General features: G+C 70.8%; 47 protein-coding genes. 17 read left to right on the forward strand and 30 right to left on the reverse strand.

The genetic code is table 11. The features are described from left to right. Positions 1-141 precede the first annotated feature (141 nt). Positions 142-630 carry a cytochrome b gene (locus V8J36_RS08045; protein WP_336466767.1) on the forward strand — a complete coding sequence of 163 codons (489 nt, stop codon included), beginning with the start codon at positions 142-144 and terminating at the stop codon, positions 628-630. 78 nt (positions 631-708) lie between these two features. Then, positions 709-3,144 carry a heavy metal translocating P-type ATPase gene (locus V8J36_RS08050; protein WP_336466768.1) on the forward strand — a complete coding sequence of 812 codons (2,436 nt, stop codon included), beginning with the start codon at positions 709-711 and terminating at the stop codon, positions 3,142-3,144. A gap of 15 nt (positions 3,145-3,159) precedes the next feature. Here the strand turns inward: V8J36_RS08050 and V8J36_RS08055 are convergent, their stop codons facing one another. Both V8J36_RS08055 and V8J36_RS08060 read right to left on the reverse strand, forming a co-directional pair. Then, positions 3,160-3,873 carry a YceI family protein gene (locus tag V8J36_RS08055; RefSeq protein ID WP_336466769.1) on the reverse strand — a complete coding sequence of 238 codons (714 nt, stop codon included), beginning with the start codon at positions 3,871-3,873 and terminating at the stop codon, positions 3,160-3,162. A gap of 77 nt (positions 3,874-3,950) precedes the next feature. Next, complete coding sequence (locus V8J36_RS08060) at positions 3,951-5,990, reverse strand: NADH:flavin oxidoreductase (RefSeq protein ID WP_336466770.1); 2,040 nt, start codon at positions 5,988-5,990, stop codon at positions 3,951-3,953. A gap of 129 nt (positions 5,991-6,119) precedes the next feature. Between V8J36_RS08060 and V8J36_RS08065 the strand changes: the two genes are divergently transcribed. Further along, positions 6,120-7,523, forward strand: a complete 1,404-nt coding sequence (locus V8J36_RS08065; RefSeq protein ID WP_336466771.1) for an FAD-binding oxidoreductase — start codon at positions 6,120-6,122, stop codon at positions 7,521-7,523. A 42-nt stretch (positions 7,524-7,565) separates the two neighbouring features. On the opposite strand, the gene V8J36_RS08070 is transcribed toward V8J36_RS08065, so the two are convergent. Next, positions 7,566-7,766, reverse strand: coding sequence for a hypothetical protein (locus tag V8J36_RS08070; RefSeq protein WP_336466772.1), 201 nt, complete (start codon positions 7,764-7,766; stop codon positions 7,566-7,568). A gap of 142 nt (positions 7,767-7,908) precedes the next feature. Then, complete coding sequence (gene hemC / locus V8J36_RS08075) at positions 7,909-8,859, reverse strand: hydroxymethylbilane synthase (RefSeq protein WP_336466773.1); 951 nt, start codon at positions 8,857-8,859, stop codon at positions 7,909-7,911. Positions 8,860-9,079: 220 nt separating this feature from the next. On the opposite strand from hemC, the gene hemE reads away from it, so the two are divergent. Then, positions 9,080-10,123, forward strand: a complete 1,044-nt coding sequence (hemE, locus tag V8J36_RS08080) for a uroporphyrinogen decarboxylase (RefSeq protein WP_336466774.1) — start codon at positions 9,080-9,082, stop codon at positions 10,121-10,123. Positions 10,124-10,281: 158 nt separating this feature from the next. On the opposite strand, the gene V8J36_RS08085 is transcribed toward hemE, so the two are convergent. The 3 genes from V8J36_RS08085 to hemF form a co-directional block, all read right to left on the reverse strand. Next, a complete protein-coding gene (locus tag V8J36_RS08085; RefSeq protein ID WP_336466775.1) occupies positions 10,282-10,632 on the reverse strand; it encodes a hypothetical protein in 351 nt (116 codons plus the stop codon). Between the two features lie 84 nt (positions 10,633-10,716). Next, entirely contained in the window at positions 10,717-11,319 is a 603-nt protein-coding gene (locus V8J36_RS08090; RefSeq protein WP_336466776.1) for a LysE family translocator, read from the reverse strand. A gap of 4 nt (positions 11,320-11,323) precedes the next feature. Next, positions 11,324-12,229, reverse strand: coding sequence for an oxygen-dependent coproporphyrinogen oxidase (gene hemF, locus V8J36_RS08095; RefSeq protein WP_336466777.1), 906 nt, complete (start codon positions 12,227-12,229; stop codon positions 11,324-11,326). 167 nt (positions 12,230-12,396) lie between these two features. On the opposite strand from hemF, the gene V8J36_RS08100 reads away from it, so the two are divergent. Continuing rightward, the gene (locus tag V8J36_RS08100; RefSeq protein WP_336466778.1) at positions 12,397-12,789 is read left to right on the forward strand and encodes a hypothetical protein; all 393 of its coding nucleotides are present in this window, start codon (positions 12,397-12,399) and stop codon (positions 12,787-12,789) included. Between the two features lie 52 nt (positions 12,790-12,841). Beyond that, positions 12,842-13,252: a hypothetical protein gene (locus V8J36_RS08105; protein ID WP_336466779.1), complete on the forward strand. Its 411-nt coding sequence runs from the start codon at positions 12,842-12,844 to the stop codon at positions 13,250-13,252. Between the two features lie 16 nt (positions 13,253-13,268). Here V8J36_RS08105 and V8J36_RS08110 read toward each other — a convergent pair whose 3' ends face one another. From V8J36_RS08110 to clpS, 3 genes are read right to left on the reverse strand one after another with little or no spacing between them, the layout of a single operon-like run. Continuing rightward, the gene (locus tag V8J36_RS08110; protein ID WP_336466780.1) at positions 13,269-14,078 is read right to left on the reverse strand and encodes an SDR family NAD(P)-dependent oxidoreductase; all 810 of its coding nucleotides are present in this window, start codon (positions 14,076-14,078) and stop codon (positions 13,269-13,271) included. Between the two features lie 55 nt (positions 14,079-14,133). Further along, positions 14,134-15,207, reverse strand: coding sequence for a class I SAM-dependent methyltransferase (locus V8J36_RS08115; protein ID WP_336466781.1), 1,074 nt, complete (start codon positions 15,205-15,207; stop codon positions 14,134-14,136). Positions 15,208-15,241: 34 nt separating this feature from the next. Then, positions 15,242-15,583: an ATP-dependent Clp protease adapter ClpS gene (gene clpS / locus V8J36_RS08120; protein ID WP_336466782.1), complete on the reverse strand. Its 342-nt coding sequence runs from the start codon at positions 15,581-15,583 to the stop codon at positions 15,242-15,244. A 128-nt stretch (positions 15,584-15,711) separates the two neighbouring features. On the opposite strand from clpS, the gene V8J36_RS08125 reads away from it, so the two are divergent. Both V8J36_RS08125 and V8J36_RS08130 read left to right on the forward strand, forming a co-directional pair. Beyond that, positions 15,712-16,416, forward strand: coding sequence for an HAD family hydrolase (locus V8J36_RS08125; protein WP_336466783.1), 705 nt, complete (start codon positions 15,712-15,714; stop codon positions 16,414-16,416). A 291-nt stretch (positions 16,417-16,707) separates the two neighbouring features. Next, positions 16,708-18,375: a D-alanyl-D-alanine carboxypeptidase family protein gene (locus tag V8J36_RS08130; RefSeq protein ID WP_336466784.1), complete on the forward strand. Its 1,668-nt coding sequence runs from the start codon at positions 16,708-16,710 to the stop codon at positions 18,373-18,375. A gap of 64 nt (positions 18,376-18,439) precedes the next feature. On the opposite strand, the gene ccoS is transcribed toward V8J36_RS08130, so the two are convergent. From ccoS to ccoN, 9 genes are all read right to left on the reverse strand, one after another. Then, complete coding sequence (gene ccoS, locus V8J36_RS08135) at positions 18,440-18,598, reverse strand: cbb3-type cytochrome oxidase assembly protein CcoS (protein ID WP_336466785.1); 159 nt, start codon at positions 18,596-18,598, stop codon at positions 18,440-18,442. 12 nt (positions 18,599-18,610) lie between these two features. After that, the gene (locus V8J36_RS08140; RefSeq protein WP_336466786.1) at positions 18,611-20,788 is read right to left on the reverse strand and encodes a heavy metal translocating P-type ATPase; all 2,178 of its coding nucleotides are present in this window, start codon (positions 20,786-20,788) and stop codon (positions 18,611-18,613) included. A 5-nt stretch (positions 20,789-20,793) separates the two neighbouring features. Beyond that, positions 20,794-21,267, reverse strand: coding sequence for a FixH family protein (locus V8J36_RS08145; protein ID WP_336466787.1), 474 nt, complete (start codon positions 21,265-21,267; stop codon positions 20,794-20,796). A gap of 1 nt (position 21,268) precedes the next feature. Beyond that, the gene (ccoG, locus tag V8J36_RS08150; RefSeq protein ID WP_336466788.1) at positions 21,269-22,702 is read right to left on the reverse strand and encodes a cytochrome c oxidase accessory protein CcoG; all 1,434 of its coding nucleotides are present in this window, start codon (positions 22,700-22,702) and stop codon (positions 21,269-21,271) included. Positions 22,703-22,886: 184 nt separating this feature from the next. Then, entirely contained in the window at positions 22,887-23,291 is a 405-nt protein-coding gene (locus tag V8J36_RS08155; protein ID WP_336466789.1) for a hypothetical protein, read from the reverse strand. A 235-nt stretch (positions 23,292-23,526) separates the two neighbouring features. After that, entirely contained in the window at positions 23,527-24,399 is an 873-nt protein-coding gene (gene ccoP / locus V8J36_RS08160; RefSeq protein ID WP_336466790.1) for a cytochrome-c oxidase, cbb3-type subunit III, read from the reverse strand. Further along, on the reverse strand, positions 24,399-24,593 hold the full coding sequence (locus V8J36_RS08165) for a cbb3-type cytochrome c oxidase subunit 3 (RefSeq protein WP_336466791.1): 195 nt from the start codon (positions 24,591-24,593) through the stop codon (positions 24,399-24,401). The genes ccoP and V8J36_RS08165 overlap by 1 nt, the downstream gene beginning before the upstream one ends. Positions 24,594-24,605: 12 nt before the next feature. Continuing rightward, a complete protein-coding gene (gene ccoO, locus V8J36_RS08170; RefSeq protein WP_336466792.1) occupies positions 24,606-25,331 on the reverse strand; it encodes a cytochrome-c oxidase, cbb3-type subunit II in 726 nt (241 codons plus the stop codon). Positions 25,332-25,341: 10 nt separating this feature from the next. Next, positions 25,342-26,949, reverse strand: coding sequence for a cytochrome-c oxidase, cbb3-type subunit I (ccoN, locus tag V8J36_RS08175; protein WP_336466793.1), 1,608 nt, complete (start codon positions 26,947-26,949; stop codon positions 25,342-25,344). A gap of 208 nt (positions 26,950-27,157) precedes the next feature. Between ccoN and V8J36_RS08180 the strand changes: the two genes are divergently transcribed. Next, entirely contained in the window at positions 27,158-27,985 is an 828-nt protein-coding gene (locus V8J36_RS08180) for a universal stress protein (protein ID WP_336466794.1), read from the forward strand. Between the two features lie 329 nt (positions 27,986-28,314). Here the strand turns inward: V8J36_RS08180 and V8J36_RS08185 are convergent, their stop codons facing one another. The 5 genes from V8J36_RS08185 to V8J36_RS08205 all read right to left on the reverse strand — a co-directional run bounded on the left by V8J36_RS08185 (position 28,315) and on the right by V8J36_RS08205 (position 34,122). After that, positions 28,315-29,127 carry a metallophosphoesterase family protein gene (locus tag V8J36_RS08185; RefSeq protein WP_336466795.1) on the reverse strand — a complete coding sequence of 271 codons (813 nt, stop codon included), beginning with the start codon at positions 29,125-29,127 and terminating at the stop codon, positions 28,315-28,317. After that, positions 29,127-30,158, reverse strand: coding sequence for a diacylglycerol/lipid kinase family protein (locus tag V8J36_RS08190; RefSeq protein WP_336466796.1), 1,032 nt, complete (start codon positions 30,156-30,158; stop codon positions 29,127-29,129). The genes V8J36_RS08185 and V8J36_RS08190 overlap by 1 nt, the downstream gene beginning before the upstream one ends. 250 nt (positions 30,159-30,408) lie before the next feature. After that, on the reverse strand, positions 30,409-33,282 hold the full coding sequence (polA, locus tag V8J36_RS08195) for a DNA polymerase I (RefSeq protein ID WP_336466797.1): 2,874 nt from the start codon (positions 33,280-33,282) through the stop codon (positions 30,409-30,411). Between the two features lie 95 nt (positions 33,283-33,377). Beyond that, positions 33,378-33,848, reverse strand: a complete 471-nt coding sequence (locus V8J36_RS08200) for a globin domain-containing protein (protein ID WP_336466798.1) — start codon at positions 33,846-33,848, stop codon at positions 33,378-33,380. Positions 33,849-33,936: 88 nt separating this feature from the next. Beyond that, on the reverse strand, positions 33,937-34,122 hold the full coding sequence (locus tag V8J36_RS08205; protein WP_336466799.1) for a zinc-finger domain-containing protein: 186 nt from the start codon (positions 34,120-34,122) through the stop codon (positions 33,937-33,939). Positions 34,123-35,135: 1,013 nt separating this feature from the next. Between V8J36_RS08205 and V8J36_RS08210 the strand changes: the two genes are divergently transcribed. Together V8J36_RS08210 and V8J36_RS08215 are read left to right on the forward strand one after the other, a co-directional pair. Then, the gene (locus tag V8J36_RS08210; RefSeq protein WP_336466800.1) at positions 35,136-36,347 is read left to right on the forward strand and encodes an efflux RND transporter periplasmic adaptor subunit; all 1,212 of its coding nucleotides are present in this window, start codon (positions 35,136-35,138) and stop codon (positions 36,345-36,347) included. A 3-nt stretch (positions 36,348-36,350) separates the two neighbouring features. Further along, positions 36,351-39,593 carry an efflux RND transporter permease subunit gene (locus V8J36_RS08215; protein ID WP_336466801.1) on the forward strand — a complete coding sequence of 1,081 codons (3,243 nt, stop codon included), beginning with the start codon at positions 36,351-36,353 and terminating at the stop codon, positions 39,591-39,593. A gap of 234 nt (positions 39,594-39,827) precedes the next feature. On the opposite strand, the gene V8J36_RS08220 is transcribed toward V8J36_RS08215, so the two are convergent. Both V8J36_RS08220 and V8J36_RS08225 read right to left on the reverse strand, forming a co-directional pair. Beyond that, on the reverse strand, positions 39,828-42,380 hold the full coding sequence (locus V8J36_RS08220) for an HWE histidine kinase domain-containing protein (RefSeq protein WP_336466802.1): 2,553 nt from the start codon (positions 42,378-42,380) through the stop codon (positions 39,828-39,830). A gap of 6 nt (positions 42,381-42,386) precedes the next feature. Continuing rightward, on the reverse strand, positions 42,387-42,953 hold the full coding sequence (locus tag V8J36_RS08225) for a hypothetical protein (RefSeq protein ID WP_336466803.1): 567 nt from the start codon (positions 42,951-42,953) through the stop codon (positions 42,387-42,389). A gap of 234 nt (positions 42,954-43,187) precedes the next feature. Here V8J36_RS08225 and V8J36_RS08230 point away from each other — a divergent pair, with 234 nt between their 5' ends. From V8J36_RS08230 to V8J36_RS08255, 6 genes are all read left to right on the forward strand, one after another. Beyond that, positions 43,188-44,987: a sensor histidine kinase gene (locus V8J36_RS08230; protein WP_336466804.1), complete on the forward strand. Its 1,800-nt coding sequence runs from the start codon at positions 43,188-43,190 to the stop codon at positions 44,985-44,987. Then, positions 44,984-46,309 (forward strand): sigma-54-dependent transcriptional regulator, encoded by a 1,326-nt coding sequence (locus tag V8J36_RS08235; RefSeq protein WP_336466805.1) that lies wholly within the window; start codon positions 44,984-44,986, stop codon positions 46,307-46,309. Before V8J36_RS08230 ends, V8J36_RS08235 begins: the two co-directional genes overlap by 4 nt. 305 nt (positions 46,310-46,614) lie before the next feature. Continuing rightward, the gene (locus V8J36_RS08240) at positions 46,615-47,568 is read left to right on the forward strand and encodes a TAXI family TRAP transporter solute-binding subunit (protein ID WP_336466806.1); all 954 of its coding nucleotides are present in this window, start codon (positions 46,615-46,617) and stop codon (positions 47,566-47,568) included. A 161-nt stretch (positions 47,569-47,729) separates the two neighbouring features. Then, entirely contained in the window at positions 47,730-49,817 is a 2,088-nt protein-coding gene (locus V8J36_RS08245) for a TRAP transporter permease (protein WP_336466807.1), read from the forward strand. Beyond that, a complete protein-coding gene (locus V8J36_RS08250; protein ID WP_336466808.1) occupies positions 49,814-50,212 on the forward strand; it encodes a DUF1850 domain-containing protein in 399 nt (132 codons plus the stop codon). Before V8J36_RS08245 ends, V8J36_RS08250 begins: the two co-directional genes overlap by 4 nt. Before the next feature lie 158 nt (positions 50,213-50,370). After that, a complete protein-coding gene (locus V8J36_RS08255) occupies positions 50,371-51,600 on the forward strand; it encodes an MFS transporter (protein ID WP_336466809.1) in 1,230 nt (409 codons plus the stop codon). 7 nt (positions 51,601-51,607) lie between these two features. On the opposite strand, the gene lpdA is transcribed toward V8J36_RS08255, so the two are convergent. From lpdA to V8J36_RS08275, 4 genes are read right to left on the reverse strand one after another with little or no spacing between them, the layout of a single operon-like run. Continuing rightward, positions 51,608-52,999, reverse strand: coding sequence for a dihydrolipoyl dehydrogenase (gene lpdA / locus V8J36_RS08260; RefSeq protein ID WP_336466810.1), 1,392 nt, complete (start codon positions 52,997-52,999; stop codon positions 51,608-51,610). Position 53,000: 1 nt separating this feature from the next. Then, positions 53,001-54,275 carry a dihydrolipoamide acetyltransferase family protein gene (locus tag V8J36_RS08265; RefSeq protein ID WP_336466811.1) on the reverse strand — a complete coding sequence of 425 codons (1,275 nt, stop codon included), beginning with the start codon at positions 54,273-54,275 and terminating at the stop codon, positions 53,001-53,003. Between the two features lie 2 nt (positions 54,276-54,277). Then, positions 54,278-55,294, reverse strand: a complete 1,017-nt coding sequence (locus tag V8J36_RS08270; protein ID WP_336466812.1) for an alpha-ketoacid dehydrogenase subunit beta — start codon at positions 55,292-55,294, stop codon at positions 54,278-54,280. Beyond that, positions 55,294-56,556 carry a thiamine pyrophosphate-dependent enzyme gene (locus V8J36_RS08275; RefSeq protein ID WP_336466813.1) on the reverse strand — a complete coding sequence of 421 codons (1,263 nt, stop codon included), beginning with the start codon at positions 56,554-56,556 and terminating at the stop codon, positions 55,294-55,296. The genes V8J36_RS08270 and V8J36_RS08275 overlap by 1 nt, the downstream gene beginning before the upstream one ends. Positions 56,557-56,653: the final 97 nt, after the last annotated feature.

Below are 56,653 nucleotides of genomic sequence, written 5' to 3' on the forward strand. Positions count from 1 at the left end.
CGATCGGTCCTCGGACCGATGGCGGACCAATCGGCGGCCCCCCCGCGCATCTGCGCTCCTGACCGGGCGCGATGGCTTGACGACGGAAATGGCGGGATATTTCGTTAGGGGTACAACCGCCACGGCCCGGAGGCCCAGCCAATGTCCACCCGCACCGGCTACAGCGCCCTGCAGATCCTGCTGCACTGGCTCATCGCCGCCCTGGTCGCCTTTCAGCTGATCTTCGGGGAAAGCATGGGCCATGTCGGCCGCGCCCTCGCCCGCGGCGAGACACCGGACCCGACCGACGCCGCGCTCGCCTCGGCCCATTACTGGGTCGGGCTCTCAATCCTCGGCCTCGTCGTGATCCGTCTGGCCGTCCGCCTGCGCCAAGGCACGCCCGCCCCCGCCCCCGCCCCCGCCTGGCAGGTCAAGGCCGCCAAGGGCATGCATCACCTCTTCTACCTTCTGCTGGTCCTCGTGCCGCTGACCGGCCTCGCCGCCGTCTATGTCACCCCCGAAGCCGGCGACATCCACGAACTGGCCAAGCCCGCCTTTCTGATCCTGATCGCCCTGCACGCCGCAGCCGCGCTCTGGCACCAGTTCGCCCTGGGCGACGGCACCCTGATGCGGATGCTGAAACCGCGCTGAGCAAACACTTCAAGAACTCTTGAAGTGTCTGCCGCATCCACCTAGGTTCGACCCGGGCCAAGCAGGGGGACGCGTCCCATGAGCGAAGAGATCAGCTTCACCGTCGAGGGGATGCATTGCGCCTCCTGCACCGGTCGGGTCGAGCGTCTGCTGACCCGCCTGCCCGGCGTCGACAGCGCCAGCGTCAACCTTGCCACCGCGACCGCCCGCGTGGGCTACGCGGCCCCCGCCACCCCCGCCGCGATGGCCGCGGCGGTGGCGAAGGCCGGATTCACCCTGAAGACGCTCTCGGCCACGCTCGACCTTCAGGGCATGACCTGCGCCGCCTGCGCGGGCCGCATCGAGCGCGCGCTGGCCGCCACCCCCGGCGTGCTGGGCGCGTCGGTCAACCTCGCCACCAGCAGCGCCGAGATCACCTATGCCGCCGGCGCCACCGCGCCCTCGGAACTGGCCGCCGCGGTCGAAAGGACCGGCTACCACGCCCGCCCGCGCAGCTCCGACGCCCCCGCCCCCGACCGCAGCGCCGAAATCGCGGCCGAGGTCGCGGGCCTCAGGCGCCGCGCGATCACCGCCCTCGCCCTCGCCGCCCCGGTCGTGGTGCTCGCCATGGCCGGCCACGCGATCCCGGCGCTGCACCACTGGCTGATGACGCCCCCGCGCGAGACCTTGGCCAACCTCGTGCAATTCGCCCTCACCGCGCTGGTCCTCGCCGGCCCCGGGCGGATCTTCTTCCGCATCGGCCTGCCCGCGCTCTGGCGCGGCGCGCCCGAGATGAACAGCCTCGTCGCCCTCGGCGCACTCGCGGCCTTCGCCTATTCCACCGTCGCGACCTTCGCGCCCACGCTGCTGCCGCCCGAGGCCCGCGCCGTCTATTTCGAGGCCGCCGCCGCGATCGTCGCCCTGATCCTTGTCGGCCGCTGGCTCGAGGCCCGCGCCCGCGGCCAGGCCGGCGCGGCCATCCACCGCCTGATCGCCCTGCGCCCCGCGACCGCCCGCGTCCTGCGCGGCGACCGCGAGGTCGAGATCCCGGCGGGCGAGCTTGCCCCCGGCGACCTCGTCCGCCTGAAACCGGGCGAGCGCGTCGCCGTCGACGGGGTGCTCACCGAAGGCACCGGCTGGATCGACGAATCGATGCTGACCGGCGAGCCGCTGCCGGTCGAGAAGACCCCCGGCGCCCGCGTCACCGGCGGCACCGTCAACGGCACCTCGGCGCTGACCTTCCGCGTCACCGCCACCGGGGCCGAAACCCAGCTTGCCCGCATCATCCGGCTGGTCGAGGAGGCGCAGGCCACCAAGCTGCCGGTGCAGGCACTGGTCGACCGCATCACCCGCGTCTTCGTGCCCGCGGTGCTGGCGCTTTCCACCCTCACCTTCGCGCTCTGGCTCGGCCTCGGCGGCGGGCTGACCCATGCGCTGGTCGCGGCGATCTCGGTGCTGATCATCGCCTGCCCCTGCGCGATGGGCCTCGCGACGCCGGTCTCGATCCTCGTCGGCACCGGTCGCGGCGCCGAGCTTGGCGTGCTCTTCCGCCGCGGCGACGCCCTGCAGGTGCTGGCCAGCGCCCGCACCGTGGCCTTCGACAAGACCGGCACCCTGACCGAGGGGAAACCGCGCCTCGTCACCCTCGCCCCCGCGCCGGGCGGCAACCTCTCGCCCGACCGGCTGCTGGCGCTGGCCGCCGCGGCCGAGGCACGCTCGGAGCACCCGCTCGCCCGCGCGCTGGTCGCCGCCGCCTCGGACCGCGGCCTGTCGCTGCCCCCTGCCACCGAAGTCACCGCCCATCCCGGCCGCGGCCTGACCGCCACGGTCGAGGGCGAGAGCCTCGCCCTCGGCTCGGCCCGTCACCTGACCGAGGCCGGCATCGACCCCGCCCCCCTGCTGGCAGAGGCCGAGGCCGCCGCCGCCCGCGGTGAAACCGCCGTCTTCCTTGCCTTGGGCGGCCAGGTGCAGGCGCTGATCGGCGTCGCCGACAGCCCCCGCCCCGGCGCCGCCCCGGCGGTGCAGGCGCTGACTCGGCAGGGGATCGCGGTGGCGATGGTCTCGGGCGATGCGCCCGCCACGGCGCAGGCCGTCGCCCGCGGCCTTGGCATCGCACAGGTCCACGCCGGGCTTCTGCCAGAAGGCAAGCTCGACGCGCTGGCAAGGATGCCGCGCCCGCTGGCCTTCGTCGGCGACGGCATCAACGACGGCCCGGCGCTGGCCGCGGCCGAGGTCGGGATCGCGATGGGCTCAGGCACCGACGTGGCGATCGAAAGCGCCGACGTGGTGCTGGTCTCGGGCGATCCGCGCGGGGTGGCGACGGCGATCGCGCTCAGCCGCGCCACGCTGCGCAACATCCGCCAGAACCTCGGCTGGGCCTTCGGCTACAACGTGGTGCTGATCCCGGTCGCGGCCGGGGCGCTCTACCCGCTGAACGGCATGCTGCTGTCGCCGATGCTGGCGGCGGCGGCGATGGCGCTGAGTTCGGTCTTCGTCGTCGGCAACGCGCTGCGCTTGCGCCGCGCCGGGGCCTGATCTCAGCGGCCCGCGTCAGGGGCCGGTCTGAGCGCCCGAGGCGTCGGGATTCTGGAATTCCGCCTCGATCACGATCTCGACCGCGTCCGAGACGCCCAAGGTGGTCCCCGGCGCCGGGATGCCGAAGTCGATCCCGAAGTCCGATCGGTAGAGCGTCCCCACCGCCGAAAAGCCGATCCGCGCCCCGCCCGGATCGAAGGGCTGCGGGGGATAGCCGCCATTGAAGGTGACGCGCAGGGTGATCGGTTTGGTGACCCCGTGCAGGCTCAGATCGCCGGTCACCGCCGCCCGGTCGGGCGCCACCATCCGTACGCGGGTCGAAACGAAGGAAATGTCGGGAAACTGCTCGGCATTCAGGAATTCCGGCCCGGAAATGATCGCGTTCATGTCGAAATCGGACGATTTGAAATTCGTCTCGACCCGCTTCGGATCGACATGGGCCGTCAGGGTCATCGCCTCGGGATTGGCCGGGTCGAACGCCAGATCCGCCGTGAATCCGGTGAATTGCGCGGTGTAGTTCGAGAATCCGAGATGGCTGACCCGGAACAGCAGGCTCGCATGCGCCGGGTCAAGGTGGAACCGCCCCGCCGCGACCTGCGTCGGCGCCGGCGGAATCGAAGGGCCGGCGTCCGTCGCGGGCGCGGCCGGCGGTGCGGCCTCCTGCGCCGCCAGCGGCAGGGCCGCCAGCGCCGCCAGACCAAGCATCGGGAACAGGATCACGCGCCGCATCCTCGCCTCCTCGCGATTGCGCCTTCGCGCCCAGCCTCCTCAGCCCCGCCCCGCCCTGTCAATCGACAAGCGCGTCATCACCAGCGGATGCCATAGCGCAGCGCCTCGAAGATCCCGGCGTGGATGTTGCGGGCCTGCACGGCGTCGCCGATGCGATACAGGCGGAATGCCCCGCCCGGGTTGCGCTCGGGGAAGACCTCGCCCGCCCCCGCGGTCAGCGCCCGGTAGTCCACCGCGCCCAGGTTGCGGCTGGCGGGCTTCAGCGCGTGATACAACTCATCCAGCGCCGCGGTGCCATGCTCGACCACCAGGTGATCGACCTCGCGCTCTTCCACCACCTCGGGCGCGAAGTCCGAGCCAAGACTGACGACCAGCGCATTCCCTGCCCGCCGCACGCCCTTCAGCCGCCGATGCTGCGTGATCACCGCCCCCGCGCGGTGCAGCGCCGCCAGATAGGGCACGATGTTCATGCCGCCCATGTCCGGCGACAGCATCCGCTCGGGGCTCACAAGTTCCAGCGTCCCCCCGGCCGAGGCCAGCCGCTCCGCCGCCCCCATCCCGGCATGGGCACCGCCGTCGTCATAGACCATGACCCGGCCCTGCGGCTTGGCGTCGCCCGTGATCACATCCCAGCTCGACAGTGCCAGCTCCATCCCCGCGGCCTCGGGCGGCTGCGGCAGACCGCCGGTCGCCACGACCACCACGTCGGGGGAAAGTGCCGTGACATCCTCGGCTTCGGCATAGGTGTTGAAGCGGATCTCGACTCCCAGCCGCTCCAGCTCGGCCAGCCGCCAGTCGATGATCCCGATCATCTCGCGCCGCCGCGGAATCTCGGCCAGAAGCCGCACCTGCCCGCCGGCCTCTGCCGCCGCCTCGAGCACCGTCACCCGGTGCCCGCGCTCGGCCGCGACCCGCGCTGCCTCGAGCCCCGCCGGCCCCGCGCCGATCACCACCGCGCGCAGCGGCGCCTCGGCCTTCGGGATCTCGTGCGGCATCGTCGCCTCGCGCCCGGTCGCGGCATTGTGGATGCAAAGCGCGCCGCCGCCCTCGTAGATCCGGTCGAGGCAATAGGTCGCCCCCACGCAGGGCCGGATCCGCTCTTCGATCCCGGCGGTCACTTTTCGAACGATATGCGGGTCGGCGATATGGGCGCGCGTCATCCCGACCATGTCCAGCTTGCCGCTGGCGATCGCATGGCGGGCCGTCGCCACATCGGGGATCCGCGCGGCGTGGAACATCGCCATCCCAGTGGCCTGCTTGACCTCTCCGGCAAAATCCAGATGCGGGGCCGAGGGCATGCCCTGGAGAGGGATTACGTTGGTCAGCGCCGCATCGCTGTCGATATGGCCGCGGATCAGGTTGATGAAATCAAACTTTCCGCTCGATGCGATGCGGCGGGCGATCTCGACGCCCTCCTCGCGCGACAGGCCGTTCTCCATCTGCTCGTCGGCGACCATGCGGATGCCGACGATGAACTCCGCCCCTACCGAAGCGCGGATAGCGTCGATCACCGCCCAGGTGAAGCGCAGCCGGTTGTCGAGCGTGCCGCCCCAGTCATCTCCGCGCCGGTTCGTCGCCGGCGACCAGAACCCGTCCATCAGATGCCCGTAGGCCTCAAGCTCGATCCCGTCGAGCCCCGCCGCCTGCATCCGTTGTGCCGCCGCCGCGTAATCCGCGACGATCCGCTCCAGATCCCAGTCCTCGGCCTCTTTCGGGAAGGCGCGATGCGCCGCCTCGCGCACCGGCGAGGCCGAGACGACCGGCAGCCAGTCTGCCTTGTTCCACCCCGTCCGCCGCCCCAGATGCGTCAGCTGGATCATCACCTTGCAGTCCTGCTCGTGGCAGTCGCCCGCCAGCGCCGCCAGCCAGGGCACGATCTCGTCGCGATAGGCCTGCAGGTTGCCGAAGGCCTCGGGGCTGTCCTGCGACACCACCGCCGAGCCCGCGGTCATCGTCAGCGCGATCCCGCCCCGCGCCTTCTCGCGGTGATAGAGCCGGTAGCGCTCCTTCGGCATGCCGTCCTCGGAATAGGCGGGCTCATGCGCGGTCGACATGATCCGGTTCTTGAAGGTCAGATGCTTCAGCCGCCAGGGTTGAAGAAGCGGGTCGTTCGACATGATGCACTCCTTGGACGGCCCATGCTGCACCGGCGGCGTCGATTGCATCTGGTCAATCCGCGTCAGGTTTCGGACAAGATGCGCCGTCTGCAGCCCGCCAGATCCCCGCCGACATATCAAGGACATGCGATGACGGACTTCCTCGACCAGCTCCGCGCCCTGATCGGTCCCACGCAGGTCCTGACCGGCCCCGCGGCCGAGGGCTACTGCCACGACTGGACCGGCAAGTATCACTGGACGCCCCTCGCCGTCGCCCGCCCCGCCGACACGGCCGAGGTCGCGGCGGTGATGCGCGCGGCCCATGACGCGGGCGTGGCGGTGGTGCCGGTCTCGGGCCATACCGGGCTCGCCGGCGGCACCCATGCCGAGGGCCAGCTGATGCTGTCGCTGGAACGGCTGACCCGGATCCGCGAGATCCGCCCCGGGTCTCGGGTCTGCATCGCCGAGGCCGGGGTGATCCTCGCGCAGATCCATGCGGCCGTCGCCGAGCACGGGCTGATCTTCCCGGTCAGCTTCGGCGCGCAGGGCTCGGCCCGGGTCGGCGGGTTCCTGTCGACCAATGCCGGCGGCTCGAACGTGGTGCGCTACGGCAATACCCGCGCGCAGGTGCTGGGGATCGAGGCGGTGCTGGCCGATGGCCGCGTGCTCGACCTGATGGGGGCGCTGCACAAGGACAACACCGGCTACGACCTGAAGGACCTGATCATCGGGGCCGAGGGCACGCTGGCGGTGATCACCGCGGCGGTGCTGAAGCTGCAGCCCGCCCCCGTGGCCCATGCCACGGCGATGGTCGCCCTGCCCGACCTGCGCAGCGCGCTGGGGCTTCTGAACCTGCTGCAGACCGAAAGCGGCGGGCTGGTCGAGGCCTTCGAATTCATGCCCGACCGCTACTGGAACCGGATGGCGCGGTTCCGCCCCGACATGACCTGCCCCTTCGCGACGGTCCCGCCGGTGACGGTGCTGGTCGAACTGGCCGCGACCGCGCCCGAGGCGGCGATCCCGCTGCCCGACGGCACCCTGCCGCTGACCGGGCGGCTCGAGGATGCGCTGGCGCAGGCGATGGCGCGCGGCGAAGTGCTGGATGCGGTGATCGCGGCCTCTGGCCAGCAGCGGCGGCAGATGTGGCAGCGGCGCGAATCAGCAGCCGAGATCACCCTGAACGTGGTGCCGATCGTGGATTGCGACGTGTCGCTGCCGCTGGACCGGATGCAGGACTTCCTCGACGCGATGGGGGCGCGGCTGGCGCAGATCGATGCCGGGGCCGACCTGCTGTACATCGCGCATCTGGGCGACGGGAACTATCATTACACGGTCTATCCGACCGATGCGGCACTGGCCGACCCGATCCGCGCGGCCATCGCGCAAGAGGCGGTGCGGCTGGGCGGGTCGTTCTCGGCCGAACATGGTATCGGCCTGTCGAAACGGGCCGAAATGCAGGCGCTGAAAGACCCCGTGGCCCTGCAGGTGATGGCGGCGATCAAGGCCGCGCTGGACCCGAAGGGGCTGCTGAACCCCGGCAAGACCATCGCCTGACGCCGCGACGACACCGGAAGCCCGGCCCGGACACCGGGCCGCTCAGCCGAAGGGGCGCAGCGCCCCGATCAGCAGCAGCACCAGCGCGACGTTCAGCCCCAGCGATACGCGCAGCAGCGAGACACGCTCGCCCAGCGGCAGGCCGCGCGGGCGGGCGGGGGCGGCGGCATAGATCCGGCCGGTGGACCAGTCGGCGATGCCGCGCTCGGCGTCGAAGGTGGTGGACGAGGACACTGGTGGCATGGCGACACTCCCGCTGGCTGGCTCACCTCTCAGTGGCCCGGACCGACTTAACAACAGGTGTATTCGGCCGCAGGATTGGGGCGATTTTGCGGAAGGCCGCGGGCGCTGGCGGATTTCCCCCCGCCGCGCCCGCGCAACAGGCTCAGCGCCAGTCGAAGAAGCCCGGGCCGGCCTCGTCCAGCAGCGCCCGCGCCAGTCCGGCCCCCAGCGCCGCGCCCTCACCGAGCGCCCCGGTGCGCTCGCCCCGGATCACGGCAGAGCCGTCGGGGCGCAGGATCTCGCCGCGCAGGCGCAGCGTCTCGCCGACGATCTCGGCATGGGCGGCGATCGGCGTCTGGCACGAGCCGTCGAGCGTTTCGAGGAAGGCGCGTTCCGCCTTCAGCCGCAGCCCGGTCTCGGGGTCGTGGATTTCGGCCAGCAGCGCCGCGGTCGCGATGTCGCCCGCGCGCCGCTCGATGCCGATGGCGCCCTGCGCCACCGCCGGCAGCATCTCTTCCAGCGCGATCGCGGCCTTCGGGACCTCGTCCATGCCCATCCGGTTCAGCCCGGCCATCGCCAGGAACGTGGCCTCGGCCACGCCCTCTTCCAGCTTGCGCATCCGGGTCTGCAGGTTGCCGCGGAACTCGACGAACCGCAGGTCGGGGCGGCGGGCGGCCAGCTGCGCCCGGCGGCGGAGCGACGAGGTGCCCATCACCGCGCCCTCTGGCAGCTCGGCGATCGAGCGGTATTTCAGCGAGACGAAGGCATCGCGCGGATCCTCGCGCGGCAGGAAGCAGTCCATGACCAGCCCCTGCGGCAGCACCGTCGGCATGTCCTTGGTCGAATGCACCGCGATGTGCAGCTCGCCCGCCAGCAGCGCCTCTTCGATCTCCTTGGTGAACAGTCCCTTGCCGCCGATCTCGGACAGGGAACGGTCCTGCACCCGGTCGCCGGTGGTCTTGATCACCACGATCTCGAAGGCGGCCTCGGGCAGGCCATGCGCCGCCATCAGGCGCAGGCGCGTCTCATGGGCCTGGGCCAGCGCCAGCGGCGAGCCGCGGGTGCCGATCTTCAGCGGGGCCTCTGGGGTGGGCAGCAGGATCTCGTCGGTCATGGCGCTGGCTTAGCGCCGCCCGCGGCCCCGCGCAACGGCGCTTGCAGGGGTGAAGGCGCGGTGAAGGGGCCGCGCGCCCGGGGTGTACGGGGGGTGTACGCCCGGTGCACTGGGGGGTGTACCCCTGTCACCCCCGCTTTCCGGGCGCTGCCTGCGGCTTTGGCACGGCTTGACACCCCCCTGCCCCCCGGGCTTGAAGGACCCGCCAGAGGAGAGCCCGATGACCGATCCCCGCCCCCAGAAGACCATCCTGCGCGCCCTTGCCGGCGAGGCCCTGCCGGTGCCGCCGGTCTGGATGATGCGGCAGGCGGGGCGCTACCTGCCGGAATACCGGGCGACGCGGGCGCAGGCGGGGGACTTCCTGTCGCTGTGTTACAACCCGGACCTCGCCGCCGAGGTGACGCTGCAGCCGATCCGGCGCTACGGCTTCGACGCGGCGATCCTGTTCGCGGATATTCTTCTGGTACCACAAGCCCTTGGCGCGGACCTTTGGTTCGCCACCGGCGAGGGCCCGCGGCTGTCGACGGTGACCTCGGCCGCGGATCTGGCGCGGCTGAAACCGGCGGACGCGATCCACGACACGCTGGCGCCGATCTACGAGACGGTGAAGATCCTCGCCCGCGACCTGCCGCCCGAGACGACGCTGATCGGCTTCGCCGGCGCGCCCTGGACGGTCGCGACCTACATGATCGCCGGACGCGGCACCCCCGACCAGGGCCCGGCGCATGCGCTGAAGGCCGCGGACCGCGCGACGTTCTCGGCCCTGATCGACCTGATCACCGAGGCCACGATCGACTACCTGTCGATGCAGGTAAGTGCCGGCGCGGAAGTGATAAAACTCTTCGACAGCTGGGCCGGCAGCCTCGAGGGGCAGGACTTCGACGATTTCGCGCTGGCCCCCGCCAAGCGGATCATCGCGGCCCTGAAGGCGCGCCATCCGGGCCTGCCGGTGATCGCCTTCCCGCGCGAGGCAAAGCACCGCTACGAGGGGTTCGCGCAGGCGACCGGGGCGGATTGCGTGGCGCTGGACAACTCGGTCGACGCGGGCTGGGCGGCGGCGCATGTCCAGCGCGACGGCTGCGTGCAGGGCAACCTCGCGCCCGGGCACATGGTGACCGGCGGGCCGGCGCTGGTCGAGGCGACCCGCGCGGTGGTCGAGGCCTTCCGCGGCGGGCCGCATATCTTCAACCTCGGGCACGGGATCACGCCGGACGCCGATCCCGAGAATGTGGCGCTGATGATCGAGACCATCCGCCGGGGCTGAGGGATTCCCCGCGGGGACAGGCGGGGGGCTCTGCCCCCGTCGCGGCGGGGCCGCGACTCCCCCGGGATATTTGGGCCAATGCGAAAGCGGCAAGAGGGGGCTCCGCCCCCGCCCGTTCCGGGCTCCCCCGGAGTATTTCCGCCAAGCCGAAGGCGGGGTCAGGCGTCGGGGAACATGCGGCGCAGCAAGGCCTTGGCCTCGGCCCAGCCCTCGGCGGTCTTGGCGGGGCGGACCTCGACGTCGCGGACCATGCCGAATTTCGCGACCAGCTTCGGACGGATCGAGACGCGGATCAGCGTCTCGCCGATCTCGAGCACCTCGACCGCGTCGGGGGCGCCGAAGATCTCGTCCGAAACCTCGAGCCAGGTCGGCTCGGTGCCGGGCGGGCCGTCCTGCTGGAAGAGGATGTAGCCGTCTTCCTCGTCCTCGCTGACCGCGAAGCCGACGAGGCAATGCCCGGCCTCGGTCTCGGCGGTGCAGATCTCGGCGCGGATCTCGATGTCGGCCATGGCGCTCTCCTCGGGCGGTCTTTGGGCGCGAGATAGGACGGGCGCGCGCGGCGCGCAAGGCTCAGGGGGGGGGGGCGCGGGGCCTCAGACCTTGAACGCCAACCAGAGCGCCACCGGCACGAGGGAGAGCGACAGCAGGCGCCGGGCGCGGGCCTCGGAAACCGGATCCTCAAGGAGCGCCCGCGCAAAGCCCGCCAGCGCCACGATCGCGGCATGGATCGCGGTCGCCACCGCGACATAGGCGGCGGTCAGGGTCAGCGTGCCCTCGGGCCCCGGCAGGAAGGCCGGCAGCACCGAGAGGTAGAAGACCGCGGCCTTGGGGTTCAGCAGGTTGGTCACCAGGCCGCGGCGGAAGGCGCGCGCGGTCGAGACGCGGGTGTCGCCGACGCCGTCGCCGGCCGAACGCCAGCCGTCCCAGGCGAGGAACAGCAGGTAGAGCACCCCGCCCCAGCCCAGCGCGTGGTAGAGGACGGGACTTGCGGTGACGATGGCGGCGGCGCCCAGCGCGGCCGCCAGCCCGATGGTGCCGAGCCCCAGCGCCACGCCCGCCACCGCGGCGAACCCCGGGCGGCGGCCTTCGGTGGCCGCGACCACCGCGAGCCAGGCCATGTTCGGGCCGGGTGTGAGCTCGATCAGCGCCGAGGCGAGGACGAAGGCCGCGAGCGTTTCAGGCGCGACGCCGCCCATGTGTTCAGATCCATTTCGCCAGCGGCGGCAGGCTCATCAGCACCGCGTTCGCGTCATGGCCCGATTCGAGACCGAACTTGGTGCCGCGGTCGTAGACGAGGTTGTATTCGGCATAGAGCCCGCGGTGGACGAGCTGCGCCTCGCGGTCGGCCTCGGACCAGGGCGTCTCGCGGCGGCGTTCGACCAGCGGCACGAAGGCCGGCAGGAAGGCCGCGCCGACCGCCCTGGTGAAGGCGAAATCGGCAGCCCAGTCGCCGGTGTTCAGGTCGTCGTAGAAGATGCCGCCGACGCCGCGCGCGCGGCCCCGGTGCGGGATGAAGAAATACTCGTCTGCCCAGGCCTTCAGCCGGTCGTAGCGCCCGGGCTCGGCCGCCTCGCAGGGGGCGGCGAGGGTGGCGTGGAAGGCGGCGGTGTCTTCAGCGTATTCGAGGCAGGGGTTCAGGTCGGCACCGCCGCCGAACCACCAGGCATGCGGCGTCCAGAACATCCTTGTATTCATGTGCACCGCCGGCACATGCGGGTTGCGCATATGCGCCACCAGGCTGATGCCCGAGGCCCAGAACCGCGGGTCTTCGGCCATGCCCGGCACGCCGCGCGCGGCCATCGCCTTCTGCGCGCGCGCGCCCAATGCGCCATGCACGGTCGAGACGTTGACGCCGACCTTCTCGAACACCCGCCCGCCGCGCAGCACGCTCATCAGCCCGCCGCCCGCATCGCCGCCGTCGGGGGCGCTGCGGCGGGTCTCTGTCAGTTCGAACCGGCCCGGGGGAAGATCGCCCGCGCCGGCGGCCGGGCCGTCCTCGAGCGTCTCGAAGGCCGCGACGATGCGGTCGCGCAGGCTGCGGAACCAGGCCGAGGCCTCGGCGCGTTCGGCGGTGAACCCGGCGGCGAAGGCGGTGTCGTCGGTCATGGCGGAGCTCCCGGATCTGTCGCGGCCTGCCTAGCACCCGCCCCCGCGCCCGCCAAGTCCGGCCAGAGCCGCAGGCGGCGCACGTCACGCCGAGGGGACTGGCCTTTGCCGCCCGCTGCGCTATGGTCCGCGGAAGGGGCGCCCTTTGGCCCCCGGGAGGACGAACGATGCGCGCTTTTCCCCTGGCGATGCTGGCCGTGGTGGCGGGCCTTGCCGCCTGCGCGCGCCTGCCGCCGGAATGCCGCACCCCCGACGTCACTCGGCTGCGCACGCTCGACGCGCTGATCGCCGAGACGAAGGGCAATCTCGACCGCGGCTTTGCCGAACCGCAGGCCCGCACCGCGCCGGTCTCGACCAGCTTCTGCTTGGGATCGGGCAGCGGCCATGTCGGGCTCTCGTTCTGCTCGGGCGGCGAACGGCGGGTGATCCGCGGGCCGCAGGCCATCGACCCCGCGGAGGAACGCGCCAAGCTTGCCGGGCTCGAAGACAGCCGCGCCCGGATCCTGAAAGCCAACCCGAACGCTCTTGCCCTCTGCTCGGTCGCCCTGGCCGGACGCTGAACCGCCCGCCCCGCCCCCGGCTCTGGCCCCAACCCCAACCCAAGGTCCAAAGATGCGCCTGACCCCGCTGCTTGCCCTGCCCCTCGCCCTTGCCGCCTGCGCCACGCCGCAGGAGCGCTGCATCAGCCGCGTCACCGGCGACCTGCGCACCCTCGACGGGCTGATCGCCGACAGCCGGGCGAACCTGTCGCGCGGCTTCGGCTACGAGACGCACGAGGTGCAGCGCACGCGCTGGGTGCAGTGCTACGACCGCGACATCGTGCGCGACAGGCATGGCAAGCGGCAGGTGATCACCGTGCCGCGGATGTGCCTGGACGATTACATCGACACGGTCGAACGCCCGGTCTCGATCGACCTGAAGGCCGAGCAGTCGAAGCTGGACGCGATGGTGAAGAAGCGGGCCGAGCTGGCGAAGCGCGCCGACAGCGGCGTCGCCGCCTGCCGGGTGCAGTACCCCAAGTGACGGCGCGCGCCTGTGGCTAGTGCGCGGGCACGCCCACCGGGTCGATGAGGGTGCGGCCGCCGTCGACGGTCAGCACCTGCCCGGTCACGAAGGCCGAGGCGTCCGAGGCCAGGAACTGCACCGCCTCGACGATTTCGGCGGCGCCGGCGATGCGGCCCAGCGGCGTGCCGGCGATGATGCGTTCGCGCAGCTCGTCATCCTCGCGCAGGCTGGCCTGCAGCGAGGCGCTCATCAGGCTGCCGAAGGACACCGAATTCACCCGGATCCGCTGCGGCGCATAGGCCACCGCCAGCGAGCGCGTCGCCTGGTCGAGGGCCGCGACGGCGATCGAATAGGCCAGAAGCTCGGGCTGGGTGCGCTGGCCGGCGATGGTCGAGAGGTTGACGATCGAGCCTGCGGGGCCGGTCGCCTCGGGGTCGGCCGCGGTCTGGGCGGCCATGCGGCGCGCGACCATCTGCGACAGGCGCAGGCTCGAGGTCAGGTTCTGCTTCAGCATCTCGTCCAGCGGCGTGTCGTCCGGGCAGAGCGGATCGGACAGCGCCACCTGACGGCTGGCATTCACGAGGATGTCGATGCGGTCGAAGGCATCGACCGTGGCCGAGATCAGGTTGGCCATGGTCAGCTTCTGGCAGAGGTCGCCGGTGAAGTAGCGCACCGGCCCCTCGTCGCGGGGGTGGTCCGACAGTTCGGCCTCGAGCCGCGCCTCGTCGATGTCGACGAACATCACGTTCGCGCCCTTTTCGACGAAGTGCCGTGCGATGGCCAGACCGACACCATTCGCCGCGCCGGTGACGATGGCGGTCTTGCCCGTGATCGAATAGCTCATGAAAGTCCCTGGCCGCCGCGCCGCAAGGGGCGCACGGGCGGCACCTTAGCCTGTTTCACCGCGGCCCGCGACCGCCCCGCGCCCGCGGCCCGGTGCCTGTGGCAGGCTTGCCGCGATCGGGCGCCGCTACGGCCGCCTTGCCCTTCAGCGGCCGCGCCGCCCGGATCAGCTTGAAGCGCCCGTCGCCACCCACCACCTGCACCTCGGCGAAGGCCGCGGCCAGCGCGGGTTCATAGGGCAGCTGGCGGTTCGCGACGATCCAGAGCTCGCCCGAGGTGAGCAGCACCCGCGCCGCCGCGCGGATGAAGGCCAGCCCTAGCTCGGGCTCGGCCGAGCGGCCGCCGGCATGGAAGGGCGGGTTCATCACCACCGCGTCCAGCGCCCCGTCCGCGCGCCAGTCGGTCGCGTCGGCCCAGTGGAACCGCGCCCGCGGGTCGGTCACATTGGCCTGCGCGCAGGCGAGCGCGGCATGATCGGCCTCGACCAGATCGATCCGCTTGACCTTGGGCGAGCGCGCCAGCACCTGCGCCGCAAGCCAGCCCCAGCCCGCGCCGAGATCGCCGACCTTGCCCGACAGCGCCGGCAGCACACCCGCCAGCAGGGCCGAGCCGGGATCGATCCCGTCGGCGGAAAACACGCCCGGACGGGTGACGAAGCCCGGCGCGGCCTCGGCAGGCCCGTGCATCCAGTCGGCACAGGCGGCGGGGTCGGCGGCGATCTGCAGGCTGCGGCCATGGGCCTTGCTGGTCACGGCGCCGACCGGCAGGCGGCCCGCCAGCGCGCGCTGCAGCGCCTCGATCCCGTCGGTCTTCTGGCCGTCGACCCAGATCGGCGCGCCGGGACGGCAGCGGGCCATCGCCTCTGCCAGCATCCGTTCCGCCGCGGCGCGGGCGCGCGGGATCAGGACCAGCGCCGCGGCATGGTCCTCACCCGCCGGCTCCGGCGTCACGGTCCAGCCGCGCGCGGTCAGGGCCTTGTGGTCGGGGAACATCCCCTGAACCAGATGCGTGCGCGCCTGCGGCAGGGCGGACAGGTCGCTGGCGGCGGTCGCGCCCAGCACGAGGATCGTGCCCTCGGGCGGAAGGGCATCGCCGCCGTCGAGGGCGGTGGTCAGTCGGCTGTCGCTCATCTCGTCGCGGGGACCGGCGCGGGGGGCCGCGCGGTCACTCCTTCTCCATCGTGCATTGCAGCGGATGCTGGTGGCGGCGGGCGAAGTCCATCACCTGCGCCACCTTGGTTTCCGCCACCTCGAAGCTGAAGACGCCGACGACGGCCAGCCCCTTCTTGTGGACGGTCAGCATGATCTCGAAGGCCTGGGAATGGTTCAGGCCGAAGAAGCGTTCAAGCACATGCACCACGAATTCCATGGGCGTGTAGTCGTCGTTCAGCAGCAGGACCTTGTACAGCGGCGGGCGCTGGGTCTTCGGCCGCGTGCGGGTGATGACCGAGGAATCGTTTCCAGGGTCGTTGGTCCCGTTCGTCTGGGTCCAGGGTTGCTGGGTCACCGCGTCCGCTCCGTGTCGGATTCGTCTTTTCGGGGTTCGAATGCCCAATATAGGCTCCTTGCGCGCGCGGGGAAGCCCCGCTTTGGTGCCTGGGTGACCGAAATGGCCTTGTCACAGGAGACCGACCGATGCCTGCCCCCACCCTTGTGGCCTTCGATGCCGATGACACACTCTGGCATAACGAGCGTTTCTTTCGGCTTACCCAGGACCGCTTCGCCGGGCTTCTGGCCGATCACGCGGGGCGCGAGGACCTCGAGGCGCGGCTTCTGGCGGCCGAGAAACGTAACGTCGGCATCTACGGCTTCGGGATCAAGGGGTTCACGCTGTCGATGATCGAAACCGCGGTCGAGGTGACCGGTGGCCGGGTTCCGGGCGCGGTCGTGGCCGAGATCCTGGCCGCGGGGCGCGAGATGCTGGCCCATCCGATCGAGCTGCTGCCCCATGCCCGCGACGCGGTGGCGGCCGCGGCGGCGGGCGGCCACCGGGTGATGCTGATCACCAAGGGCGACCTTCTGGACCAGGAGCGCAAGCTGGCGCAGTCGGGCCTGGGCGAGATGTTCGACGCGGTCGAGATCGTCTCGGACAAGACCGCGCCGACCTATTCCCGGATCTTCGCCCGCCACGGACAGGCCCCCGCGCGGGCGATGATGATCGGCAACTCGCTGAAATCCGACGTGATCCCGGCGATCGAGGCCGGCGCCTGGGGCGTGCATGTCCCCCATGCCCTGACCTGGGCGCTGGAGCATGCCGAGCCTCCCCGCGACGATCCGCGCTTCGCCGAGATCGACGACCTGTCGGGCGTTTTGTCGCTGCTGCCGCGGCTGGCGGGCTGAGGGCTTCGCATGGCGCACAGGGGCCATCTATAGGCAGCGGATACCGGACGGAATACCACCACATATTGCGGGCCGCATCGCATTCCGAATCCTGCGAAATCCCATGAAACTTGGGTGTTTTCGCATGGGTAATGACGTGTTACCATTTCGGCCAACGTCCGGCGCAAGACCGGAAAGAACGAGCCCCGAGGCGATCGGGGACCGAGGCAGTGAAAGGCAAGACCCGTGGGCAGGTTTTCCAGGCGGTGGGCAATCCACAGCTTCGTGTCGCTGATTGCGGCAACCCTCATCATGTCCGTTCCGGCACTCGCGGCACCCTTCGCCGCCTATGTCATGGACGCGCGGACCGGTGAGACGCTGTATTCCGAAAACGCCGACGCGCGGCTGCATCCTGCCTCGCTCACCAAGATGATGACGCTCTATCTCGCCTTCCAGGCGATCGAGAACGGGCAGATCACGCTGGACACCCCGGTCACCGTCACCTCGAAGGCCGCCAATCAGGCGCCCTCGAAGCTTGGCCTGCGCGCGGGCCAGAAGATCGCGCTGCGCTACCTGATCCGCGCCGCCGCCATCAAGTCGGCCAATGACGCCGCGATGGCGATCGGCGAGGCGATCGGCGGCGACGAGGACGGCTTCGCGGCGATGATGAACAAGACCGCGCGCTCGATGGGGATGAACGACAGCACCTTCAAGAACCCGAACGGCCTGACGCGCGAGGGGCACCTGTCCTCGGCCCGCGACATGTCGATCCTCGGGCGGCACCTGTTCTACGACTATCCGCAGTACTACAACATCTTCTCGCGCCGCACGGCCGATGCCGGCATCGCCCCGGTCTATTCGACCAACGCCAAATTCCTCAATGCCTACAAGGGCGCAGACGGGATCAAGACCGGCTACACCTCGATGGCGGGGTTCAACCTGACAGCCTCGGCGCAGCGCGGCAACGTGCGGATCATCGCCACGGTCCTGGGCGGCAAGTCCACCGCCTGGCGCAACCAGAAGATGGCCGAACTGCTGGACCTGGGCTTCGCCAAGGCGCCGAACTCGGCCCCGGTGCAGAAGCCGGCCGCCCCGGCGCTGGTCGCGATGGCGGACACCGACCTGCCGCTGAGCGCCGAGGGCGCCGGCAAGGTGATCCGGATGCAGGTCGCGGTGGAACGCAGCCGCCGCCCGCAGGCCCGTCCCGGCAGCCTGAACGCCGCCCCGCCCGAGATGCTGGTGGCGATGAACTCCGGCATCGACGCGGCGCTGGCGCAGGTCCACGAGATCCCCGAGGACGAGGCCGAAGAGATGGAAGAGCCGTCGCTGGCCGTGGCCGAGGCGGCCCCGGCGCCGCGGCCGGAGCAGCGGCCGGAGTCACTGGTCGACACCAGCCCTTCCCCGGTCGTGGCCGCGGTCACCGCCGAGGCCGCCGCGGCAGAGACGCCGCTGCCGATGCCCGCCGAGATCCGCCAGGAGATCAAGCAGGAGCTTGTCGCCACCGCGCAGGCCGATGCCCCGGCCGAGATCGCCGCCCCGGCCCCGGCCGCGCTCGCCGCCTTCCAGTCCACCGCCCCGCAGCCCGAGACGCTGGCCCTGGCCGAGACCATCGGCACCAGCGAGCCGACGCCCGCCCCGCCGCCGGAACGTCCCGGGATGATCATGCTGGTCTCGGCGCAGGATGCCGCGACCGCGGCCGGGACCACGCCCGAGCAGGAGGTGGTCAGCCGCGCCTCGACCTCGGGCGGGCGGCATTACGGGATCACCATCGGCCACTACGCCTCGCGCTACAACGCCGAGCGGGCGCTGCTGCAGACCGCGCTGACCGAAAGCGCCGCGCTGGGCGAGAGCCTGCGCAAGGTCGTTGCGGCCAAGGGCGGCTATGACGCGAATTTCGTGGGCCTGTCGGAAGAGATGGCCTCGGCCGCCTGCCGCCGCTTCGCCGCCCGCGGCCGTGAATGCGCGGTGATCGGGCCCTGAGCCCAGAAGCTGCATCCGGATCGCGCGACGGGCCCCTTTCGGGGCCCGTTCCGCTTTCAGGGCGTCACGCCTTCGGATGCTCGTCCCAGTCGGGGGCAAGGATCCGTTCGGCATCGCCCTTCGGGTCTTCGTACTGGCGGGCGCGCAGCGTCCAGACGAAGGCCACGAGCCCGAGGCCGCCAAGGCCGAGCGAGACCGGGATCAGGTAGGCGAGCATCTGCATCGTCGGGCCCCTTCAGCGCAGCCGCAGCGCGTTCAGCGAAACGGAGAGTGAGCTGAGCGACATCGCCACCGCCGCAGCCAGCGGCGTGGCCATCCCGACCAGCGCCAGCGGCACCGCGATGGCGTTGTAGCCCAGCGAGATCGCGAAGTTCTGCTTGATCCGGGCCCGCGCAACCACCGCGGTCTTCACCGCCTGCTCGACCGGGGCCAGGTCGGTGCCCAGCAGCACGATGTCCGAGGCCGCCCGCGCCGCATCGAGCGCCGAGGCCGGCGAGATCGAGGCATGGGCGGCGGCCAGCGCGGCGGTGTCGTTCAGCCCGTCGCCCACCATCAGCACCCGCGCACCGGCGCTCGCCAGCGCCTGCAGATGCGCGGCCTTGTCCTCGGGCCGCTGGCCGGCCAGCCAGTCCGCGATGCCCAGCTTCGCGGCCAGTGCCGCCACGGCGGGGGCGACGTCGCCCGACACCAGCTCGACCCGCTTGCCCTGCGCCTTCAGGCCCGCCACCGCCTCGGCCGCGCCGGGGCGCAGGCGGTCGGTGAAGGCGATCTCGACCGGCGCGGCCGCGCCGATGCGCAGCCATGTCGCGGTGCGCGCGCCCGGGGCGACGCCCAGCCATTCCGCGCGGCCAAGGCGGAGGCGGCTGTCGCCGATCCGCCCCTCGACCCCCTGCCCCGCGACCTCGCGCAGATCCTCGACCGCGACGGGCTCCAGCCCCTCGGCGGCCTGCGCGATGGCGCGGGCCAGGGGATGCGACGAGGCGCCGGCCAGTGCCGCCGCCACCTGCCGGGTGGCCAAGGGCAGCGCGGCAAAGCCCTCGGGCTCGGGCGTGCCCAGAGTCAGCGTGCCGGTCTTGTCGAAGACGACGGTGTCGATCTCGGCCAGCCGCTCGAGCGCGGTCGGGTTCTTGATCAGCAGACCGCGGCGGAAGAGCCGGCCCGAAGCGGCCGTGACCACCGCCGGCACCGCCAGCGCCAGCGCGCAGGGACAGGTGATGATCAGCACCGCCACCGCCACGTTCAGCGCCAGCCGCACGTCGCCGCCCGAGATCCACAGCCAACCCGCGAAGGCCCCCGCCGACAGGATGTGCACCACCGGCGCATAGCCGCGCGCCATCCGGTCGGCGAGCGAGGTGTAGCGGTTGCGGGCGCTTTCCGCGATCGCCACCAGCCCGGCCATGCGGTTGAGGCTCGAGTCCCGCCCCGCCGCGGTGACGCTCACCTCGAGCGGCCCGGTCAGGTTCACCTCGCCGGCCGAGACGACGGCGCCGGGCGCCACCGCCACCGGCAGCGTCTCGCCCGTCAGCAGCGAGCGGTCGAGTTCGGACGCGCCCGTGGCCACCCGCCCGTCGCAGGGCATCCGCTGGCCCGGGCGCACGCGCACGAGATCCCCGGGGCGCAGGTCGGCGATCGGCACCTCGACCTCGGCCCCGTCGCGCAGCAGATGGGCGCGGGGCACCTCCAGCGCGGCCAGCTCCTCGGCGGCCGAGCGCGCGGCGGCGCGGCTGCGGTATTCGAGGTAGCGCCCGGTCAGCAGGAAGAAGGACAGCATCACCGCGCCGTCGAAAAAGACGTGGTGGCCGTGGTTGATCGTCTCGAACAGCGACATGGCCGAAGCGAGGATCAGCCCCAGCGAGATCGGCACGTCCATGCCCAGCCGCCGCGCCTTCAGCGCCGCAAGCGCCCCCGCGAAGAAGGGCTGGCCGGCGAAGGCCACCGTCGGCAGCGCGATCGCGGCCGAGATCCAGTGGAACATGTCGCGCGTCGCATCCTCGGCCCCCGACCAGACGGCGACGGACAGCAGCATGATGTTCATCATCGCGAAGCCCGCGATGCCGATGCGCATCAGCAGGTCGCGGCCGCGCCGGTCGGTCTCGGTCATCCGCAGAGCGTCGGGGTCCAGCTCGTGCGCCTCGTAGCCGATGCCGGCCAGCACCGTGACCAGTTCGGGCGCCGTGACCGCGGGCGCGGCCTCGACCGCCACCCGGCGCAGCGACAGGTTCACGCGCGCGGCGCTGACGCCCGGATGGGCCAGAAGCGCCCGTTCCACGTCGGAAATGCAGGCCGCGCAATGCGCCGTCGGCAGTGACAGCACCAGCCGTGCGGGGCCTGCGGGCGCGTCGGGCACCGAGGCCAGACGCTCGGCCGCCGGGGCGGCGATGCAGGCCGGGCAGGCAGAGATCGCGGTGGTCATGGCCTTCAGCCCCTCACCATCATGTCCAGCCGCTGGCGGAAGGCGGTGCCGTCGGCGGCGGTCGCCTCGAGATGCATCAGCCAGGCGCCGGGGGCGAGCGTCACCGGCGCCGACCAGACCTGCCCGTCGAAGCTGAAGGCGGGGTGGCTGTCCTCGCGCGCCTCGGTCTTGCGGCCGACCAGCACGTTCAGGGACGCGACGCTGGCCGGCGCGCCCGCGGCATCGCGGATGTCGATGACAAGGCGGCCGTCGCGATAGGCATGCGACAGGTGCCAGCCCAGCGCCGCCTGCGCCGCGCGCTCGGCATCGAAGGTCTGGCTTGCGACATAGGAGTTGTCGACCTCGAGCCCCGGGAAGGTCGAGACGGCCTGATAGGCCATGTAGACGTTCACCGCGATGATGACCGAGAAGGCCGAGACGGTGATCGCCAGCACCTTGCGGCCGGTCAGCGGCTTGCCCGGATGGTGTTGCGCCTGCATGTCAGTTCCCCCGTCCATGGAACACGGTGTCGGTTTCGACGCGGTCGCGGCTGGTCATGTCCTCGATCCAGATCGCGATGTCGCTTCGGTCGGCGGTCGCGCCCTCGGACCCGGCGGGCGCGACGAGGTAAAGCCGCACCTCGCCCGTCGCATCGGCCGGCACGCGCACGGTGGCGGCCTCGGCCCCCTCGGCGGTGACGATCACCCCGGGCAGGCCGTCGGCCGACAGGTGGAAGTCGCGCGGCTCGGCCTGCTTGTTGCGCAGGCGGATTTCGTAGGTGTTGCGGATCGCCCCGTCCGAGAGGGTGACGAACAGCGGGTTGCGGACCGGGGCCACGCTCACGTCGAAGGGCGAGCGCAGGAACAGCGCCACCACCAGCCCGATGCCGATGCCCGCCCAGAGCAGGGTGTAGACCATCGTGCGCGGGCGGAAGATGTGGCGCCAGATCTGGCGCGGATGGCCGCCGGCGCGTTCGACCGCCTCGTCCTTCAGCGCCAGATAGCCGATCAGGTCGCGAGGCTTGCCGATCTTGTCCATCGTGTCGTTGCAGGCGTCGATGCAGAGTGCGCAGGTGATGCAGGCCAGCTGCTGGCCGTCGCGGATGTCGATCCCCATCGGGCAGACGTTCACGCAGGCCATGCAGTCGATGCAGTCGCCCTGCCGCTGGACGCCTTCCTCGGCCCGGCGCAGCTTGCCGCGCGGCTCGCCCCGCCACTCGCGATAGCTGACGGTCAGGGTGTTCTCGTCCATCATCGCCGCCTGGATCCGCGGCCAGGGGCAGGCGTAGATGCAGATCTGTTCGCGTGCGAAGCCGCCGAACAGGAAGGTCGTCGCGGTCAGGATCGCCATGGTGGTGTAGGCCACCGGATGCGCCTGCCCGGTCACGAGGTCGCGCATCAGCGTCGGCGCATCGGCGAAGTAGAAGACCCAGGCGCCGCCGGTGGCGAGGCCGATCAGCAGCCACAGACCCCATTTCGTCAGCCGCAGCCGCAGCTTGCGCAGGTCCCATGTCTTCTGGTGCCACAGGCGCAGGCGGGCGTTGCGGTCGCCTTCGACCCAGCGCTCGACGAGGATGAAGAGATCGGTCCAGACCGTCTGCGGGCAGGCATAGCCGCACCAGACCCGGCCCAGCGCCGCGGTGAAGAGGAAGAGCCCGAGCCCCGCCATGATCAGCAGGCCCGCGACGAAGTAGAACTCGTGCGGCCAGATCTCGATCATGAAGAAGAAAAAGCGCCGGTTCGCCAGATCGACCAGCACCGCCTGGTCGGGCATGCCCGGCCCTCGGTCCCAGCGCAGCCAGGGCGTGACGTAGTAGATGCCCAGCGTCACCGCCATTAGGATCCACTTCAGGCGGCGGAAGCTGCCCGAGACACGGCGGGGAAACACCGGCTCGCGCGCGGCGTAAAGGCTGGGGGAGGAATCGGAGGCGGACATCGGGAGCTCCAGTCGCGAGGACTGAGGTTCCATCACCCGTCCGGGGCGCCGCCACCTTGACCCAGATCAAGGGCGGGGCGGAAAGTCGTGCCGGGCGTGCAGCTTTCTCCGCGTCACGCCCCACCGGAAACGACAAAGCCGCGGCAAGGACCGCGGCAGGGGCGTCGTTCCGGACCCGGGCGGGTCACTGCAGGCCACGTGCGGCCAGCTCTGCCCGGATCAGGAAATAGGTGTCGGCCAGGCGTTTGACCTGGGTGTCGGCGGTCATCTCGGCCCGGGCGTAGGGCGTCAGATCGGTGCGCATGCGTTGCAGCGCCTCGTCGGTCATGCCGGTGGCCTTCTCGTGGATGGCCAGGACCTCGGCCTCGTCCAGCGCCATCGGGCGCCAGTTGCCCATGCCTGCCGAAGCGGCAGCCGGTGTCGCCTTTTCCCTCGCATCGTCCCGAAGGGGACCTGCGGCCATGGTTCCGACCACGGCGGCGGTGGTGATGGCCCCCAGTCCCAGCAACCCGGTGGTCACCGCGAACCAGTCAATGGCCATGGCCCCGTCCTCCGAAAGGACGAAGCGCTTCAGCGCGAGCGTCAACATGCGTTCTGCATCCTGTTCAGGCGGATAGCTTCTGCCGTCCGCGAGTCTTCGCCTCTTGGTGCAGGAGCATCTTGGCAAGAAGTGGGCCAAACCGGGCCGCAAAGCGATAGTTGCGGGGTTTTTCAAGGACAATCCCTGCGCAAAATGCAAAAAAGCGCGCCATGCCCGGAAATGCGCGTTGAAAATGGGCATGGCGCGCGGACCCGGGCCACAGGGGCCCGGGTCGAGTTTCAGGTCATTCTCCGCCGCCCAGACCGTGGACATAGCTGGCGACGGCGCGGATCTGCGCCTCGGTCAGGCGGGCGTTCCAGTTCGGCATCACGCCGAAGCGGGCATTGGTCACGGTTTCGGTCAGCGTCGCCACGTCGCCGCCGTAAAGCCAGATCGCGTCCGTGAGGTTCGGTGCGCCCTGCGCGCGGTCGCCGGTGCCGTCCTCGGCATGGCACGAGGCGCAGTTCTCGGCGAAGACCGCGGCGCCCTCTTCGGCCAGCGCCGCGTCATGCTCCTGCCCCGAGATCGCGCGCACATGCTGCACCACCGCGGCGATCTGAGGCTTTTCCAGCAGCCCGTCGCGCCCGAAGGCCGGCATCTGCGAATAGCGCGCGTCGGCGTCGGTGGTGTTGCGGATGCCGTGGGTCACCGTGGAGTGGATGTCCTCAAGGCTGCCGCCCCAGAGCCAGTCGTTGTCCAGAAGGTTCGGATAGCCCTTGGCCCCCGCCGCGCCCGAGCCGTGGCACTGCGCGCAATTGTTGCGGAAGACCGAGGCGCCGGCGTTCTGGGCATAGCCCTGCAACTCGGGATCGGCGGCGATCCGGTCGAGATCGACCGAGGCCAGCCGCGTCTCGATCCCTTCGTTCTGCGCCGCGACCCGCGCGATGTCGGCCGCGACCTCGCCCCGGGTTGAGAAGCCGAGGACGCCCGCCGTCGCGCCAGAGATCAGCGGCCAGGCCGGATAGGCGATGGAATAGCCGATCCCCCAGACGATGCAGGCATAGAAGGTCCACAGCCACCAGCGCGGCAGCGGGTTGTCGTATTCGCGGATCCCGTCCCATTCGTGGCCGGTCGAGGGGACCTCGGGCTTGGCCTGGCCTTTCTTTGCGGGTGCCATCACTTGGCCTCCTCGGGGTCGGGCTCCGCCTCGGGGCGGGCCTCGTTGCGGAAGATCATCGTCGAGGCCGCCTCATGCGCCTCGCGCCGGGCGCGACCGGGCCGCATGGCCCAAAGGATCGCGCCCAGGAAGAACAGGGCCATCGCCAGCAGGAACCAGCTGTCGGCGAAGGCGCGGAAGCTGTGGTAGTCCATCGCCCCCTCCCCTCACCGGCTCGCGTCGGGGGTGAAGGTCGAGAAATCGACCATCGTGCCCAGCACCTGCAGATAGGCGATCAGCGCATCCATCTCGGTCACGCCCGGCTGGCCGTCGAAGTTCGACACCGTGGCGTTCGGATAGCGTTCCAGCAGCCCGTCGGTATCGGCATCGGGGTTCGCCTGCGCCTCGAAGTCGGCCTTCGCGGCCTCGATCATCTCGCTGGTGTAGGGCACGCCCACCACCGACTGCGCCCAGAGGCTGTCGCCGATGTGCTTGGGATCGAGATGGCGATGCGACAGGAAGCCGTATTTCGGCATCACCGATTCCGGCACCACCGACTGCGGGTCGGTCAGGTGATCGACATGCCAGGCGTCGGAATAGCGGCCGCCGACGCGGGCGAGGTCCGGCCCCGTCCGCTTCGAGCCCCATTGGAACGGATGGTCGTACATCGACTCGGCGGCAAGGCTGTAGTGGCCATAGCGCTCGACCTCGTCCCGCATCGGGCGGATCATCTGGCTGTGGCAGACATAGCAGCCCTCGCGGATGTAGATGTCGCGCCCGGCAAGTTCGAGCGGGGTGTAGGGGCGGACCCCTTCCACCTTCTCGATCGTGTTCTCGAGATAGAACAGCGGCGCGATCTCGACGATGCCGCCGATGGTGACCACCAGGAACGAGCCGATCAGCAGGGCCGTCGCGTTCTTCTCGAGGAAGGCGTGTTTGGCGAGAATGGACATCAGGACCCCCTTATTCCGCCGGGACCAGGCTGGCCGTGCGCGTGTCGGCCTTGGCCGGCTGCTTCGCCACGGTTGCCCAGAGGTTGTAGGCCATGATGATCCCGCCGGTGAGGTAGAGCGCCCCGCCGAGCGTGCGGACCACGTACATCGGGTATTTGGCGGCGACGGTGTCCGCGAAGGCATTGACGAGGAAGCCCTGCGCATCGACCTCGCGCCACATCAGGCCCTCCATGATCCCCGAGACCCACATCGCGGCCGCGTAGAGCACGATCCCGATCGTCGCGAGCCAGAAGTGCCAGCTGACGAGGGTCAGCGAGTAAAGCCGTTCGCGGTGCCAGAGCCGCGGCACCAGGAAGTAGAGGGCGCCGAAGGTGATCATGCCGTTCCAGCCGAGCGCGCCGGAATGGACGTGGCCGATGGTCCAGTCGGTGTAATGCGACAGCGAGTTCACGGCGCGGACCGACATCATCGGGCCCTCGAAGGTGGACATGCCGTAGAAGCCGACGGCGACGACCATCATCCGCAGCACCGGGTCGGTGCGCAGCTTGTCCCAGGCGCCCGACAGCGTCATCAGCCCGTTGATCATGCCGCCCCAGCTGGGCATCCACAGGATCACCGAGAAGACCATGCCCAGCGTCGAGGCCCAGTCGGGCAGCGCGGTGTAGTGCAGGTGGTGCGGACCAGCCCAGATATACAGGAAGATCAGCGCCCAGAAGTGGATGATCGACAGCTTGTAGCTGTAGACCGGCTTCTCGGCCTGCTTGGGGATGAAGTAGTACATCATGCCCAGGAAGCCCGCGGTCAGGAAGAAGCCCACGGCATTGTGGCCGTACCACCACTGGGTCATCGCGTCCTGCACGCCGCCGAAAAGCTGGACCGAGGTCGAGCCGAAGACCGAGACCGGGACGGCGAGGTTGTTCACGAGGTGCAGCATGGCGACGGTGACGATCATCGACAGCAGGAACCAGTTCGCCACGTAGATGTGGGGTTCCTTCCGCTTCAGGATCGTGCCCAGGAACACCGCCAGGTAGGCCACCCAGACCACGGTCAGCCAGATGTCGACGTACCAGACGGGCTCGGCGTATTCCTTGCCCTGCGTGCCGCCAAGGACATAGCCGGTGGCCGCCAGCACGATCACCAGCTGATAGCCCCAGAACACGAACCAGCCGAGGTTGCCGCCCCAGAGCCGCGCCGCCGAGGTGCGCTGGACGATGTAGAACGAGGACATGATCAGCGCGTTGCCCCCGAAGGCGAAGATCACCGCCGAGGTGTGCAGGGGCCGCAGCCGCCCGAAGTTGAGGATGCCTTCCGCCCAGACGAAGTTCAGCGCCGGAAAGGCCAGCTGCGCCGCGATCACCACGCCGACGAGAAAGCCCACCACGCCCCAGAAGGTCGTGGCGATCACCCCGGCACGGACCACCGCGTCGTTGTATTCGCGGGGGCTGGCCACGGCGGGGGCGTCACCGACCCGGCGCAGGTAGAAGAGGAAGGCGATCGACGCGGCCAGCATCACCTCGACCGCATTGGCGAGGTAGGCGGCGTCGCGGGCGTAGTTCGCCGCGATCGCGGCCAGAACCGCGATGGCGGCCAGCGCCGCGAGCTTGATGAAATCCCACATGAGCAGTGTCCCTATTTCCGCGGTTCGGACGGCCCCGACTCGGGGAGGCCGAGGCGGAGGGCGGATGGCCTCTCATGCGATCACGGCGGCGCGATCACCTTGATCTGGGTCAAACCCCGATTTTTCCGTGGCTTGATCCGGATCAATTTGCGCAAATCGAATGCAGCTTAAGCTTGAGTCGTCAGCACCAAAGCCTTGGGAGGCCGAGATGAGCTACAAGACCATTCTCACCGTCGTCACCGATGCCGTCGCCGCGACGCAGCTCGACGCCGCGGTCGATTTCGCGCGGGCGCAGGAGGCGCATCTGTCGGTCCTGTGCCTGGGGATCGACTTCAACATGGCCGGCTACTACTTCGACGCCGGCAGCGCGATCGTGCAGATGGACGCGATCGAGCAGGCGCAGAAATCCGCGGGCGAGCTGGCCGACCGGATGCGCGCGCGCCTGAACGCCGAGGACATCCGCTGGTCGGTCGACAGCGCCATCGCCCAGATCGGCAGCCTGCCGACGCTGGTCGGCCGCGCGGCGCGCTATGCGGACCTGGTGATCCTGCCCCGCCCCTACGGCCCCGAGAAGACCGTGCGTGACGAGGCGATCCTCGAGGCCGCGCTGTTCGAAGGCGACGCGCCGGTGATCATCCTGCCGGGGGCGGGCCCGGTGCCGCGGCCGCGACGGGTGGCGCTCGCGTGGAACAAGAGCTCCGAGGCGCTGACCGCGGCGCGGCTGGCCCTGCCCTTCCTGAAGTCGGCCGAGGCGGTCTCGGTCGTCGTTGTCGATCCCTCGAACTGGTCGGACCGCGAGGACCCGGCCGGGGCGCTGTCGCAATGGCTGTCGCGGCACGGCGTGCGGACCGAGACGGCGGTGCTGGCGCGGACCGGCGCGATTTCCGAGGTGATCGCCCGGCACTGTCTGGAAACCGGGGCAGAGATGCTGGTGATGGGCGCCTATGGCCATTCGCGCCTGCGCGAGGCGATCCTGGGTGGCGCCACCCGCAGCATGCTGGAAAAGGCCGAGCTTCCGGTCTTCATGGCGCACTGACCGAAACCGGGGCGGGCCTGACTCACGGCCCCCCCTTTGTCCCGATCACTGATCCGGTCCGTCGGTCGCGGCAACCGCCCGGTTCGGCGCGCGCCGCCCCTGTGGCGATGGACGACGTTCCGCAGCGCGTCACTCCTGGCTGCCGCGGCCCCGCGCTGCCGTCAGGTGCGTTGTTTTTGAAGGCCGGGCTCAGCCGCGTGCGCTGAGAAGGTTCCCCGTGGTGATGACGAAGTCACGCTCGATCGTCCGCACAGGCGCGGGAGGCCGACCGACAGGCAGGCGCCGGAAGGGGCGGCGCCGCGGTGGGGGGCTGCCGGCGGGACGCCGGATCACTCGATCCGCTGCCAGCCTTCCTCGGCCTCGACGAATTCGGAATGCGGCCCCGGCGCGAAACCGTCCCCCCCTGCCGTCGCGATGTAACGGGTGACCCGCAGATGCGCGGGCTGCGAGGTGACGAGGTCGATGACGTTGAAATCGTTGTCCTCGCCCCGGACCCGGGTCGAGGTGCCGGTGCCGGCCTGCACCAGAAGCATCTTGCGCCGGCCTTCGCGACGTTCCTCTGCCGCGGCGCCCCAGGCGTGCAGATGCCCGGCCAGCACCAGATCCGCCCCGGCATCGGCCAACCCCTTGGCCGCCCAGTCGGCATTGGGCATCGGCTCCTTCGTCGCGCCGGGCGGGTGGTAGAGCGGGTGGTGCATCACCACGACCTTCAGCACCCCTTCGGGCGCCTCGGTCAGGCGCTTCACCGCCAGAGCAAGGCTGCGGCGGCGGACCTTGCCGCGCTCCCATGCGAAGGGATCGGCGGTGTTCATCCCGATCACCCGCATCCCCGGCAGATCGAGCATCGGCTCGAGATCGGCCGAAATCTCCTCGCGGTAGCAGGCGAAGGACCGCAGGAAGCGCTGCAGCGGCCGGTCGAGCGGCACGTCATGGTTGCCCGGAACCACCAGCACCGGCTGCGGCAGCGAGGCCATCAGGTTCGCCGCCTCTTCGAACTGCCATTCCCGCGCCCGCTGGGTCAAGTCGCCCGAGACGATGGTCGCGTCGGGGGCCAGATCGCGGGCCGTCTGGATCAGGGGCGCCAGAAGCTCGGGCCGGGTGCGGCCGAAATGCAGGTCGGACAGGTGCAGCAGGCGTGTCATCAGGCGGGCGCCCCGCGCGCGGCGGCAAGGCTCGCGTCCCCGGTCGGCGCATCCCCTGTCGGCGCGGCCCCGGTCGTCGCAGCGGGGCCGGTCTCGACCGCGATGCGGTTGCTGACCCCGGCGTGGGCTTCGACCGCCTCTTCGGGGGCCAGCACGCTCAGCGCGCCGGTCAGCATCCGGAACCGGAACGGCGAGGTCATCCGGTCGCGCTCGCCATCGCGGGCGATGGTGCGGCGTTTGCGGCGGGTCTCGATCACGATCTCGGCGCCGCCGACCATCTCGAAGTCGATCCCCGGCACCGCGCGGCCGAGCGCGAGCTTCACCGCAAATTTCACCAGCTGCCACCGGCTGCCGTCGGGGGCGAGGAAGACGGCGAACTTGCCCTCGTCCAGAAGCTCGCGGCCCGGCAGCTTGAACTCGTCGAGCTGGTAGCCGTTGGCGGCCACGAAGACCATCGGCGTGCGCAGGCGGCGCGTTTCGCCATCGATGGTGACCTTCATCGAGGCCGGGCGGCGGAAGCGCGAGATCGTGGTCAGCACCGACCAGTAGGCCGCCATGCGCGAGCGGCCCCAGCGGCCATAGATCGCCTCGCGGTTCTCGAGGATCGCGGCATAGAGACCGAGGCTCGCGTTGTTCAGGAACAGCTCGCCATTGACCTCGCCGACCGAGATCGGGCGGGGTTTCGAGGCAGCCAGCGCCTCCATAGTCTCGACAGGCTCCTGCGGGAAGCCGAGCGAGCGCGAGAAGTAGTTGAAGGTGCCCATCGGCACCACGCCCATCGCGGTGCCGGTGTTCACCAGCCGCGAGGCGACCGCGCAGACCGTGCCGTCACCGCCCGCGGCGAGGATCGACCGGAAGCCGTCGCGCTGCGCCCGCTCGGTCTCGGCCGTCAGCTTGCGGGGGTCGCGGATGGTGCGGATCTCGACCTCGCCGCCGAGCCGGTCGAGCACCGGTGCCAGCAGCGCGTCGAGCTTCGCGGCCTTCTTCTTGCCGGAGCCTGTATTGGCGAGGATGCAGATCGGGCCTTCCATCGGGGGCTCCTTCGGGCGGGCTTGGGACAGCTCGCGGTGGCAACGCTGCCCTGCGGCGGAGGGTTCCCTTGGCAGATGGGGGCCGGACCGTGCGGTGCAAGTGTCTGGCGCGATTGCCTTCGGCAAGGGCCGGCAGGGGGCGCTGCCCCCTCGCGGGCGCTGCCCGCTCACCCCCGGGAGATTTCCGCAAAGGCGAAGCCGTATTCCGCTTGGCCCCAATACGCGCGCCGCAGGCAGAGTCAGTGCGGGGTCAGTGCGCCTCGGCCCAGTTGGCGCCCTGCCCCGCATCCACGACCAGCGGCACGTCGAGCACGACCGCCGGGTCGGCAGCGCCCTCCATCACCGCGCGGGCGCGGGCGATCAGCGGCTCGACCTGCGCCTCGTCGACCTCGAACAAGAGTTCGTCATGCACCTGCAGCAGCATCCGCGCCGGCAGGTCCGCGATGGCGGCGGGCATGCGGACCATGGCGCGGCGGATGATGTCGGCGGCCGCGCCCTGAATGGGCGCGTTGATCGCGGCGCGGCGGGCGAAGCCCGCGGTCGGCCCCTTCGCGTTGATCTCGGGCGTGTGCATCTTGCGGCCGAACAGCGTCTGCACGTAGCCGTTCTTCTTGGCGAAGGCGACGGTCGCGTCCATGTATTCGCGGATGCCGGGGAAACGTTCGAAATAGGTGTCGATGAAGGCCTGCGCCTCGGCCCGCGGGATCCGCAGGTTGCGGGCAAGGCCGAAGCCCGAGATGCCGTAGATCACCCCGAAGTTGATCGCCTTGGCCTGACGGCGGACCATCGGGTCCATGCCTTCCAGCGGCACGTTGAACATCTGGCTCGCCGTCATCGCATGGATGTCGATGCCCTCGCGGAAGGCCTCCTTCAGCGCCGGGATGTCGGCGACATGGGCGAGGATGCGCAGCTCGATCTGGCTGTAGTCGAGCGAGACGAGGCGCTTGCCGGGTTCGGCCACGAAGGCCTCGCGGATCCGGCGACCCTCTTCCGAGCGCACAGGGATGTTCTGCAGGTTCGGGTCCGTCGAGGCCAGCCGTCCCGTCGCCGCGCCGGCGATGGAATAGGACGTGTGGACGCGCCCCGTGTCAGGGTGGATATGGGTCTGCAGCGCGTCGGTATAGGTCGATTTCAGCTTCGACACCTGCCGCCAGTCGAGCATCCGGGACGCCAGCGTGCGCCCCGCCTCGACATCGCCTTCCGAGGCGATGTCTTCCAGCACATCCGCCCCGGTCGCGTAGGCGCCGGTCTTGCCCTTCGAGCCGCCGGACAGCCCGAGCTTGTCGAACAGAATCTCGCCCAGCTGCTTCGGCGAGCCGATGTTGAACGGCTGGCCCGCCAGCTCGTGGATCTCGGCCTCGAGCCCGGCCATGGTCTGCGAAAACGCCTTCGACATCCGCGAGAGCGTATCGCGGTCGACCTTGATCCCGGTCTGCTCCATCTCGGACAGGACGGCGACCATCGGGCGTTCCAGCGTCTCGTAGACGGTCGTCACCTTCGCCTGATGCAGGCGCGGCTTCAGAACCTGCCAGAGACGGAAGGTCACGTCGGCATCCTCGGCCGCGTATTTCACCGCCTCGGCCACCGGGACGCGGTCGAAGGTGATCTGGCTCTTGCCAGAGCCGATCAGCTCCTTGATCGGGATCGGCTGGTGGCCGAGGTAGCGCTCGGACAGCTCGTCCATGCCGTGGTTGTGCAGCCCTGCGTTCTGCGCGTAGCTCATCAGCATCGTGTCATCGACCGGCGCCACCGCGATGCCGTGGCGGGCGAGGATCTTCACGTCATACTTGGCGTTCTGCGCGATCTTCAGCACCGCGGGGTCTTCGAGCACCCCCTTCAGCGCCGACAGAGCCGCCTCCATCGGCAGCTGGTCCGCCACCGGCGCCTCGGTCGAGAACAGATCGCCCCCGCCCGCGCGATGGCCGAGGGGGATGTAGCAGGCCCGCCCCGGCGCCGTCGCCAGCGAGATGCCGACGAGGTCGGCGCGCATCTCGTCAAGGCTGGTAGTCTCGGTGTCGAAGGCCACGACGCCGCGCTCGGCGATCTCGGCGATCCAGGTCTGCAGCTGTTCGGGGGTCGTCACCGCCTCGTAGGCGGCGGGATCGAAGGGCAGACGCTCGGGTTCGGGCGGGGGCGCGCCGGGCGAGGCCTCGCGGTCGTGCTTCACCGCGACGGGTTCGGCCATCACCGGGGCCGCGACACCGAAGCTGTCGGCCACCCGCTTGGTGAGCGTGCGGAATTCCATCAGGTTCAGGAAGTCCATCAGCTTCTCCGCCTCGGGGCGGCGGATCGTCAGCGCCGGCAGCGGCTCGTCCAGCGGCGTGTCGCAGTCGAGCGCCACCAGCCGCTTCGAGATGCGGATCATCTCGGCATGGTCGATCAGCGTCTGGCGGCGCTTGGGTTGCTTGATCTCTTCGGCGCGCGCCAGCAGGCTTTCGACATCGCCATACTCGTTGATCAGCAGCGCCGCGGTCTTGATGCCGATCCCGGGCGCGCCCGGCACGTTGTCGACCGCGTCCCCCGCCAGCGCCTGAACGTCGACGACCCGTTCGGGATAGACGCCGAACTTCTCGAACACCTCCTCGCGCCCGATGCGGCGGTCCTTCATCGGACCAAGCATCTCGACCCCGTCGCCCACCAGCTGCATCAGGTCCTTGTCGGACGAGATGATCGTGACCCGCCCCCCCGCCTCGCGCGCGCGGCAGGCGTAGGAAGCGATGATGTCGTCGGCCTCGTAGCCGTCGGTCTCGATGCAGGCGATGTTGAAGGCGCGGGTCGCGTCGCGGGTCAGCGGGAACTGCGGGCGCAGGTCTTCGGGCGGTTCCGGGCGGTGGGCCTTGTACTGGTCGTAGATCTGGTTGCGGAAGGTCTTCGAGGAATAGTCGAAGATCACCGCCACATGGCTGGCCGCATCGGGCCCGGTGTTGCCCGAGACATAGCGGAACAGCATGTTGCAAAAGCCCGCGACCGCGCCGACCGGCAGCCCGTCCGACTTGCGCGTCAAGGGCGGCAGCGCGTGATAGGCGCGGAAGATGAAGGCCGAGCCGTCGATCAGGTGCAGATGGCTGTCCTTGGTGAACTCCGCAGGGGTCTGTGCGGCGACGGCGGTGGGATCTGCGGCCATCTCGGTCCTCCTGGGGCAGGTCGGCGATGCGCGCGGGCATCTTCGGGTCCCGCACATCTGCCACAGACCGGGGCCTGTCGCCAGACCGCGCGGCCCTATCCGGTGCCCGCGGGGCGCAAAGGCTGGGCGGCCCCGGGATGGGCGGGTCGCGCCCGCCCCTCGCGCGCGCCGGCGATCATCGTCGCGCAGACATAGCCCAGAAGCCTGTCCCAGCCCTGCGCGGCCTCGGGCGTCCAGGCCGGGCCCGCGGTTTCGGCCAGCACGGCGACCAGCACCTGTTCAACGACCTGGTAATGCGACGGGGTGACGCCCAGCCCGGCATGGCGGCGGCCATGGGCGCGCAGCGGCGCCTCGAGCGCCTGCGGATGGCGCAGCCCCGCCAGCGCAAGGTCCAGCGTGTGCTGCAGCTTGGCCGCCTGTGCCTCGAACGTTCTGGGGAACATCGCCCGCAGTTCGGGCCGCTCGAAGAACAGCCGGTCGTAGAAGCGGGCGATCAGCTCCGGTTCGTCGGCAATGGCGGCGGCGAAACTGTCGCGCACCGCTTCGATCTCGGCGCTTGTGAACATCGGCACCCTCCCATCGCGTTGCCGCGACAGCAGAGCGCCGAACCGCCTAAGGCGGGCTTAACCGCGCCTCAGGGACAGCGCGCGGCCGTCAGTGGTCGTCGTGGGCGTGGTCGCGGTCGATGACGAAGCGCTTGTCGCAATAGCCGCATTCGACGAAGCCGGTGTCCTCGGGGATGGTCAGCCAGACGCGCGGGTGGCCCAGCGCCCCCTCGCCGCCGTCGCAGGCGATCTTCCACTTGGTCACGATCTGGGTCTCGGGCGCGGCAAGGCTCATCTGCGGGTCATCCCTTCCTGAAGCAGCCGAAATCATAGCGGAACCGCCGGCACGGACAAGCCTCTGCCCGCCGCGTTAACATCGTGCGAAGGGCCGCGCGGCCCAGAGCCGCGCCACCGGCGCCATGCAGAAGGGCGGCGCGCAGATCCCGGCGCTGGTGGGCCCCTCGTCGGACGTCCGCCGGCCCCTCCGGTCGAGCGGCACCACGACCGGCTGCGCCCGCAGCGCGATGTCGGCGCGAAGGAGGCCCGCCGCCTGATGCCGTCGCGTGTCCTCGACGCCGTGCGCGATCAGCCGCGCCCGGCTCCCGGTGCTGCCGGGGGGCTGGTAGACGCCGATCGCGGCCAGCGCCGGAGACCGCGAGCATCACCCCGAAACTGCACCCGAAACTTTCGCGGAGATCGCCGGCCAGCGTCTCGATGGCCGCATCCTTGCCGGCGGTGCGGCATGAGTCCCGCCCCGCCAGCGGCCGGCGGCGGTGTGCGCTCTGCCCGCTTCGCCCGCCGCGGATCGTGGTCAGCCTGCCGGAAACCGCCGCGACCATGCTTGCCGATGCTCTTCCGACCCGACCGCCCCGAGGCGGGCTGCCGGGTCTTCCGCGCCTGTCGCGGCGTGGCGGCGCATCCCCAGCGCGATTGCGGCGCATATCGCCATGTCCCATCGCGCCGCGGAACGCTCTGGACGGCCGATCCCCCGGACGAGGCAGAACCGGGCTGCTCTGCTTTGAACGCGCCCCGGTCCATGCCCTGCCTCGGGTGCGACAGCCGGTGCTGTTCCTTATGATCGACGGCCCACGCCGCGCCCAGAACGACATCGCCTTCGTCGATCCGGCGGTCGGCAACGCCTGAACGTAGCACCCATGCCGCCGGTATCGGGCGACACGATCGCCGCAGGCAGGCAGGCGCTGCGCCCGCCCGACTGCGGCCGTGGCGTCGATCCAATGCTTTCCTATGTTTTCGCATTTAACTTTGGGCTATGGTTCGGATCGAACCGTGCAGTTCGAGCCGAATGACATGATCCTTTCCCGCCTCGCTTTCCCCCTGCTGCTGACCCTGCCCCTTGCCGCGCCGCTTGCCGCGCAGGAGACCTCGGCCCCGTCCGGTCAGGCCGCCGCTCAGGCGAGCGCCGCCCCGGCGCTGCCAGCGATTTCCGTCGTGACCGCCACGCGGCGCGATCTCAGCGACCGGGTGCGGGCCTCGGGGCTGGTGGCGCCGGTCGAAGAGGTGCAGGTGCAGCCGCTGATCGAAAGCCAGCCGATCGACGCGCTGCTGGTCGATGTCGGCGACCGGGTCTCGGCCGGCCAGCCGCTCGCGCGCCTGTCGGGGGCAACGCTCGACCTGCAGCGCAGCCAGTATGTCGCGAGCCGCGCCGCCGCCATGGCCTCGATCGCGCAGGCCGAGGCGCAGCGGGTCGAGGCGCAGGCCTCGGCGCAGGAAGCGGGCCGCGTGCTGCGCCGGACCGAGGCGCTGCGCCAGCAGGGCACCACCGCGCAGGCGGCGCTGGATCAGGCGCAGGCCAGCGCCGATGCCGCCTATGCCCGCGTCACCGCCGCGGAAGAGGGCCTGCGGGCCGCCGAGGCGCAGCGCGACCTTGTCGATGCGCAGATCGCCGATGTCGACCTGCGGCTGCAGCGCACCCTGGTCACGGCCCCGGTCGCGGGCGTCATCACCGCCCGCAACGCCCGCGTCGGCGCCGTCGCCACCGCGCAGGGCGAGCCGATGTTCACCCTGATCCGCGACGGCGCGCTGGAACTGCGCGCCGACGTCGCCGAGCAGGAGATCGGGCGTCTCGCCCCCGGACAGGCCGTCACCCTGCGCCCCGCCGGCGTGGCCGAGGCGCTGAGCGGCACCGTCCGGCTGGTCGAGCCCACGGTCGACGCCACCACCCGGCTTGGCCGGGTGCGCATCGACATCGCCGCGCCGGAGCGCATCCGCTCGGGCCAGTTCGCCGAGGCCGAGATCCTTGTCGAGGAACGCGCGGCGCTGGCCCTGCCGGCGGCCGCCGTCGGCCGCGGCAGCGACGGCCCCGAAGTCAAACGCGTGCGCGCCGACGGCGCGGTCGAGATCGCCCCGGTCGTGACCGGCATCCGCGACGGCGCCTGGGTCGAGATCGCCAAGGGCCTGTTCGAGGGCGAGAAGGTCGTGGCCCGCGCCGGGGCCTTCGTGCGCCCGGGCGACAAGATCAACCCGGTCGATGCCCCCGCCCCCGCCGAAGCCGGAAACTGAGCGATGAACTTCTCCGCCTGGTCGATCCGCAATCCGATCGCCCCGATCCTCGCCTTCGTGCTCCTGATGCTGATGGGCTGGAAGGCGTTCAATGCCCTGCCGGTCACCCGCTTCCCGAACATCGACGTGCCGCTGGTCTCGGTCACCGTCGCCCAGCCCGGCGCGGCCCCCGCGGAACTGGAAGGCCAGGTGACGAAGCTGGTCGAGGATGCCGTCGCCGGCGTCACCGGGGTGAAGAACATCATTTCAACCGTGTCGGACGGCACGTCGCAGACCTCGGTCGAATTCCGGATGGAGATCCCGACCGACCAGGCGGTGACCGACGTCAAGGACGCGATCGACCGCATCCGCTCGGACCTGCCCGGCGATGTCGAGGAGCCGATCGTCAGCCGCATCGACGTCGAGGGCCAGGCGATCCTGACCTATGCCGTCTCGTCCCCCGACATGACCATCGAAGAGCTGTCGTGGTTCGTCGAGGACGTGGTGACGCGGCGCCTGCAGGGCCAGCCCGGCATCGGCCGCGTCGACCGCTACGGCGGCGCCGACCGCGAGATCCGGATCGAGCTCGATCCCGGGCTTCTGGACAGCTACGGCATCACCGCGGCGACGGTCAGCCAGCAGATCCGCGCCACCAACGCCGACCTCGGCGCGGGCCGGGCCGAGATCGGCGGCGGCGAACAGGCGATCCGGCTTTTGGGCGACGCGCAGGCGGTGCAGACGCTGGCCGCGACCACGATCCCGCTGTCCTCGGGCCGCTTCGTGCGGATCTCGGACATCGGCACGGTGATCGACAGCTATGAAGAGCTGCGCAGCTTCTCGCGCTTCAACGGCCAGCAGGTCGTCACCTTCGCGGTGTTCCGCGCCAAGGGCGCGTCCGAGGTCTCGGTGGACGAGGTGACGAAACGCGCGCTGGACGCGGTGCGCACCGAGCATCCGAAGGTGCAGATCACCCCGGTCGACGACACCGTCTTCTACACCTACGGCAATTACGAAGCGGCGCTGCACACCCTGATCGAGGGCGCGATCCTGGCCGTCCTCGTGGTGCTGGCCTTCCTCAGGAACTGGCGCGCGACGCTGATCGCCGCCGTGGCCCTGCCGCTGTCCGCGGTGCCCACCTTCTGGCTGATGGACATCCTCGGCTTCTCGCTGAACCTCGTGAGCTTCCTCGCGATCACGCTGGCAACCGGCATCCTTGTCGACGATGCCATCGTCGAAATCGAGAACATCTCGCGCCACATCAAGATGGGCAAGACGCCCTACCGCGCCGCGATCGAGGCCGCGGACGAGATCGGGCTCGCCGTCATCGCCACCACCTTCACCATCGTCGCGGTCTTCGCGCCGGTCTCGTTCATGCCGGGCATCCCGGGGCAGTATTTCCGCCAGTTCGGCCTGACCGTCGCCATCGCGGTGCTGTTCTCGCTGCTGGTCGCGCGGCTGATCACGCCGATGATGGCCGCCTACCTGATGCGCGCAAAGGATGCGCAGGCCGAACATGCGGAAGGCCCGGTGATCCGCGCCTATGTCCGCGTCGTCGCCGCCACGATGCGGATGCGCTACCTGACGCTTCTGGGCGCGATCGGGGTGCTGGCGGTCTCGATCTTCTTCATGGTGCAGATCCCCGGCTCGTTCATCCCGCCCGAGGATGTCAGCCGGATCTCGATCTCGATGGAGCTGCCGCCGGGATCCTCGCTCGACGACACCGACCGCGCGATCGAGACGCTGCGCCAGCGCATCGCGCAGGTCGAGGGCGTCGAGAACATCTTCGTGCTTGGCGGCTCGTCCCCGACGGGCGAGATGGACATCCGCCGCGCCGCCTTCTCGGTGCTGCTCGAAAAGCTCGACCATTCGCTGCTGCGCCGTGTGGCCGAGATCGCGCATCGCGCGCCCCTGGTGGGGACGCTGGTGCCGATCCCCGCGTCCGAAGGCCGGCTGAGGCCCCAGCACGACATCGAGGCAGAGATCTTCGCCATCCTTGCCGCCGCCCCCGACCTGCGCGCCTACAAGCTGAACGACCGGGGCGAGCGCGATGTCAGCTTCTCGGTCCTCGCGCAGGACGAGGCCGGGCTGAACGAGGCGGTGGCCCGGCTGGAAGGCGCGCTGCGCGGCGATCCGCTGCTGGCCAACGTTTCCGCCTCGGGCGCCCTGCCCCGGCCCGAGATCCAGATCCGCCCCCGCTCGGACGAGGCGGCGCGGCTGGGCGTCTCGACCTCGGCGCTGGCGGAAACGGTGCGGGTCGCCACCATCGGCGACTATGACGCGGCGCTTGCGAAGCTGGCCATCGACGACCGGCTGATCCCGATCCGGGTGCAGCTGGCGGGCGCGGTGAAGGACGACCTCGCCCGGATCGCGGCGCTGAGGGTGCCGACCGCGGCGGGCGGTTCGGTGCCGCTGAACGCGGTGGCCGAGCTCGAGATCGCCGAGGGTCCAAGCGCGATCAACCGCCTGAACCGCGAGCGGCGCGCGACGATCGGGGCGAACCTGCCGCCCGGGGTCGCGCTCGACAGTGCGACCGCGCGCTTCACCGAGATCGCGGAAAGCGTGCAGCTGCCCCCCGGCGCCCGGATCGAGGCCTCGGGCGATGCCGAGGTGCAGGGCGAGGTGACGGCGGGCTTCCAGAACGCGATGCTGCTGGGGCTTCTGCTGGTGCTGACGGTGCTGATCCTGCTGTTCCGCAGCGTGATCCAGCCCTTCACCATCCTCTTCTCGCTGCCGCTGGCCATCGGCGGCGTGGCGGCGGCGCTGATCCTGACCGGCTCGGCGGTGTCGATGCCGGTGCTGATCGGGATCCTGATGCTGATGGGGATCGTCACCAAGAACGCGATCCTGCTGGTGGATTTCGCCATCGAGATGCAGGCCCGCGGCATGGCCCGGTTCGAGGCGATGGTCGAGGCCGGCGCGAAACGCGCGCAGCCGATCGTGATGACCTCGATCGCGATGTCGGCCGGCATGCTGCCCTCGGCGATGGGGGTGGGCGAAGGCGGCAGCTTCCGCGCGCCGATGGCCATCGCCGTGATCGGCGGGATCATCGTCTCGACGGTGCTGAGCCTTGTCGTGGTGCCGTCCTTCTACCTGATCATGGACGACCTCTCGCGGCTGCTGGCGCGGCTCTTCCGCGGCATGGTCGGCGCCCGCGAGGCCGAGACCGCGCCGCCCTCGCCCGAGGCGCTGGCCGCCGAGATCGCGGCGGTGAAGACGCGGCTGAAGGGGCTCGAGGCGCGGGCCCGCGACCGGCACGCGGCCGAGTAGGCGGCGCGGGAACCCGCGCGCGGGGCTCAGCGTTTGCGGCGCAGGGAAGGAAAACGCCGGCATCGGCACCGCCAGATCGCAGGCAGCAGCCAGAGGGCCCGTCGCAGCACGATCGCGAACGGGACCCTCCGGCGCCCCTCGCCCGCCCATGCGCAGGGGCGCGCCGGGGGCGCTGCCCCCGGACCCCCGGAATATGTCAGCCAAGCCGAAGGAAGAACGCCGGAAGACCGCTGCTCAGCGCGGGGCGAGGGCTTCGGCCATCACCCGTTTCACCATGTCGGCGGTGAAGGGCTTCTGCAGGATCGGCGCGGGCGGATAGTGCTCGCGCACCTCGGGGCTGTCGCCATAACCGGTCGCAAGCGCGAAGGGCACGCCCTCGGCCGCCAGCCGCTCGGCGATCGGTCGCGAGGTCTCGCGGCCGAGGTTCACGTCGAGCAGCACGAAATCGTAGCGCGCCCGGTCCAGAAGCCGCATCGCCTCGGCCACGCCAGAGGCGGTGTCGACCGTGGTCGCGCCAAGGTCGGACAGGATGTCGGCGGCGTCCATGGCGATGATGATCGTGTCCTCGACCACCAGCACCGCCCCGGCCCGGACCTCGGCCGGCACGATCTGCAGGTCCGGCGGCGCCACGGCGACGCTGTCGGCCGGCGCGGGCATGACGTAACGGGCGGGGATCATGAACCGCGCCTCGATGCCCGTCACCAGGAACTGCAGCCGCGCCTCGCCTTGCAGGTCGAAGGGGATCGACTTTTCGATGATCGTGGTGCCGAAGCCGCGCCGCTTGGGCGGGCGCACCGCCGGTCCGCCCTGCTCGATCCATTCCAGCACCAGCGCCCCGTCCGGCTGCGGCACGATGCCCAGCAGCACCCGCCCCGCCGGCACCGACAGAGCGCCATACTTGGCCGAATTCGTCACCAGCTCGTGGATCACCAGCGCGAAGGTCGAGAAGGCGTCGGGCACCAGCAGCACGTCCGGCCCCTGCACGTCGAGCCGGCCGGCGGCACCGTCGAGATAGGCACCCATCTCGACCCCCACCAGCGCCTTGAGCGAGGCCGGGGTCCATTCCTTGCGGGTCAGCTGGTCATGGGCGCGCGCCAGCGACTGGATGCGCCCGTCGAGCCTCCCGGTGAAGCTTGCCACGTCCTCGGCGCCGTCGCGGCTTTGCGAAACGAGCCCGCGGATCAGCGACAGGATGTTGCGCACGCGGTGGTTCAGTTCGGCGATCAGCAGCTCCTGCTGCTCCTGCGCGCGCATCCGCTCTTCGTTCGCGGCATCCGTCAGCTTCAGCACCACCTCGAGCAGCGTCACCCGCAGGCTTTCTGCGCTGCGCAGATCGGCCTCGGTCCAGGGGGCGGAATGGTCCTTCACCACCTCGCGCCAGATCTCGAAGCTCTTGCGCGGGGTCAGGCGGGGGCCGTGCGGGCCGGTCTCGAAGGTCTTGCCCGGATTGCCGGCCCAGGCCACCTGCTGGGCGATCTCGGAGCGGAACAGCACGATGAAATCGCGCGGCGTGCGCGAGATCGGCAATGCCAGCACGCCCGAGGCGCGGTCGCGGAAGGTCTCGGCCCCCGGATAGCGGGCGACGATGCAGTCGGTCGCGAAGATCCGGCTGGTCGCCGCGGTGTTCAGGAACCGCGCGAGACCCAGAAACTCGTGCTCGGTCGGGGCCTTGCCGCGGCTGAAATACTGCCCGTCGACATAGAGCGCGAAGCCGTCATGGGCGATGACGCCCGCCAGCTCGTCGGCCAGCGCGTCGAAGCTGGCCGCCAGCCCCTCGCCCGACGAGAGCCGCGCCATCAGCCGGTCGTGCGAGCCCTGCGCGGTGACCAGCGCCGCGCGCTCGGCGTCGTTCTCGGCCTGGATCAGTTCATAGCTGAACAGCTGCGCGAACAGCTCGACCGCGGTGCGGCGTTCGTAGTCGATGTAGAGCGGCGCGTGATGGTGGCAGGCGAACAGGCCCCAAAGCTTGCCGCGATGCAGGATCGACACCGACATCGAGGCGCCGACGCCCATGTTCTTCAGGTATTCGATGTGGATCGGCGACACCGCGCGGGTGACGGCCAGCGACAGGTCGAGCGGCTGGCCCTCCGGGTTGCTGTAGGGCACCACGGCCGAGCCCGGATCGTCCACGTCGCCGATCAGCCGCAAGAGCGACCGGCGGTACAGCTCGCGCGCCTGCGCCGGGATGTCGGCGGCCGGGAAGCGCAGGTTCAGGTAGCTGTCCTGCGCCGGGTCGCGCGATTCGGCGATGACCGTGCCCGACCCGTCGGCGGCGAACTGATAGACCTTCACGCGGCTGAAGCCCGAAAGCGCCCGCAGGCCGCGCGCCGCCTCCTGCGCCATGCCCTGCACGCCCTTGCCCGAGCGGATGCGGGCGATCAGCGGATGCACCTGCGCAAGGTCGTCGCGGTCGTCCAGCGCCATCTTGCGCTCGAATTCGAGGACAAAGCTGCGACCGGACTGGTGCAGCGACACGTCGAACGGCTGCCCATCGCCGGTCGCGTCCAGCCCGAAGATCCGCACGGAATCGTTGCCATAGGCCAGCGCCTGCATCCGCCCGCGCAGCCGCATCAGGGTTTCGGGCGGCAGGTGATCCTGCAGGCGGGTGCCGGTTCCGGCCGCAAGGTCGATGCCCAGCACCGTGGCGCAATTCTCGGACGCGTGCTGGATGATCCAGTCCGACGAGATCGCCACGAGGCAGCCGAACCCCTGCACGCGCCCCAGCAGGTGGATCGGCTCGCGGTCGCAGTTCGTCAGGTCGACGTCATAGGGCAGGGCTTCGGTCATGCGTCCTCAGGCCGGCACCGCGCAGGGGGCCGTGGTCAGTCGTGCCGCAGCGGCACTGAAAATGTCGAAACAGGCGGCGGCATCGCGCACGATGCGGTCGGCCGCGGGGCCGCCCGCCGGATGCGCGGACAGCGTGGCGACCAGCGCCTTCCAGTCCTCGCCGCGCGGGGGCAGCGCGAAATAGCGGCTTGCGGCCAGCGCCGCGCCGCCCCGCCCCGCCATCACCCGCGTGCCAAGCCGCGACCCAAGGGCGATGTAGCGCACCGCCAGCGGGTCGAGCGGCGCCGCGGGAACGGCGGCGCGCGGCGCATGCCCAAGGTCTGTGGCCAGAGCCGCCAGCATCTCATCCAGCAATGCCGCCTCCGGCGCGTCCGCAGACAGGCCGTCGCGCAGCACCGCGAAGCCTTCGGCCTGCACGGCGAGGAAGGCGGCGAGATGCTCGGGGGTCTGAAGGTCGAGGGTACCAAGCCGTTCGTCCAGCGCGTCATGGGCCGCCCGCGTGTCGAGACGCAGCCTCTCCCGCAGGCTCGACGCCTTGAGAGATCCGGCGGAAGAACCGGTCGTGTCGCTCATGCGGAGGGGAGGCTCCGCTGGCTGGTCGGGCATGCGCCTTCCATCTCTCGGTCTTGGACTCAAGTCGGGCCACAACGTCCGGCGCAGGCGGCGGGTTCCCGCGCCGCGACGGTATTTTTCATCCTTCCTGCACGTCCCCGTGCAGGCGTCAAGCGCCGGGCGCGGCAGCCGATGGCGCAACGTCCCGGGCAAGAGACACTTCCCGCGCGCCCGCCATTGCGGCACATCTGGACCATGACGGTCACGCGATCCGCCCCGGCCCGGCGCCGGCTTCTGCCGAACGCCCTGCTCGCCGCCCTTGTCGGCGCCACCCTCGGGGCCAGCCTCGCGGCCTACGGGATCGCGATGCGCGTGGGCACGGCCCAGCTCGACCGCGCGCTCGAGGACCGGCTGACCGTCACCCGCCACGGTGTCGCGACCGAGATCGAGCGTCTGGCCTGGCTGCCCGCCGCCCTCGGCCTGGATGCGCGGGTGGCGGCACTGCTGGGCGCGCCGGCCGACCGCATGCGGCAGGCCGAGGCGAACCGCCATCTCGAGACGCTGCGCAACCTGTCGGGCGCCGACGAGGTCTATGTGCTCGATCCCGCGGGCCGCACCGTCGCCGCCTCGAACTGGAACGAACCCGGCAGCTTCGTGGGCCAAGACTATTCCTTCCGCCCCTATTACGCGCAGGCCGTCGCGGCCGGACGCGGACGGATCTACGCGGTGGGGGTGACGACCGGCAAGCCCGGCTACTTCCTGTCCGCGCGTCTTGGCCCCGCGGCACGGCCCGCCGGGATCGGCGTGGTCAAGCTCGACATGCAGGCGCTGGAACGCAGCTGGGCCGAGGCGAACGAGGCGGTCGCGCTGGCCGATGCCGCGGGCGTGGTGTTCCTGACCGGGCAGAGCCGCTGGCGCTATCGCCCGATCGAGCCGCTCGACGCGGCCGCGCGCGCCCGTCTGGCCGCCGAACGCCTCTACGACGGGCTCGACATCGCCGCGGCAGTGCCGCTGTCGGCCGAGGGCAGCCTGACCGATGCCGATGGCGCGGAGCTGCGGCTTGCCCGGCAACGCATCACCCCGGATGGCTGGGAGCTTATCGTGGGCCTGCCCACCGCGCCCGTCGCCGCCACCGCGCGGCTGGTCGCGGCGATCACCGCGCTGGCCGGACTGCTGGGCTCGGTCGGGCTGGTGATCCTCGCCCAGCGACGGCAGCTGGTGCGCCTGCGCCTGACCCAGGCCCGCGAGCTCGAGATCCGGGTGGCCGAGCGCACCGCCGAGCTTGCGCGCGAGGTCGAGGTGCGCACCCGGGCCGAGGACGAGCTGCGCGCCACCCATGAAAGCCTCGTCCATGCAGCGAAGCTGGCGGCGCTGGGGCGGATGTCGGCGGCGATCGTGCACGAGGTCAGCCAGCCGCTCTCGGCGCTCGACACGACGCTGGCCGCGGCCGAGCTGCACATCGGGCGCGCCGATGCCGAGCGCGCGGCGCGCAGCCTCGCCGCGGCGCGGGGGCTGCTCGCGCGGATGCAGAAGATGGTGAGCCATCTGAAAAGCTTCGGCGCCCGCCAGCGCCCCGCCCCGCCCGAACCGGTGGACATGGGACAGGTCCTCGCCGCCGCGGCCGAGATCACCGAGCCGCGCGCCCGCGAGCTTGGGCTGACCCTCGCCCTCGGCCCGGTCCCCGCGCTGCCGGCGGCGCTCGGCCACGCGGTGCGGCTGGAACAGGTCGCGGTGAACCTGATCCTGAACGCGCTCGAGGCGACACAGGGCGCGGGCGGCAGCCGGGTCACCGCGACCCTCGTCGCGCAGGGCGACAGGATCGCGCTGGTCATCGCCGACGAAGGCCCCGGCATCGCCCCCGAACGGCAGGGCGAGATCCTCGAACCCTTCGTCACCGGCCGCCCCGGCGAAGGGCTCGGCCTTGGCCTTGCCATCGTCCGCACCATTCTCGAACAATGCGATGGCAGTCTCGACTTCGCCCCGGCCCCCGGCGGCGGCACCATCGCCACCGTCTCGCTGCCCCCCGCCCCCTCTCCTGCGGAGGTCCCGTCATGACCCGCGGCACCATCGCCTTCATCGACGACGAGCCCCGCCTGTGCGAGGCCGCGGCCGACTGGCTCGGCGCCTCGGGCTTCGAGGTGGCGACCTTCACCGATCCCGGTCAGGCGGTGGCGACGCTGGACCCGGCGCGGCTCGACTGCGTGGTTACCGACCTGCGAATGCCCGGGCTCGACGGGCGCGGCGTGCTGGACCGCCTGCGCGCCGCCGACCCCGGCCTGCCGGTGATCCTGCTTTCGGGCCATGCCGACGTGCCGCTGGCGGTCGAGGCGATGCGCACCGGCGCCTTCGACTTCCTCGAAAAGCCCTATTCCGCCGAACATCTCGTCACCGCGATCGACCGCGCCGTCGACCTGCGCCGCCTGCGGCGCGAGGCGGGCGCCCCGCGCTGGGCCTCGGCCGTGGCCGAGCGGATCGAGGCGCGGCTGCCGGGCGCCGCGCCGGTGATCCTCGCCCTGCGCGAGCGGCTGGCGGCGCTGGCCGACCTTGCCGTCGACCTGCTGATCACCGGGCCCGCGGGCAGCGGCCGCGAAGAGGCCGCGCGCGCCCTGCACGAGGCCGGCCGCCGCGCCCGCCGCCCGTTCCTGTCCCTGACCCTCGCCGGCCAGCCCGCGGCGCAGATCGAGGCCGAGCTGTTCGGCGACACCCGCCCCGCATCGCGCGACGGCAGCCGCGAAGCACCCCGTGACATGTCGCGCGAGGCCCGCCCCCGCGGCGGGCTGCTGGATGCCGCGACCGGCGGCACGCTCTACATCGCGGGGATCGAGGATCTGCCGCCCGCCCTGCAGCACCGTCTGACCCGCGCCCTGCCCGACCGCGGCGGCGCGGCCCCGCGCGGCGACGAGACCCGGCTGATCGCCGCGACCGCGCTCGATCCCCACGCGCTGCACGCCCGGTTGCGGCCCGAGCTGTTCCACCGCCTTGCCGGGGCAGAGATCGCGCTGCCGCCTCTTGCCGCGCGGCGCGAGGACCTGCCGCTGCTTTACACCCGCGCGCTGGTCGAGGCCGCGACCCGGCTCGGCCGCCCGGTCCCCGACCTGGCGCTGGACGAGCTCGACCGGATCGCGGCCCAGCCCTGGCCCGACAACCTGCCGGAACTGCGCGCGGCCGCGCTGCGCCGCGTTCTCGCGCTGGCAGCCCCACCCCGCCCCGGCCCCATCGCGCCGGTGCCGCTGCCAGACCGGCTGGCCGCCATCGAGGCCGGCCTGATCGCCGAGGCGATGGCCGCCGCCGAGGGCCAAGTCGCCGCCGCCGCCGAGGCGCTCGGCATCCCCCGCCGCACCTTGGCCGAAAAGCTGCAGCGCCTTCGCCTGCGCTGAGGCGCGCCGCCCCCGTCCGGTCGCCCCAAGGCAAGGGCGTTCCGGCCGTCCCGCTTCCCGAAAAACCCGTCACCCCCGGCGGCCGATACTCTCGACGCCCAGGATATCTGGCGGCCCGCCGCCACCGAGAACCGGGAGCATGGCGACACACCGCCAGCACAGCGCCGCGAAGCCCGGGGCAAGCCCATGAAACCACGCACACTTCCGTGATGCGCCCGTTTTTCATGCAATCGGCGAAAACCCTTGGCCCGCGCCGGCCGGGCGGTCACCCTTTGCGCAGCACCATGCTCCAGGGAGGAAATCGCATGTTCGCCATTCGCGCCCGGCTCGCACTCGCGGCCGTGGCGGTCGCCGGCTTTGCCGCGCCCGCCGTCCAGGCCCAGACCTTCATCAACGTCGCGACCGGGGGCACCTCGGGGGTCTACTATCCCCTCGGCGTCGCGCTGTCGGAAATCTATGCCGAGGGCATCGAGGGCGCCCGCACCCAGGTGCAGGCCACCAAGGCCTCGGTCGAGAACCTGAACCTGATCGCCGCCGGCCGGGCCGAACTGGGCTTCGCGCTGGGCGACAGCGTCAAGCTCGCGGCCGAGGGCAATGCCGAGGCAGGCTTCCCCAAGCCGCTCGACAACCTGCGCGCCATCGCCGCGATCTACCCGAACTACGTGCAGATCGTCGCCACCGCCGAGGCGGGCGTGAAAACCATCGCCGACCTCAAGGGCAAGTCGATGTCGGTCGGCGCCCCCGCCTCGGGGACCGAGCTCAACGCCCGCGCGATCCTCGAGGCCGCCGGCCTGACCTACAAGGATCTCTCGAAGGTCGAGTACCTGCCCTTCGGCGAAAGCGCCGAGCTGATCAAGAACCGCCAGATCGAAGCCACGCTGCAATCGGCGGGCCTCGGCGTCGCCTCGATCAAGGACCTGAGCTCGACCAACAAGATCTCGATCGTCGCGGTCCCGGCCGAGGTGGTCGAGAAGATCGGCGCCCCCTACATGGCCGCCACGATCCCCGCCGGCACCTATGACGGCCAGACCGAGGACGTGCCCACCGCCGCCGTCGGCAACATCCTCGTGACCTCCGACAAGGTCGATGACGAGACCGTCTACCAGATGACGAAGCTCTTGTTCGAAAACCTCGACCGCCTGAAATCGGCCCATGCCGCCGCGGGTGGCATCAAGCTCGAACATGCGACCGAGGGCCTGCCCATCCCGCTGCACCCGGGCGCGGAAAAATACTACCGCGAGGCCGGCATCCTGAAGTGACCCGGGCCTGACGCCCGCCCGCGGGGCCGCGCCACAACGCCAAAGGCGCGGCCCCGCCCCTTTCTCATTGGCCCAAATATCCCGGGGGAGTCGCGGCGAAGCCGCGACGGGGGCAGCGCCCCCCTCTCCCCCCGCATCCCGACGCACCAAAGGTGATCCAGATGTCCACGCCCCCCGTCCCCACCCATGAGGAGGACGCGCTCGAAGGCCTGCCGCCCGGTTTCGGCGCGGGGGTGCTCGGCCGCACCGCCTTCTGGATCGCGGTCGTCTTCTCGCTGTTCCAGATCTGGACCGCCGCCTGGGGCACGCTGCCCAGCCAGGTGGTCCGCGCCATGCATGTGGGCTTCCTGATGCTGCTGGGCTTCGGCCTCGTGGGCAACCTGCTGGCGAAGACCCGCGCCGGCCAGATCTTCTGGTGGGTCCTCGGCCTGATCGGCATGGGCACCGGGCTCTACAACTGGGTGTTCTACGAGGGCATCATCCGCCGCTCGGGCTTTCTCACCCATGCCGACATCGCGGTCGGCACCATCCTGATCATCCTGACCTTCATCGGCGCGCGCCGGCTGATGGGCTGGCCGCTGGCGATCATCGCCGGCATCTTCCTGGCCTACTGCTTCTTCGGCCAGCACCTGCCGCCGCCCTTCATCACCCGCGGCTATGATTTCGAGCTGATCGTCGAGCATTTCGCCTTCGGGACCGAAGGCATCTACGGCACGCCGATCTACGTCTCGTCGAGCTACATCTTCCTCTTCGTGGTCTTCGCGGCCTTCCTCGAACGCGCCGGCATGCTGAAGCTCTTCACCGACTTCGCGCTGGGCCTCGTCGGCGGCATGCGCGGCGGGCCCGCGCAGGTGGCGGTCCTGTCCTCGGCGCTGATGGGCACGATCTCGGGCTCGGGCGTGGCCAACGTCGTGGCCTCGGGCCAGTTCACCATCCCGCTGATGAAGCGCTTCGGCTACCGCCCCGCCTTCGCCGGCGGCGTCGAGGCCACGGCCTCGATGGGCGGGCAGATCATGCCCCCGGTCATGGGCGCCGTCGCCTTCATCATGGCCGAGACGCTGAACGTGCCCTACGCCGCCATCGTCACCGCCGCGATCCTGCCCGCCGTGCTCTACTTTGGCGTGGTGTTCTGGATGGTCTGGCTGCAGGCGGGCCGTGACGACCTGAAGGGCCTGCCGAAATCCGAGCTGCCGAACCCCTGGCGCGCGGTGCGCGAGCAATGGCCGCTGATCCTGCCGCTGGCGGCGCTCGTCTACCTGCTCTTCGCCGGGTACACGCCGATCTTCGCGGGCACGATGGGCCTCGCGCTGGTCTCGGTGCTGATCCTCGGCACGCCGCTGGCGGCGATGATCGGGCCCGTGGCGATCCGCACCCTCTTCTGGGTGCTGGTCGGCCTCGCCTGCGTGGCCTTCCTCGAATACGGGGTGAACCTGCTGGCGCTGGTCATCGGCGCGCTGATCCTGGCCTGCGCGGTCCTGAAGGGCGCACGCCCCACGCTCGGCATCCTGCGCGACGCGCTGGCGCAGGGCGCGCGCAACGCGCTGCCGGTGGGCATCGCCTGCGCCATCGTCGGCATCGTCATCGGCACGCTGACGCTGACCGGCATCGCCTCGACCTTCATCGGCGCGATCATCGCCATCGGCAAGGACAACCTGTTCCTGTCGCTGATCCTGACCATGCTGACCTGCCTCGTGCTCGGCATGGGGATCCCGACGATCCCGAACTACATCATCACCTCGTCGCTGGCCGGCCCGGCGCTGGAACAGCTGGGCGTGCCGCTGATCGTCAGCCACATGTTCGTCTTCTACTTCGGGATCATGGCCGACCTCACCCCGCCGGTCGCGCTGGCCTGCTTCGCCGCGGCGCCGATCGCCAAGGCCTCGGGGCTGAAGATCTCGCTGCAGGCGGTGCGGCTTGCGGCGGCGGGCTTCGTGGTGCCGTTCATGGCGGTCTACACCCCGGCGCTGATGCTGCAGGACGGCGGCCCCCTCGCGGCCGAGATCGGCTATCCCCTCGCCGTGGCCTACATCTTCTTCAAGACGGTGGTGGCGGTCGGGCTCTGGGGCGTGGGCGTGGTGGGCTATCTCGCCGGCCGGGCCAATGCCTTCGAGCGGCTTCTGGCGCTGGTCGGCGGCGCGACGCTCGTCGCCGCGGTGCCGCTGACCGACGAGATCGGCTTCGCCCTCGCCGTGGCGCTGGTGGTGATCCACGTCCTGCGCCACCGCCGCGCCCGGCAGGCGGCGGCGTGACGCTCTGCCTTGCCGCGGGGGCCAAGGTCCTGGCCCTCGCGGTCCCGTCCTTCACGCTGAGCTGGACCCACTCGGTCGAGCGCGTGACCTGGTGGGAGCGCTGGGAGGTCCGCCCCGAGGGGCTGCGCCCCACCGACGCCCGCGTCGAGGGCACCGGCGCGGGGATGGAGATCCCCGACAACGCCGTGCGCGACGGCGCGGCCTGGGTCTATCATCCCCGCCTGCCGCTGCAGCCCGAGGTGCTTCTGGCCGCCTCGGGCAAGACCCCCTCGGGCTGGACCTTCTGCACCGAAGACGGCTGCCGGGTGCTGGGCGCCACGGCCGGCGCGCCGATCCGGCTCTGGACGGCCGAATCCTGCCCGGATGCCGCGCCCTTGGGCAGTCCCGCGCCCTGAGGCCGCGATCCGCGCCCCGCGCGCACGCGCCATCTTGCGTTTCCGCCCGGCCGGGCAGAGGAAGGGGCTGACGTCGCGTCCCGTGGCGCCGCCCCCCTCCCCCGCCGACTCGCGCCCCTCCCCATGACGCGCGCCGGATCCGCACCGAAAGCCGACCGATGACCGCCACCTGCGCGCCGATGGCCGCGCCGCTCGCCCCGCCGGCCCATGGCCTGGCGCGCGCCTCCTGCGTGCTTGCGATCTTTTCCGCCCTGCTGGGCAGCACAGCACCCAGCCCGCTCTACCCGATCTACCTCGAACGGCTGCACGCCGGGCATGGCACCGGCACGGTGATCTACGCCATGTACACGCTGGGCACCCTGGCCGCGCTCTTGCTGAGCGCGCGGCTGGGCGGACGCATCGGCGACCTGCGGCGGGTGATCCTGCCGGGGCTGGTGATCACCGCGCTGGGCGCGCTGATCTTCGCGCGGGCCGACACGCTGGCGATGCTGCTGGTCGGGCGCGGGCTGAACGGGGTCGGCACCGGGCTGATCGCCGGGCTCGCCACCTCGGCGCTCTACGACCTCGCGCCCGCGGGGCGCCGCGCGCAGGCCGCGATGATCGCCACCGTCGCCTTCACCGCCGGGGCCGCGGGCGGGCCGCTGCTCAGCTCGGCCGCGCTGGCCGCCGATGCCGCCCCGACCGTCACCCCCTTCGTGGTGATCGCACTCAGTGCGTCGCTGGCCTTCGCCGGCCTGATGCGCGCCGACTGGCCGCAGCCGGCCGAGAATCGCGCCGGGACCGTGACTGAGGACACCGCACCCGAGCTGCCCGGGCGCACCGATGTCGCACCCTATGTCCTTGGCTGCCTCGCGATCACCGCGGCCTGGATGCTGGGCTCGCAGCTGATGGCGATGGGCAGCATGCTGGCGCAAGAGGTCTATGGAGTGCGCTCGGCCGGGCTGGCCGGGCTGATCCCGGCGATCTTCCAGATCAGCGCCGGCGCGGGCCAGGCGCTCTTCGGCCGCTTCGCGCCCCGCCGCCCGGTGGGGCTGGGGCTGGCGGCGATGGCCGCGGCGCAGCTGGGCCTCGTGCTGGCGGTGCCGGGCGCGCATGGCACGGCGATGTTCGTGCTGATCGCCGGCTGCGGGCTGGCCTATGGCGCGGTCTTCGTGGGCGGGCTGGGGCTGGTGAACGCCGCCGCTGCCCCCGCCCGCCGCGCCGCGCTGGTCTCACGCTTCTACATCGTGGGCTACCTCGCCAACGCGGTGCCGGCGATGCTGGTCGGCGTGCTCAGCGACCGGCTGGGGCTGGCGGAGGCCTTCGTGCTGTTCTCGGCCGCGCTGATGGCCGTCGCCCTCTTCAGCGCGGGCTTCGCGCACCGGCTGGGCCGCCGCGCCCCGCTGTAGGCGCCGCTCAGATGTGCAGCGCGTGCCCCAGCGCGCGCAGGCAGGCCTCGTGCAGCGCCTCGCCCTGCGTGGGATGCGCGTGGATCGTGCCGGTCACGTCCTCGAGCACCATCGCGTTCTCGAGGACCAGCGCGAACGCCGCCGAGAGCTCGGACACCCCCGCCCCCACCGCCTGCAGGCCCAGCACGAGGTGATCCTCCTTGCGGGCGACGACGCGCACGAAGCCGTCCTCGCGCCCGGTGGTCATCGCGCGGCCGTTGGCCTGGAACGGGAAGCTCGCCGCCAGCACCTCGTGCCCCTCGGCCCGCGCCTGGTCGGGCGAAAGGCCGACGGTGACGATCTCGGGGTCGGTGAAGCACACCGCCGGGATCACGCGACGGTCCCAACTGCGGGTCTGGCCCGCGACGATCTCGGCCACCATCTCGCCCTGCGCCATCGCACGATGCGCCAGCATCGGTTCGCCGGTCACGTCGCCGATCGCATAGACCCCGCGCATTGAGGCGCGGCAGCGCCCGTCCACGCGGATGAACGACCCATCCATCTCGAGCCCGAGGTTTTCCAACCCGATCCCCGCCGTCACCGGCCGCCGTCCGACCGTGACCAGCACTTTTTCGGCATCGATCTCGTCATGGCCATCTGTGGTCCAGACCCGAAGCCCGCCGCCCTCGCCCAGACCCTCGGCCTTGGCGCCCGTAAGAACCCGCACCCCCAGTGCTTCCAGCCGCGCCGCCACCGGCCGGGTCAGTTCCGCGTCATACTGCGGCAGGATCTTCCCCGCCGCCTCGACCGCCGTCACCTTCGCGCCAAGCTTGGCGAAGGCGGTGCCAAGCTCGAGCCCGATGTAGCCGCCACCGACCACGGCCAGGGTCTTCGGCACCTCGGTCAGCGCCAGCGCGCCGGTCGACGAGATCACCTTGCCGCCGAACGGCAGCGAGGGCACCTCGACCGGGGCCGAGCCGGTGGCGATCACCACCGCCTCGGCCTCGATCCGGATCTCACCCTCCGCGGTCTGCACCACGGCGCTCTTGCCGTCGCGCAGCACCGCGCGGCCGGTCACATGGCGCACCTTGGCGCGTTTCATCAAGGTCGAGACGCCCTCGTTCAGGCGCCGCACGATGCCGTCCTTCCAATCTTTCGCGCGCGAAAGATCCATCGCCGGGGCGGTGGCGGTGATGCCCAGCGGGCTGCCGCCGCCCGCGATCTCGACCAGCCGGTGGAATTCCTCGGCGGCATGGATCAGCGCCTTCGAGGGGATGCAGCCGACGTTCAGGCAGGTGCCGCCCGGCGGTTCGGGATCGACGATCACGGTGTCCACGCCCAGTTGCCCGGCGCGGATCGCGCAGACATAGCCACCGGGACCGGCGCCCAGGATCAGAAGCTTGCAGGTCAGGTCCGTCATCTCAGCCGTCCACGAAGATCATTGCCGGGGCTTCGAGCAGGCTTTTCAGCTTCTGCACGAAGACCGCCGCGTCCCAGCCGTCGATCACCCGGTGATCGAAGCTGCAGGACAGGTTCATCATCTTGCGCGGCTCGAAGGCCGTGCCGTTCCAGAAGGGCCGCACCGCCATCCGGTTCACGCCGACGATCGCCACCTCGGGGTGGTTGATGATCGGCGTGGTCGCGATCGCGCCCAGCGGTCCCAGCGAGGTGATGGTGATGGTCGAGCCGCTGAGTTCGTCGCGCGTCGCGCTGCCCTCGCGCGCGGCGGCCGAGACGCGGGCCAGTTCCGCCGCCGCCTCACGCAGGCCCATCGCCTCGACATGGCGCACCACCGGCACCATCAGCCCGGTGCCGGTCTGGGTGGCGATGCCGACATGCACGCCGCCATAACGCCGGATCACCCCGGCCTCGCCGTCGAAATGCGCGTTCAGCGCCGGTTGCGCCTTCACCGCGCGGGCGATGGCCTTCATCAGGAAGGGCAGCACCGTCAGCCGCTCGCCGCCCTCGGCGTTCAACCGCCCGCGCAGGTCCTCGAGCGCCTGCATGTCCACCTCTTCGACGATGGTGATATGCGGGATCTCGCGCTTGGCCAGCGCCATCTTCTCGGCGATCTTGCGGCGCAGGCCGATGACGCGGATCTCTTCGACCGAGACATCCGGCTGCACCCGCCCCGGCCCGCCCGTGGGGCCGCCGTGGCTGAGCCAGTCGTCCAGATCCTGATGGGTGATGCGCCCCGCCGGACCGGTGCCGCGCAGGAAGCGCAGGTCCGCCCCCGCCTCGCGCGCCCGCGCCCGGACCGAGGGCGAGGCCAGCGGTTTTTCACCTTCCTTCCGGGGGCTTGCCGGGGCTCGCGCGGCCTTGGGCGCGGGCCGGGCCACGGATTCCGGCTTGGGTTCCGGCTTCGGCGCGGCTTTCGGCGCGTCCTTCGGTGCGGGCTCCGGTGCCGCGGCCGCCGGGGCCGGTTCGGCCGCATCGGCCTTCATGTTGCCGGGCCCGTCGACCTCGAGCCGGATCAGCTCGGCCCCGACGGCCATGGTGCGTCCGGGCTCGCCGCCCAGCCAGACGACCTTGCCGGTGGCGGGCGAAGGGATTTCCACCGTCGCCTTGTCTGTCATCACCGCGACCATCGCCGCGTCCTCGCGGATGGTGTCACCCTCGGCCACCATCCATTCGACTAGTTCCGCCTCGGCGATGCCCTCGCCGATGTCGGGCAGGCGGATCGAGAGAATGCCCATGCTCACGCCTCCTCGAGGATGTCGGTCAGGGCCCGGGCCACGCGTTCCGGGCCGGGGAAGTAGATCCATTCGTGGACATGCGGATAGGGCGTGTCCCAGCCCGCGATCCGGCGCACCGGCGCCTCGAGATGGTAGAAGCATTCCTGCTGCACCAGCGCCGCCAGTTCCGCCCCGAAGCCAGAGGTCAGCGTCGCCTCGTGCAGCACCACGCAGCGCCCGGTCTTCTTCACCGAGGCGACAATCGCATCGAGATCGAGCGGCAGAAGCGTGCGCAGGTCGATCACCTCGGCATCCACGCCCGCTGCCTCGGCCCCGGCCAGAGCGACATGAACCATCGTGCCATAGGCCAGAATGGTGACAGCCCGCCCCTCGCGCCGGGTCACGGCCTTTCCGAGCGGAACGGTGTAATGTCCTTCCGCAACTTCGGACAGGTCATGGGTTTTCCAGGCGGTCACCGGCCGGTCGTGCCAGCCGTCGAAGGGGCCGTTGTAAAGCCGCTTGGGTTCGAGAAAGATAACCGGGTCCGGATCCTCGATCGCCGCGATCAGCAGGCCCTTGGCGTCCTGAGGGTTCGAAGGCACCACGACCTTCAGCCCGGTGACATGGGTGAAGAGCGCCTCGGGCGATTGCGAATGGGTCTGGCCGCCGAAGATGCCGCCGCCGGTCGGCATGCGCACCACCATCGGGCAGGTGAACTCGCCGGCGGAACGGTAGCGCAGCCGCGCGGCCTCGGACACGATCTGGTCATAGGCCGGATAGACGTAATCGGCGAACTGGATCTCGACCACCGGTTTCAGGCCGTAGGTGGCCATGCCGATGCCGGCGCCGACAATGCCGGATTCCGAGATCGGCGCGTCGAAACAGCGGCTTGCCCCGTATTTCTTCTGCAAGCCGGCGGTGCAGCGGAAGACGCCGCCGAAATAGCCCACGTCCTCGCCGAAGACGACCACCCGCGGGTCGGCGGCCATCGCCACGTCCATCGCGTCGCGGATCGCCTCGATCATCGTCATGCGCGCCATCAGAAGCCCGCCTCCTGCCGCTGTTTCTTCAGATGCGGGGGCATCTCGGCATAGACGTCCTCGAACATGTCCTTGGGCGAGGGCCGGCGCCCGGAATGCAGGGTGCCGATCGCCTCGGCCTGTTTCTGGGCATTGGTGATCGTGGCCAGCACCTCTGCCTCGGCCTGGGCGTGACGCTCCTCGCTCCAGAGGCCGCGGGCGATCAGATGCGCCTTCAGCCGCAGCACCGGATCGCCCAGCGGCCAGGCCGCGCTTTCGGCGGCGGGGCGATAGGCGTTCGGATCGTCCGAGGTCGAATGCCCCCCGGCGCGGTAGGTGACATATTCGACGACCGTGGGCCCGAGGTTGCGCCGCGCGCGTTCCACCGCCCATTTCGCGGCGGCGTAGACGGCGAGGTAGTCGTTGCCGTCGACCCGCAGCGCCGGGATCCCGAAGCCGAGCCCCCGCGCCGCGAAGGTCCCCGCGCCGCCCCTCGCGATGCCCTGGAAGGTTGAGATCGCCCATTGGTTGTTGACGATATTCAACACGACCGGCGCCTTGTAGGTCGAGGCGAAGACCAGAGCCGCATGAAAATCGCTTTCCGCGGTCGAGCCGTCGCCGATCCATCCGGCAGAGATGCGGGTGTCGCCCGAGATCGCCGAGGCCATCGCCCAGCCCACCGCCTGGATGAACTGCGTGGCGAGGTTGCCCGAGATGGTGAAGAAGCCATGCTCCTTCGAGGAATACATCACCGGCAGCTGCCGGCCGCGCAGGCGGTCGCCGTCGTTCGAATAGACCTGGTTCATCATTTCCGACAGCGGGTAGTCGTCGGCGATCAGAAGCCCCGCCTGCCGGTAGGTCGGGAAGTTCATGTCGCCGGGTTCCAGCGCCTTGCGGAAGGCGCAGCTGATCGCCTCTTCGCCCAGGTGCTGCATGTAGAAGCTGGTCTTCTGCTGGCGCTGCGCAGTCATCATCCGCGCGTCGTATGTGCGCAGCATCATCATGTGGCGCAGGCCGGCCAGCAGGTCCTCGTCGGTCAGGTCCAGCGCCTCGGCCCAAGGGCCCACCGCCTCGCCCTCGCGGTTCAGCACGCGGATGATGGTGAAGGCGAGGTCGCGCATCGCCTCGGGGTCCTCGGTCACCTCGGGCCGGCGCACGGTGCCCGCGCGCGGGATCGGCACGCCCGAGAAATCGGGCTGGCCGCCGGGGCGCACCGCAGGCTCCGGCACGGTCAGGCTGAGGGGTGCGTGCGCAGGCGCAATCGGGGCGTCGTCTTCGGCCACCTTGGTCTCCTCCCATGTGGTCCCCAGAAACGGGCCCCGCACGCGCCTCCTCAAGCGTGGGTCGGGGATCGTTGGCTCCAGCCTCGCAGAGACGCGA

Origin of the sequence: Frigidibacter sp. MR17.14 (assembly GCF_037095735.1) — a bacterium.
Classification (GTDB): Bacteria; Pseudomonadota; Alphaproteobacteria; order Rhodobacterales; family Rhodobacteraceae; genus Frigidibacter.

Bases quoted from the DNA above. Each gene is read 5' to 3' on its own strand.
- V8J36_RS08045 (WP_336466767.1), top strand. From the start codon at position 142: ATGTCCACCCGCACCGGCTACAGCGCCCTGCAGATCCTGCTGCACTGG.
- V8J36_RS08050 (WP_336466768.1), top strand. From the start codon at position 709: ATGAGCGAAGAGATCAGCTTCACCGTCGAGGGGATGCATTGCGCCTCC.
- V8J36_RS08055 (WP_336466769.1), bottom strand. From the start codon at position 3,873: ATGCGGCGCGTGATCCTGTTCCCGATGCTTGGTCTGGCGGCGCTGGCG.
- V8J36_RS08060 (WP_336466770.1), bottom strand. From the start codon at position 5,990: ATGTCGAACGACCCGCTTCTTCAACCCTGGCGGCTGAAGCATCTGACC.
- V8J36_RS08065 (WP_336466771.1), top strand. From the start codon at position 6,120: ATGACGGACTTCCTCGACCAGCTCCGCGCCCTGATCGGTCCCACGCAG.
- V8J36_RS08070 (WP_336466772.1), bottom strand. From the start codon at position 7,766: ATGCCACCAGTGTCCTCGTCCACCACCTTCGACGCCGAGCGCGGCATC.
- hemC (WP_336466773.1), bottom strand. From the start codon at position 8,859: ATGACCGACGAGATCCTGCTGCCCACCCCAGAGGCCCCGCTGAAGATC.
- hemE (WP_336466774.1), top strand. From the start codon at position 9,080: ATGACCGATCCCCGCCCCCAGAAGACCATCCTGCGCGCCCTTGCCGGC.
- V8J36_RS08085 (WP_336466775.1), bottom strand. From the start codon at position 10,632: ATGGCCGACATCGAGATCCGCGCCGAGATCTGCACCGCCGAGACCGAG.
- V8J36_RS08090 (WP_336466776.1), bottom strand. From the start codon at position 11,319: ATGGGCGGCGTCGCGCCTGAAACGCTCGCGGCCTTCGTCCTCGCCTCG.
- hemF (WP_336466777.1), bottom strand. From the start codon at position 12,229: ATGACCGACGACACCGCCTTCGCCGCCGGGTTCACCGCCGAACGCGCC.
- V8J36_RS08100 (WP_336466778.1), top strand. From the start codon at position 12,397: ATGCGCGCTTTTCCCCTGGCGATGCTGGCCGTGGTGGCGGGCCTTGCC.
- V8J36_RS08105 (WP_336466779.1), top strand. From the start codon at position 12,842: ATGCGCCTGACCCCGCTGCTTGCCCTGCCCCTCGCCCTTGCCGCCTGC.
- V8J36_RS08110 (WP_336466780.1), bottom strand. From the start codon at position 14,078: ATGAGCTATTCGATCACGGGCAAGACCGCCATCGTCACCGGCGCGGCG.
- V8J36_RS08115 (WP_336466781.1), bottom strand. From the start codon at position 15,207: ATGAGCGACAGCCGACTGACCACCGCCCTCGACGGCGGCGATGCCCTT.
- V8J36_RS08125 (WP_336466783.1), top strand. From the start codon at position 15,712: ATGCCTGCCCCCACCCTTGTGGCCTTCGATGCCGATGACACACTCTGG.
- V8J36_RS08130 (WP_336466784.1), top strand. From the start codon at position 16,708: ATGTCCGTTCCGGCACTCGCGGCACCCTTCGCCGCCTATGTCATGGAC.
- ccoS (WP_336466785.1), bottom strand. From the start codon at position 18,598: ATGCAGATGCTCGCCTACCTGATCCCGGTCTCGCTCGGCCTTGGCGGC.
- V8J36_RS08140 (WP_336466786.1), bottom strand. From the start codon at position 20,788: ATGACCACCGCGATCTCTGCCTGCCCGGCCTGCATCGCCGCCCCGGCG.
- V8J36_RS08145 (WP_336466787.1), bottom strand. From the start codon at position 21,267: ATGCAGGCGCAACACCATCCGGGCAAGCCGCTGACCGGCCGCAAGGTG.
- ccoG (WP_336466788.1), bottom strand. From the start codon at position 22,702: ATGTCCGCCTCCGATTCCTCCCCCAGCCTTTACGCCGCGCGCGAGCCG.
- V8J36_RS08155 (WP_336466789.1), bottom strand. From the start codon at position 23,291: ATGTTGACGCTCGCGCTGAAGCGCTTCGTCCTTTCGGAGGACGGGGCC.
- ccoP (WP_336466790.1), bottom strand. From the start codon at position 24,399: ATGGCACCCGCAAAGAAAGGCCAGGCCAAGCCCGAGGTCCCCTCGACC.
- V8J36_RS08165 (WP_336466791.1), bottom strand. From the start codon at position 24,593: ATGGACTACCACAGCTTCCGCGCCTTCGCCGACAGCTGGTTCCTGCTG.
- ccoO (WP_336466792.1), bottom strand. From the start codon at position 25,331: ATGTCCATTCTCGCCAAACACGCCTTCCTCGAGAAGAACGCGACGGCC.
- ccoN (WP_336466793.1), bottom strand. From the start codon at position 26,949: ATGTGGGATTTCATCAAGCTCGCGGCGCTGGCCGCCATCGCGGTTCTG.
- V8J36_RS08180 (WP_336466794.1), top strand. From the start codon at position 27,158: ATGAGCTACAAGACCATTCTCACCGTCGTCACCGATGCCGTCGCCGCG.
- V8J36_RS08185 (WP_336466795.1), bottom strand. From the start codon at position 29,127: ATGACACGCCTGCTGCACCTGTCCGACCTGCATTTCGGCCGCACCCGG.
- V8J36_RS08190 (WP_336466796.1), bottom strand. From the start codon at position 30,158: ATGGAAGGCCCGATCTGCATCCTCGCCAATACAGGCTCCGGCAAGAAG.
- polA (WP_336466797.1), bottom strand. From the start codon at position 33,282: ATGGCCGCAGATCCCACCGCCGTCGCCGCACAGACCCCTGCGGAGTTC.
- V8J36_RS08200 (WP_336466798.1), bottom strand. From the start codon at position 33,848: ATGTTCACAAGCGCCGAGATCGAAGCGGTGCGCGACAGTTTCGCCGCC.
- V8J36_RS08205 (WP_336466799.1), bottom strand. From the start codon at position 34,122: ATGAGCCTTGCCGCGCCCGAGACCCAGATCGTGACCAAGTGGAAGATC.
- V8J36_RS08210 (WP_336466800.1), top strand. From the start codon at position 35,136: ATGATCCTTTCCCGCCTCGCTTTCCCCCTGCTGCTGACCCTGCCCCTT.
- V8J36_RS08215 (WP_336466801.1), top strand. From the start codon at position 36,351: ATGAACTTCTCCGCCTGGTCGATCCGCAATCCGATCGCCCCGATCCTC.
- V8J36_RS08220 (WP_336466802.1), bottom strand. From the start codon at position 42,380: ATGACCGAAGCCCTGCCCTATGACGTCGACCTGACGAACTGCGACCGC.
- V8J36_RS08225 (WP_336466803.1), bottom strand. From the start codon at position 42,953: ATGAGCGACACGACCGGTTCTTCCGCCGGATCTCTCAAGGCGTCGAGC.
- V8J36_RS08230 (WP_336466804.1), top strand. From the start codon at position 43,188: ATGACGGTCACGCGATCCGCCCCGGCCCGGCGCCGGCTTCTGCCGAAC.
- V8J36_RS08235 (WP_336466805.1), top strand. From the start codon at position 44,984: ATGACCCGCGGCACCATCGCCTTCATCGACGACGAGCCCCGCCTGTGC.
- V8J36_RS08240 (WP_336466806.1), top strand. From the start codon at position 46,615: ATGTTCGCCATTCGCGCCCGGCTCGCACTCGCGGCCGTGGCGGTCGCC.
- V8J36_RS08245 (WP_336466807.1), top strand. From the start codon at position 47,730: ATGTCCACGCCCCCCGTCCCCACCCATGAGGAGGACGCGCTCGAAGGC.
- V8J36_RS08255 (WP_336466809.1), top strand. From the start codon at position 50,371: ATGACCGCCACCTGCGCGCCGATGGCCGCGCCGCTCGCCCCGCCGGCC.
- lpdA (WP_336466810.1), bottom strand. From the start codon at position 52,999: ATGACGGACCTGACCTGCAAGCTTCTGATCCTGGGCGCCGGTCCCGGT.
- V8J36_RS08265 (WP_336466811.1), bottom strand. From the start codon at position 54,275: ATGGGCATTCTCTCGATCCGCCTGCCCGACATCGGCGAGGGCATCGCC.
- V8J36_RS08270 (WP_336466812.1), bottom strand. From the start codon at position 55,294: ATGGCGCGCATGACGATGATCGAGGCGATCCGCGACGCGATGGACGTG.